The organism is Nonomuraea sp. NPDC023979, assembly GCF_040639085.1.
Classification (GTDB): Bacteria; Actinomycetota; Actinomycetes; order Streptosporangiales; family Streptosporangiaceae; genus Nonomuraea; species Nonomuraea ceibae.
In genome coordinates this window covers 52,882-108,565 of sequence record NZ_JBEZZG010000001.1, presented here as the reverse complement: position 1 = coordinate 108,565, position 55,684 = coordinate 52,882, and the positions used below count along the sequence as shown (strand labels likewise).

The 55,684-nt window shown below is 73.7% G+C and carries 51 protein-coding genes and 1 CRISPR repeat array (1 of these 52 cut by a window edge); of the genes, 25 read left to right on the top strand and 26 right to left on the bottom strand.

Features of this window, described 5'->3' with window-relative positions; genetic code table 11:
- Positions 1-174 precede the first annotated feature (174 nt).
- Positions 175-377: a CRISPR direct-repeat array (repeat unit 21 nt; unit sequence GTCGGCCCCGCGCATGCGGGG).
- Between the two features lie 290 nt (positions 378-667).
- Complete coding sequence (locus AB0G11_RS00590) at positions 668-3,406, bottom strand: AAA family ATPase (protein WP_357583028.1); 2,739 nt, start codon at positions 3,404-3,406, stop codon at positions 668-670.
- Between the two features lie 66 nt (positions 3,407-3,472).
- Here AB0G11_RS00590 and AB0G11_RS00585 point away from each other — a divergent pair, with 66 nt between their 5' ends.
- Positions 3,473-4,696 (top strand): GNAT family N-acetyltransferase, encoded by a 1,224-nt coding sequence (locus tag AB0G11_RS00585; protein ID WP_357583026.1) that lies wholly within the window; start codon positions 3,473-3,475, stop codon positions 4,694-4,696.
- Positions 4,697-4,766: 70 nt separating this feature from the next.
- Positions 4,767-5,756, top strand: coding sequence for an aldo/keto reductase (locus AB0G11_RS00580; RefSeq protein ID WP_219519939.1), 990 nt, complete (start codon positions 4,767-4,769; stop codon positions 5,754-5,756).
- Here the strand turns inward: AB0G11_RS00580 and AB0G11_RS00575 are convergent.
- Together AB0G11_RS00575 and AB0G11_RS00570 are read right to left on the bottom strand one after the other, a co-directional pair.
- On the bottom strand, positions 5,691-6,503 hold the full coding sequence (locus tag AB0G11_RS00575; RefSeq protein ID WP_357583024.1) for a DUF2637 domain-containing protein: 813 nt from the start codon (positions 6,501-6,503) through the stop codon (positions 5,691-5,693). The genes AB0G11_RS00580 and AB0G11_RS00575 overlap by 66 nt on opposite strands.
- Positions 6,504-6,658: 155 nt before the next feature.
- The gene (locus tag AB0G11_RS00570) at positions 6,659-7,141 is read right to left on the bottom strand and encodes a VOC family protein (RefSeq protein WP_357583022.1); all 483 of its coding nucleotides are present in this window, start codon (positions 7,139-7,141) and stop codon (positions 6,659-6,661) included.
- Positions 7,142-7,369: 228 nt separating this feature from the next.
- Between AB0G11_RS00570 and AB0G11_RS00565 the strand changes: the two genes are divergently transcribed.
- Both AB0G11_RS00565 and AB0G11_RS00560 read left to right on the top strand, forming a co-directional pair.
- Complete coding sequence (locus AB0G11_RS00565) at positions 7,370-7,939, top strand: RNA polymerase sigma factor (RefSeq protein WP_219504127.1); 570 nt, start codon at positions 7,370-7,372, stop codon at positions 7,937-7,939.
- Positions 7,926-8,795 (top strand): CU044_5270 family protein, encoded by an 870-nt coding sequence (locus AB0G11_RS00560; RefSeq protein ID WP_219504130.1) that lies wholly within the window; start codon positions 7,926-7,928, stop codon positions 8,793-8,795. Before AB0G11_RS00565 ends, AB0G11_RS00560 begins: the two co-directional genes overlap by 14 nt.
- 19 nt (positions 8,796-8,814) lie before the next feature.
- Here the strand turns inward: AB0G11_RS00560 and AB0G11_RS00555 are convergent, their stop codons facing one another.
- From AB0G11_RS00555 to AB0G11_RS00545, 3 genes are all read right to left on the bottom strand, one after another.
- Positions 8,815-11,982 (bottom strand): S8 family serine peptidase, encoded by a 3,168-nt coding sequence (locus tag AB0G11_RS00555; RefSeq protein ID WP_357583020.1) that lies wholly within the window; start codon positions 11,980-11,982, stop codon positions 8,815-8,817.
- A gap of 72 nt (positions 11,983-12,054) precedes the next feature.
- Positions 12,055-13,707: an ABC transporter ATP-binding protein gene (locus AB0G11_RS00550; RefSeq protein ID WP_357583018.1), complete on the bottom strand. Its 1,653-nt coding sequence runs from the start codon at positions 13,705-13,707 to the stop codon at positions 12,055-12,057.
- Positions 13,704-15,332 carry an ABC transporter ATP-binding protein gene (locus tag AB0G11_RS00545; RefSeq protein WP_357583017.1) on the bottom strand — a complete coding sequence of 543 codons (1,629 nt, stop codon included), beginning with the start codon at positions 15,330-15,332 and terminating at the stop codon, positions 13,704-13,706. Before AB0G11_RS00545 ends, AB0G11_RS00550 begins: the two co-directional genes overlap by 4 nt.
- Before the next feature lie 115 nt (positions 15,333-15,447).
- On the opposite strand from AB0G11_RS00545, the gene AB0G11_RS00540 reads away from it, so the two are divergent.
- The 4 genes from AB0G11_RS00540 to AB0G11_RS00525 are packed head-to-tail and all read left to right on the top strand — an operon-like array spanning position 15,448 to position 19,170.
- Positions 15,448-16,458: an ABC transporter substrate-binding protein gene (locus tag AB0G11_RS00540; RefSeq protein WP_357583015.1), complete on the top strand. Its 1,011-nt coding sequence runs from the start codon at positions 15,448-15,450 to the stop codon at positions 16,456-16,458.
- Positions 16,455-17,435 carry an iron ABC transporter permease gene (locus AB0G11_RS00535; protein WP_219504144.1) on the top strand — a complete coding sequence of 327 codons (981 nt, stop codon included), beginning with the start codon at positions 16,455-16,457 and terminating at the stop codon, positions 17,433-17,435. Before AB0G11_RS00540 ends, AB0G11_RS00535 begins: the two co-directional genes overlap by 4 nt.
- A complete protein-coding gene (locus AB0G11_RS00530) occupies positions 17,432-18,400 on the top strand; it encodes an iron chelate uptake ABC transporter family permease subunit (protein ID WP_357583013.1) in 969 nt (322 codons plus the stop codon). Before AB0G11_RS00535 ends, AB0G11_RS00530 begins: the two co-directional genes overlap by 4 nt.
- Positions 18,397-19,170 carry an ABC transporter ATP-binding protein gene (locus AB0G11_RS00525; RefSeq protein WP_219504149.1) on the top strand — a complete coding sequence of 258 codons (774 nt, stop codon included), beginning with the start codon at positions 18,397-18,399 and terminating at the stop codon, positions 19,168-19,170. Before AB0G11_RS00530 ends, AB0G11_RS00525 begins: the two co-directional genes overlap by 4 nt.
- A gap of 22 nt (positions 19,171-19,192) precedes the next feature.
- Here the strand turns inward: AB0G11_RS00525 and AB0G11_RS00520 are convergent, their stop codons facing one another.
- Positions 19,193-19,543 (bottom strand): metalloregulator ArsR/SmtB family transcription factor, encoded by a 351-nt coding sequence (locus AB0G11_RS00520; RefSeq protein WP_219504152.1) that lies wholly within the window; start codon positions 19,541-19,543, stop codon positions 19,193-19,195.
- A 144-nt stretch (positions 19,544-19,687) separates the two neighbouring features.
- On the opposite strand from AB0G11_RS00520, the gene AB0G11_RS00515 reads away from it, so the two are divergent.
- Entirely contained in the window at positions 19,688-21,568 is a 1,881-nt protein-coding gene (locus AB0G11_RS00515; RefSeq protein WP_357583689.1) for a heavy metal translocating P-type ATPase, read from the top strand.
- Here the strand turns inward: AB0G11_RS00515 and AB0G11_RS00510 are convergent.
- Together AB0G11_RS00510 and AB0G11_RS00505 are read right to left on the bottom strand one after the other, a co-directional pair.
- A complete protein-coding gene (locus tag AB0G11_RS00510) occupies positions 21,565-23,619 on the bottom strand; it encodes a M48 family metalloprotease (protein ID WP_357583011.1) in 2,055 nt (684 codons plus the stop codon). The genes AB0G11_RS00515 and AB0G11_RS00510 overlap by 4 nt on opposite strands.
- Positions 23,616-24,047, bottom strand: a complete 432-nt coding sequence (locus AB0G11_RS00505) for a hypothetical protein (protein WP_357583009.1) — start codon at positions 24,045-24,047, stop codon at positions 23,616-23,618. Before AB0G11_RS00505 ends, AB0G11_RS00510 begins: the two co-directional genes overlap by 4 nt.
- A 207-nt stretch (positions 24,048-24,254) precedes the next feature.
- On the opposite strand from AB0G11_RS00505, the gene AB0G11_RS00500 reads away from it, so the two are divergent.
- Positions 24,255-24,962, top strand: coding sequence for a sulfotransferase family protein (locus AB0G11_RS00500; protein ID WP_357583007.1), 708 nt, complete (start codon positions 24,255-24,257; stop codon positions 24,960-24,962).
- 1 nt (position 24,963) lies between these two features.
- Here AB0G11_RS00500 and AB0G11_RS00495 read toward each other — a convergent pair whose 3' ends face one another.
- Genes AB0G11_RS00495 through AB0G11_RS00485 form a run of 3 tightly spaced genes read right to left on the bottom strand, consistent with a single transcriptional unit; the run spans position 24,964 to position 26,819 of the window.
- Positions 24,964-25,578 (bottom strand): NAD(P)H-dependent oxidoreductase, encoded by a 615-nt coding sequence (locus AB0G11_RS00495; protein WP_357583005.1) that lies wholly within the window; start codon positions 25,576-25,578, stop codon positions 24,964-24,966.
- A 36-nt stretch (positions 25,579-25,614) separates the two neighbouring features.
- A complete protein-coding gene (locus tag AB0G11_RS00490; protein WP_357583003.1) occupies positions 25,615-26,046 on the bottom strand; it encodes a nucleoside deaminase in 432 nt (143 codons plus the stop codon).
- Positions 26,043-26,819 (bottom strand): LLM class flavin-dependent oxidoreductase, encoded by a 777-nt coding sequence (locus AB0G11_RS00485; protein ID WP_357583001.1) that lies wholly within the window; start codon positions 26,817-26,819, stop codon positions 26,043-26,045. Before AB0G11_RS00485 ends, AB0G11_RS00490 begins: the two co-directional genes overlap by 4 nt.
- A gap of 106 nt (positions 26,820-26,925) precedes the next feature.
- Here AB0G11_RS00485 and AB0G11_RS00480 point away from each other — a divergent pair, with 106 nt between their 5' ends.
- The gene (locus AB0G11_RS00480; protein ID WP_219504158.1) at positions 26,926-27,372 is read left to right on the top strand and encodes an Lrp/AsnC family transcriptional regulator; all 447 of its coding nucleotides are present in this window, start codon (positions 26,926-26,928) and stop codon (positions 27,370-27,372) included.
- Here AB0G11_RS00480 and AB0G11_RS00475 read toward each other — a convergent pair.
- Together AB0G11_RS00475 and AB0G11_RS00470 are read right to left on the bottom strand one after the other, a co-directional pair.
- The gene (locus AB0G11_RS00475; RefSeq protein ID WP_219504160.1) at positions 27,348-27,833 is read right to left on the bottom strand and encodes a MarR family transcriptional regulator; all 486 of its coding nucleotides are present in this window, start codon (positions 27,831-27,833) and stop codon (positions 27,348-27,350) included. The genes AB0G11_RS00480 and AB0G11_RS00475 overlap by 25 nt on opposite strands.
- A 76-nt stretch (positions 27,834-27,909) precedes the next feature.
- Positions 27,910-28,938, bottom strand: coding sequence for a histidine kinase (locus tag AB0G11_RS00470; protein ID WP_357582999.1), 1,029 nt, complete (start codon positions 28,936-28,938; stop codon positions 27,910-27,912).
- A gap of 121 nt (positions 28,939-29,059) precedes the next feature.
- Between AB0G11_RS00470 and AB0G11_RS00465 the strand changes: the two genes are divergently transcribed.
- Complete coding sequence (locus AB0G11_RS00465) at positions 29,060-30,055, top strand: hypothetical protein (RefSeq protein WP_219504164.1); 996 nt, start codon at positions 29,060-29,062, stop codon at positions 30,053-30,055.
- Here AB0G11_RS00465 and AB0G11_RS00460 read toward each other — a convergent pair.
- From AB0G11_RS00460 to AB0G11_RS00450, 3 genes are read right to left on the bottom strand one after another with little or no spacing between them, the layout of a single operon-like run.
- A complete protein-coding gene (locus AB0G11_RS00460; protein ID WP_357582997.1) occupies positions 30,030-30,824 on the bottom strand; it encodes an SGNH/GDSL hydrolase family protein in 795 nt (264 codons plus the stop codon). The genes AB0G11_RS00465 and AB0G11_RS00460 overlap by 26 nt on opposite strands.
- The gene (locus AB0G11_RS00455) at positions 30,821-31,381 is read right to left on the bottom strand and encodes a PadR family transcriptional regulator (protein WP_357582995.1); all 561 of its coding nucleotides are present in this window, start codon (positions 31,379-31,381) and stop codon (positions 30,821-30,823) included. The genes AB0G11_RS00460 and AB0G11_RS00455 overlap by 4 nt, the downstream gene beginning before the upstream one ends.
- Before the next feature lie 41 nt (positions 31,382-31,422).
- A complete protein-coding gene (locus tag AB0G11_RS00450; protein WP_357582993.1) occupies positions 31,423-34,317 on the bottom strand; it encodes a BTAD domain-containing putative transcriptional regulator in 2,895 nt (964 codons plus the stop codon).
- Positions 34,318-34,583: 266 nt separating this feature from the next.
- Between AB0G11_RS00450 and AB0G11_RS00445 the strand changes: the two genes are divergently transcribed.
- Together AB0G11_RS00445 and AB0G11_RS00440 are read left to right on the top strand one after the other, a co-directional pair.
- Positions 34,584-35,672, top strand: coding sequence for a ThiF family adenylyltransferase (locus tag AB0G11_RS00445; RefSeq protein ID WP_357582991.1), 1,089 nt, complete (start codon positions 34,584-34,586; stop codon positions 35,670-35,672).
- 3 nt (positions 35,673-35,675) lie between these two features.
- Positions 35,676-36,881, top strand: coding sequence for a hypothetical protein (locus tag AB0G11_RS00440; RefSeq protein WP_357582989.1), 1,206 nt, complete (start codon positions 35,676-35,678; stop codon positions 36,879-36,881).
- Here the strand turns inward: AB0G11_RS00440 and AB0G11_RS00435 are convergent.
- The gene (locus tag AB0G11_RS00435; protein WP_357582987.1) at positions 36,859-39,171 is read right to left on the bottom strand and encodes a M20/M25/M40 family metallo-hydrolase; all 2,313 of its coding nucleotides are present in this window, start codon (positions 39,169-39,171) and stop codon (positions 36,859-36,861) included. The two genes, AB0G11_RS00440 and AB0G11_RS00435, sit on opposite strands and share 23 nt — an antisense overlap.
- A gap of 109 nt (positions 39,172-39,280) precedes the next feature.
- On the opposite strand from AB0G11_RS00435, the gene AB0G11_RS00430 reads away from it, so the two are divergent.
- Positions 39,281-40,027 carry a PIG-L family deacetylase gene (locus AB0G11_RS00430; RefSeq protein ID WP_357582985.1) on the top strand — a complete coding sequence of 249 codons (747 nt, stop codon included), beginning with the start codon at positions 39,281-39,283 and terminating at the stop codon, positions 40,025-40,027.
- On the opposite strand, the gene AB0G11_RS00425 is transcribed toward AB0G11_RS00430, so the two are convergent.
- On the bottom strand, positions 39,942-42,116 hold the full coding sequence (locus AB0G11_RS00425; protein ID WP_357582983.1) for a polysaccharide lyase 8 family protein: 2,175 nt from the start codon (positions 42,114-42,116) through the stop codon (positions 39,942-39,944). The genes AB0G11_RS00430 and AB0G11_RS00425 overlap by 86 nt on opposite strands.
- Positions 42,117-42,163: 47 nt before the next feature.
- Between AB0G11_RS00425 and AB0G11_RS00420 the strand changes: the two genes are divergently transcribed.
- Complete coding sequence (locus AB0G11_RS00420) at positions 42,164-42,862, top strand: phosphatase PAP2 family protein (RefSeq protein WP_357582981.1); 699 nt, start codon at positions 42,164-42,166, stop codon at positions 42,860-42,862.
- Here AB0G11_RS00420 and AB0G11_RS00415 read toward each other — a convergent pair.
- A complete protein-coding gene (locus AB0G11_RS00415; protein ID WP_357582979.1) occupies positions 42,838-43,299 on the bottom strand; it encodes a DUF6194 family protein in 462 nt (153 codons plus the stop codon). The two genes, AB0G11_RS00420 and AB0G11_RS00415, sit on opposite strands and share 25 nt — an antisense overlap.
- 63 nt (positions 43,300-43,362) lie before the next feature.
- On the opposite strand from AB0G11_RS00415, the gene AB0G11_RS00410 reads away from it, so the two are divergent.
- Positions 43,363-44,079 carry a MerR family transcriptional regulator gene (locus tag AB0G11_RS00410; protein WP_357582977.1) on the top strand — a complete coding sequence of 239 codons (717 nt, stop codon included), beginning with the start codon at positions 43,363-43,365 and terminating at the stop codon, positions 44,077-44,079.
- A gap of 19 nt (positions 44,080-44,098) precedes the next feature.
- Entirely contained in the window at positions 44,099-44,575 is a 477-nt protein-coding gene (locus AB0G11_RS00405) for an MSMEG_6728 family protein (protein ID WP_219504193.1), read from the top strand.
- A 1-nt stretch (position 44,576) separates the two neighbouring features.
- On the opposite strand, the gene AB0G11_RS00400 is transcribed toward AB0G11_RS00405, so the two are convergent.
- Complete coding sequence (locus tag AB0G11_RS00400; RefSeq protein ID WP_357582975.1) at positions 44,577-46,034, bottom strand: multicopper oxidase family protein; 1,458 nt, start codon at positions 46,032-46,034, stop codon at positions 44,577-44,579.
- Positions 46,031-46,399: a hypothetical protein gene (locus AB0G11_RS00395; protein ID WP_357582973.1), complete on the bottom strand. Its 369-nt coding sequence runs from the start codon at positions 46,397-46,399 to the stop codon at positions 46,031-46,033. Before AB0G11_RS00395 ends, AB0G11_RS00400 begins: the two co-directional genes overlap by 4 nt.
- Positions 46,400-46,587: 188 nt before the next feature.
- Here AB0G11_RS00395 and AB0G11_RS00390 point away from each other — a divergent pair, with 188 nt between their 5' ends.
- The 3 genes from AB0G11_RS00390 (at position 46,588) to AB0G11_RS00380 (ending at position 49,943) form a co-directional block, all read left to right on the top strand.
- Positions 46,588-47,739, top strand: coding sequence for a sensor histidine kinase (locus AB0G11_RS00390; RefSeq protein ID WP_219504202.1), 1,152 nt, complete (start codon positions 46,588-46,590; stop codon positions 47,737-47,739).
- Positions 47,736-48,401 carry a response regulator transcription factor gene (locus tag AB0G11_RS00385; protein WP_219504206.1) on the top strand — a complete coding sequence of 222 codons (666 nt, stop codon included), beginning with the start codon at positions 47,736-47,738 and terminating at the stop codon, positions 48,399-48,401. The genes AB0G11_RS00390 and AB0G11_RS00385 overlap by 4 nt, the downstream gene beginning before the upstream one ends.
- 144 nt (positions 48,402-48,545) lie before the next feature.
- The gene (locus AB0G11_RS00380) at positions 48,546-49,943 is read left to right on the top strand and encodes an LCP family protein (protein WP_357582971.1); all 1,398 of its coding nucleotides are present in this window, start codon (positions 48,546-48,548) and stop codon (positions 49,941-49,943) included.
- Positions 49,944-49,946: 3 nt separating this feature from the next.
- Here AB0G11_RS00380 and AB0G11_RS00375 read toward each other — a convergent pair whose 3' ends face one another.
- On the bottom strand, positions 49,947-50,309 hold the full coding sequence (locus AB0G11_RS00375; protein ID WP_219504213.1) for a hypothetical protein: 363 nt from the start codon (positions 50,307-50,309) through the stop codon (positions 49,947-49,949).
- A 125-nt stretch (positions 50,310-50,434) separates the two neighbouring features.
- Here AB0G11_RS00375 and AB0G11_RS00370 point away from each other — a divergent pair, with 125 nt between their 5' ends.
- Positions 50,435-51,106 (top strand): response regulator transcription factor, encoded by a 672-nt coding sequence (locus tag AB0G11_RS00370; RefSeq protein ID WP_357582969.1) that lies wholly within the window; start codon positions 50,435-50,437, stop codon positions 51,104-51,106.
- Entirely contained in the window at positions 51,103-52,332 is a 1,230-nt protein-coding gene (locus tag AB0G11_RS00365) for a HAMP domain-containing sensor histidine kinase (RefSeq protein ID WP_357582967.1), read from the top strand. Before AB0G11_RS00370 ends, AB0G11_RS00365 begins: the two co-directional genes overlap by 4 nt.
- Here AB0G11_RS00365 and AB0G11_RS00360 read toward each other — a convergent pair.
- Positions 52,327-53,136 carry an MBL fold metallo-hydrolase gene (locus tag AB0G11_RS00360; RefSeq protein WP_357582965.1) on the bottom strand — a complete coding sequence of 270 codons (810 nt, stop codon included), beginning with the start codon at positions 53,134-53,136 and terminating at the stop codon, positions 52,327-52,329. The genes AB0G11_RS00365 and AB0G11_RS00360 overlap by 6 nt on opposite strands.
- 28 nt (positions 53,137-53,164) lie before the next feature.
- Between AB0G11_RS00360 and AB0G11_RS00355 the strand changes: the two genes are divergently transcribed.
- Positions 53,165-53,596 carry a VOC family protein gene (locus AB0G11_RS00355; RefSeq protein WP_219504222.1) on the top strand — a complete coding sequence of 144 codons (432 nt, stop codon included), beginning with the start codon at positions 53,165-53,167 and terminating at the stop codon, positions 53,594-53,596.
- On the opposite strand, the gene AB0G11_RS00350 is transcribed toward AB0G11_RS00355, so the two are convergent.
- Together AB0G11_RS00350 and AB0G11_RS00345 are read right to left on the bottom strand one after the other, a co-directional pair.
- Entirely contained in the window at positions 53,597-54,238 is a 642-nt protein-coding gene (locus AB0G11_RS00350) for a response regulator transcription factor (protein WP_219504224.1), read from the bottom strand. It lies immediately after the preceding gene.
- Positions 54,226-55,380: a histidine kinase gene (locus tag AB0G11_RS00345; protein ID WP_219504226.1), complete on the bottom strand. Its 1,155-nt coding sequence runs from the start codon at positions 55,378-55,380 to the stop codon at positions 54,226-54,228. The genes AB0G11_RS00350 and AB0G11_RS00345 overlap by 13 nt, the downstream gene beginning before the upstream one ends.
- A 120-nt stretch (positions 55,381-55,500) precedes the next feature.
- Here AB0G11_RS00345 and AB0G11_RS00340 point away from each other — a divergent pair, with 120 nt between their 5' ends.
- On the top strand, positions 55,501-55,684 hold the 5' end (the start) of the coding sequence (locus AB0G11_RS00340; protein WP_219504228.1) for a TerC family protein. Its footprint extends 998 nt past the window's final position; only the first 184 of its 1,182 coding nucleotides appear in the window; its start codon is at positions 55,501-55,503; its stop codon lies beyond the right edge, outside the window.

Below are 55,684 nucleotides of genomic sequence, written 5' to 3'. Positions count from 1 at the left end.
CAGCTCCCGTCGCCGGCAAAGCCATGCGGCCAGGTATCTTCGGTATCGTCCTTCTGCTACGGGCGTCAACAGAGATACCTCTCTCCGGAGATCAAGGAACGCAGCAATGCGACATTCAGCTCAGCTACCGAAGGAAACCACCCCCTGAGCTCCTAAAGCCCCAGGTGAGCAAGTGTCGGCCCCGCGCATGCGGGGATGGTCCCGTGGACGAACTCCTCCGTGTCGGCCTGGTCGAGTCGGCCCCGCGCATGCGGGGATGGTCCGTACCTGGAGACCACCCTGTACGAGGAGGCGGCGTCGGCCCCGCGCATGCGGGGGTGGTCCCGCTTCCACCGTCCAGCCGGCGGCCGGCCCGGGTCGGCCCCGCGCCTGCGGGGGTGGTCCATGTTGGGGGGCAGCCGGAATACGGCAGAAACGGGCCGCCTACTTGGCAACAACTACCTTCCGCTGCTGGATCAGCACTACGGCTCGCACCGCTCGGCCTTGTTCACCCTGGTGGCCTCGATCGAGCTGGAGTCGACCGCCGTAGTGGCTTGTGCCCTCGTCGCTGCTTGTTCTTGTTGCATCGAACGCTTCTTGTCGTCGCCTGGCGTACCCGAAGTGGATGCCTCATCCTGTCGCTTGGGCCACCGCGAACGGGCGTTGGCGATGTGTAGGAGACGTCACTCTAAGAAGAGAAAGGCCCTGTCAACCCTTCGCGGAAGGCGATGGCCGCCGCCTCGGTGCGGGTTGCCGCGCCCAGTTTCGTCAGGATGTGAGAGACGTGCACGCCTGCCGTGCTCGGCGAGATGTGCAGCTGAGAGGCGATCTGCCGGTTGCTCAAGCCCTCGGTGATCAACCTGAGCACCTGGTGCTCGCGTTCGGTGAGCCCGTCCTGAGCCGGTCGGGGTCGTCCAAGCAGGGCGATCTCCCGGGAGAGCGGCGCGGCGCCCAGGTCCTCGGCCAGCCGGGCGGCTTGCCTTCCTCGGGTGGTCGCGCCGGGCTTGTCGCCCGCGGCCAGCGCCGCCCGCGCGCCGTGGTACAGGCTCAGCGCCAGTTCGTACGGCTGCCTCAGCTCCCGCCAGGCCGCGGCCGCCTCGTCCCAGCCGGTGTCCTCGATCAGGGCGTGCAGCATGATCTGCCAGGCGCGGTCGAATGGCCCGTCGACCCCGAGCGTCGCGTCGGCCGTGGTGAGTTCGGCATGACGTTCGGCGACCTGCCCCCGCACGTCATCGCCGGTGTCGTGGTCGAGTCGGGCCCGTTGTGCCAGCGCGCCGGCGACCAGGACCGGACGAGCGTCGCTGCTGTAGACGCGGGTGAACTCCGGGTCGGCCAGTGCCCGCTCCAGGAGCCGATCGGCTTGTTCCGGGTTGCCCTGGGCGACGGCGAGCAGGCAGAACAGCTGATGGCGGGGGAACAGGCTTCCGCTGTCGGCGTGCTCCACGGCCGCCGCGGCGTCGGCTGCCGCGGCCACATCCCCGCGCAGCAGGGACAGGTAGCCGTCGAGGACGAGCAGGATCTGCCGCGACAGCGGTGGCGGATTCTCCGTGATGCTCTCACGCAGGATGGCGGCCGCTTCGTCCCACCGCCCGGCCAGGATCAGCGCGTGCCCGGCGTAGCGCGCGAGCTCGGCGCCCCGGCTGCGGCCCAGCCCGTACCTGCGGGCGTGGCGCATGCCGTCGCGGGCCGCTTCGATGGCGCGCTCCTGGTCGCCGGTCCTGGTGTACATCGTGGCCTCGTACATCGGGATGGTCATGAGCAGGTCGTGGCTGTCGAGCCGTTCGGCGAGCGTGCGGGCCTGCGCCAGCAGGCCGAGGTCGCCTGTCATGGATCCGACCCCTAGCAGTCCGCGGATGGTGACCGTGGGGTCGCCGGTGCGCAGGCCGACGGCGAGCGCCTCCTCGAACGCCTCGCGTGCCTTGCCCACCTCGGGCAGCAGGCCCATGGCCAGCACCCCGAGCAGCCGCCCCCGCTGGATGCTGCCGGGGTCGGCGGGCAGGAGTTCGAGGGCTCGTTCCCAGTCGGCGACGCCGTTCGCGTTCAACCGGTGCCGCAGTCTGCCCCGCAGCTCCAGCAACTGGGCGGCGCGTTCGGGCTCGCGCCGTTCGTCGATCGCGCTCAGCCCCGTGGTGGCGTAGTCGATGCCGCGTGCGTAGTCGCCGCTGAGCATGCATGCCTCAGCAGCCCTTGTCAGGATGTCGATCCTGTCGACGTCCAGCCCCGCGTGGGGGTCCCAGAGTTCGAGGACTTGGTCGAGCAGGCGCACCTGCTCTTCGTAGGCGTAGAACCCGTGTGCCTGGTCTGCGGCCAGGTAGGCGGCGGACAGGGCCTGCCTGCGGTTCCCTGCGGCGTAGGCGTGCGCGGCCAGTTCGGCGTGGGCCCCGACATCGCGCAGGGCGTCGGCGTAGCGGGTGTGCAGGCGGGCCCGCTCGCCGGGCAGCAGATCCTCGTACACGGCCTGCCGGATCAAGGCGTGGCGGAAGTCGTAGCCGTCGCCCGTGGTGACGAGCAGGCCGCGGTCGACGAGCTCGCGCAGCAGGGTGTCCAGTTCGGGCCCGTCCTGCCCGGCCACCTGCGCCAGCAGCCGGTGGCTGACCCGCCCGCCCGCCGCCGAGGCCAGGCGGGTCAGCTCGCGAGCGGGGCCCGGCAGCGAGCGCGGTCCGTGCAGCAGCAGGTCACGCAGGCTGTCCGGGGTTCGCTCACCGGCGCGGGCGAGCGCCTCAACAAATAGCGGGTTGCCCTCACTGCGTTCGTGGACGCGGCGTGCCACGGCCGCGTCCGGCTCGTCGCCGAGGATCGCGGCCAGCTGGCGCCCTACGTCCTCCCGGTCCAGGCGTTCCAGGCGCAGCGTGGTCACGCGCGGGTGGCGGGACAGCTCGGACAGCGGCGTTTCCACGGGACGGTGGGTGATCACCAGGAGCACGCCTGCCTGGGTCACGTTCCTGGCCAGGAAACTCAGCAACTCGCGAGTGGCGGCGTCGGCCCAGTGCAGGTCCTCGATCAAGACAACCAGCGGCTGGTCCGCGGCCACCCGCTCGATCAGGGACAGGACCTCCTCGAACAGCCGGTGCTTGCCGCCTTCCCCGCCGCCCGCCTCGCCGAGCTCCGGGAACCAGCGTGCCAGTTGGCGGTAGGGGCCCGGCAGTATCCCTTCGACCCGGATCAGCCTGCGCAGCACCGTCACGAACGGCGCGTACGGCAGGCCGTCGCTGCCCAGTTCCGCGCAGGCACCCGCGACCACCCGCACCTCCGGCCCCAGCGTGCGCGCGAACTCGGCCAGCAGTCGCGACTTGCCGATCCCCGCTTCCCCGGCCACCAGCGCCACCGCAGGCCCCTGCTCGACCGCCGTGTCCAGGGCCGCTGCCAGGGCCGCGAGCTCCTCTGCCCGGCCGACGAACCTGGGACTGACCACGCGCTCCGCCACCACGGCACCAGCATAAATACCCAGATCGCCAGATGTGTCGGGCCTGTTTACCCGGCCAGGCTCGAACCCATGACAGCCACCTACCCGCTGCGTACCATCGGTGCCGACGAGCTCGACGCGTGGGCGCGCATGATCACCACGACCTACGGCCAGGACTGGGTCGATGGCGGCCTACGGAACGCCGCCGTCTCCATCGAGCCCGGTCGCACCCTCGCCGCCTACGACGGTACGGAGATCGTCGGAGGCGCGTCGATCTACGGCCGGGTCATGACCGTCCCCGGCGGGACGACACCCGTCGCCGGCATCACGCTCGTCGCGGTCCTGCCCACGCACCGGCGCCGCGGCATCCTCACCGCGATGATGCGCAGACAACTCACCGACCTGCACGAATCGGGCGGCGAGCCGATCGCCGCGCTCAACGCCGCCGAGGCCACGATCTACGGACGCTTCGGGTACGGCATCGCCAGCCACGTGGCCGAGGTCCGCGGCGAGAAGCGGCTCATGGCCCTGCGCCCCGGCACCGAACTCGGCGACGGCACGATCAGGCTGCTCTCCCGCGAGAGGGCGCAGCCGCTGCTGGAGAAGGTCTACGACACCGCCCGCCGTACCTCCGTGGGCTGGGTGGACCGTACGGGGAAGTTCTGGGAGGCCCGGCTGGCCGACGGCGAGGGCGCCCGCGACGGCGGGACGGCCCTGCGCTTCGCGGTCCATCTGGAGGCGGGCGGCGAGGTCACCGGCTACGCTCTCTATCGCTCCAAGCAGGACCTCGTGCACGTCGTCGAGCTCGCGGCCACCACCAGGCAGTCGTACGCCGCCATGTGGCGCTTCCTCATCGACCTCGACGCGCACACCGGGCTGGTCTACGACGGCGCCCTCGACGAACCCCTCAAGCACCTGCTCACCGACCCACGCGCGGCTCGCACCACGCTGATCGACAATTTGTGGGTCCGCCTCGTGGACATCGGCCGCGCGCTCACCGCTCGCCGCTACGCGACGCCCCTGGATCTGGTGCTGGAGGTCCAGGATCCGTTCTGTCCATGGAACGCCGGTCGCCACCGGCTGCTGGCCGATGGCGACACCGTCACCTGCGAACGCACCCGGGCACGGCCGGACCTGCGCCTGACGGCAGGCGAGCTGGGCGCGGCCTACCTGGGCGGCACGTCCCTGACCTCCCTGGCGGCGGCGGGGCGCGTCGAGGAATTCTGCCCAGGTGCGATCGCCGCCGCCTCGCTCGCCTTCCGCTGGGAACGCGAGCCCTTCCACCCCTCAGGCTGGGATTTCCCCGCCTTCTGACCTGGCGCGGAGTCTTGCACAACACGCCTCCGGCCGGATGCCGGAACCGCTGACAAAGGAGACACACCACATGCGTACGCATCGGCTCGGACGCAGCACCACGACGGTCACCGAACTGGGCTTCGGCGGCGGGCCTCTGGGCGGCCTGTTCGATCCCCTGGACGACGACACCGCGGCGCAGACGCTGGAGGCCGCCTGGGACTCGGGAATCCGCTACTTCGACACCTCGCCGCACTACGGCATCGGGCACTCCGAGCGCCGCATCGGCGAGCTGCTGCGCGGCCGGCCGCGGGCGGATTTCACGCTGTCGACGAAGGTCGGCCGGCTGCTGATCCCGCAGGACCCGCGAGGGCGGATGGACGAGAGCTTCGCCGTCCCGGCCACCCATCGCCGGGTCTGGGACTTCTCCCGCGATGGCGTCCTGCGCAGTGTCGAGGACTCGCTGACCCGCATGGGCCTCGACCGGATCGACGTGCTGTATCTGCACGACGCCGAACAGCACTTCGAGGCTGCCCTGCGCGAGGGCTATCCGGCGCTGGCCGAGCTGCGCGCCCAGGGTGTGGTCACCGCCGTGGGCGCGGGCATGTACCACCCTGGCAAGCTGGCCCGTCTGGTGCGGGAGACCGACGCGGACGTCGTCATGCTGTCGGGTCGCTACACCCTGCTGGACCACACCGCCTTGGACGAGCTGCTGCCCGCATGCGCCGCACACGGCGTCTCCGTCGTTGCCGCCTCCGTCTTCAACTCCGGTCTGCTGGCCACCGACAGGCCCGCCGAGGGAGCGCGGTACGACTACGGACCCGCCACCCCTGAGCTGCTGGAACGGGTCAACAGAATCGCGGACGTCTGCGCGGAGCACGGTGTGAGCGTCCCGCAGGCCGCGATGGCCTTCCCCCTGCTGCACCCGGTGGTGGCGGGCGTCGTCGTGGGCATGCGCTCGCAGGAGGAGGTACTGCGCAACAGGGAGGCGTTCTCGGCGCCGATCCCCGCGGGACTATGGTCCGATCTGTGCGAGGCGGGCCTGCTGGACGAACGCGCCGTGGTGCACGCCGGACCGTGAGTCGATCGAGTCACAGTGCGGGCGTGCCGGGCTGACCACTGGGGATTGGCGTCGGCGGCCCGTTTCTGCCGTATTCCGGTGGCACCCGATGTTCTGCCTCCTGTCCGGGACAGCTGGGACGGTCGGCCCCGCGCCTGCGGGGGTGGTCCGTCGCATGCTGGGGTGGTCCCCCACTCCGGCGGCAGTGTGCCCGGCCTCACCTCGTTGGCCCGCCCTACATGAGGGTGGTCCCGCTGCGTATTTCCTCGGCTCATAGATTTGAAGTCCGCCCCGCACCCTGCAGGGGCTCGGCATCCGCGCCGTCTGGAGCACTGTGGCGGAAGCGAGTGCCTCTTGGGCGTGCACCAGCTCGCCGGCTGCCCAGCGGATCTGGGACATCAGCAACTCGTAGCTACCGATAAGGGCGGCGCTCGGCCAGGCTGCCATGATTCTGCCGATCACACTCGGCTCCGCGACGGGGACGTTGGCGCCGAGGCTGGCCAGGCTGCCGACCACGAGCAGGGTCCAGGCCAGGGCACCACCGCGGGAACCACATCGGTTGGCCAGCAGTATGGACATCGAAGCGACGACGATCAGCCTGTCGACCGCTAGCGGAATGAGTACCGCCGCGAAACGGTCCTCACCGTGGCGCAGGCAGAGCTCATGCATATGCCTGAAGGAAACAACCGCCGCGACCAGCGCGAGGAAGGCAACGCCGGCGATGGTCGTCCGCTGAATGCGACGAACCGCGAGAGTGCTTGCCGCCATCGCTGTTCACCCCGTCCGATCAGGGAGAACGAGAGTGGTGGAGGCACTGAAGGGCATGTACGTATCGGCGGTGTCCCCCCTCGGACACACGCCTTCGTACATGATCGCCCGAGCTCAGCTTGGGCGATCGCTGCGTTTACGGGCCGGTTCACGGCTCAGGGCGCAGGCCGGTCTCGGTCTCGTTCCTCCGGGCTCGGGCGAGCGGCGCGGGGTGAGACGAAGACGCAGAACGGGTGGCCGGCCGGGTCGGCGTACACGTGGAGCGGCTCCTCGGGGTCGTCGGCGCGGTCCAGCAGCAGCCGGCCGCCGAGGCGCAGGACGCGTTCGTGCTGGGCCAGCAGGTCCTCCACCGAGGTCACGGTCAGGTCCAGGTGCAGCTGCTGGGGGATCCCGTCCTGGGGCCAGGTCGGCTCGGGGAGCCGCTCGACCTGCTGGAAGGCGAGTTGCGGAGCGCCCTCGGGGGTTCGCAGCACCAGCCAGTCGCGGCCCCGCTCGTCGTCGCCGCCCGCCTCGGGCGGCTCGTCGCCCGGCCGGTAGACCAGGCCGAGCAGGTGGCGGTAGAACTCGGCCAGGGCTCTGGCGTCGGTGCAGTCGAGCACCACCTGGCACAGCGTGGGCCTGACGTCCTGTCCGGTCAATCGAACGCGCCTCCTCGTGATGTGACGTGTCTTCTGCACCTGCCGCCCCGGTTCAAACGAGCGGCCCACCGCCGGCCGCCCGCGGCGCGGCCGCGGGAGGAAAGCGGTCGCGGGAAGAAGCGGTCGCGGGAAGAAGCGGTCGCGGGAAGAAAAGGCGCGGGTGCCGTGAAGGGTGGATGAAAGTAGCGTTCTCCATCCGGAAGGCACACTCATGACAGAGACGGCCACATGACCGCCGATGTGGGCGAGCAGGTGACCGATGCCGATCTCGTCGCAGGCTACCGGCGGAACCCTGAGCTGTTCACCGCCGTATATGACCGGTATTTCCACGACATCTACCGCTACGTAACGGGCCGCCTGGGCAGCCAGGCGGCCGAGGACATCACGGCGGAGACGTTTCTGCTGGCGTTCGACCGGCGTGACCGGTTCAACCTGGAGCGAGGCGGCCTGCGGCCCTGGCTGTTCGGCTTCGCCACGAACCTGGTGGCCCGGCATCGCCACAAGGAGGCCCGGCGCTACAAGGCGCTGGCCCGGCTGGATCCCGCGCCGGTCGTGGAGGGGCACGAGAACCGGGTCGTCGCCGCCGTGACCGCGCAGCCGTACCTGGCCGTGGCGCTCGCCTCGCTGAACGGCGGCGAGCGTGACGTGCTGCTGCTTCTCGCCCTCGGCCAGCTCAGCTACACCGAGATCGCCCAGGCGCTCGGCATTTCCCTCGGCACGGTGGGCTCACGGCTCAGCCGGGCCCGCGCCAAGATCCAGGCCCTCACTGACAAGGAGACCACCCATGAACGACCTTGACGAGATCGCCGCCCTGCTGAGCGGGCCGGAGCCGTCCGCGGCGGCGGTCGCGCGCGGGCGGGAGCGCCTGAGGCGCAGGGCGCGGACGAGCCGGATGCGCCGGCGGGCCGGGTGGTTCGTCCCGGGGATCGCGCTGGTCGCCGCCGGCGCCACGGCGGCGGTGGTGTTCGCGGCGGGAGCGCCCGCGAACGACGGCGCGCCGGTCACGGGCAGGGAGGTGCTGCTCATGGCCGCCGCCACGGCGGAACGCACGCCCCAGGGTTCGGGGACGTACTGGCACGTCAGGCATCAGCGGCTCCAGTCGGACATCCCGCCGATGGAGACCTGGACCAGGCGTGACGGCAAGCGCTGGACCAGGGGGGTGCCGGGGGATCCGCCCGACGCCGTCGTCCCGGCACCGGCCTGGAAGACGCTCCGGCTCAAGGGCGCCGAGATCGGCTTCGAGGAGCTCGAAAGGCTGCCGACGGACCCGGAGCCGCTGAAGGCGTGGATCGCCGCCCGCACGGGCGACGAGAAGGACATGTTCGGCTCCGAGGTCCGGGGCGATCCCACCTTCACCCTGCTCGCGCTGATCACGGGCCTCCCGGCGCCGGCGGAGGTGCGCTCGGCGGCGTTCCGCGCGCTCGCCGCGACGCCGGGGGTGGAGAACGCGGGCCCGGCCGAGGACGGGCAGCGGGTGCGTTTCCCCAGCCCCGACGGCGGCATGGACATCGAGCTGGTCATCGATCCCGGGAAGGCCCGGGTGGTCCGTGCCAACCTGGTCATCGTCGACGACGGCGACCTGTCGTTCAGCTCCGGGTTCATCTCGGTGTCCACCGGGTGGACGGACGAGCTGCCTCCGGTGCGGAAGGGCTGACAGGGCTGAAAGGGGATCGTCAGCCGACGGCGTAGGCGCGGATCACGGTCTGGGTGACGGCGTTGCCCGCCCGATCCTTGACCGTCGCGCGCAGTGAGACGTGCCCGGGGGTCGCGGGGTTGGACAGCCGGGCCGTCCAGCCCGACCGGGTCACCCGGACGGGCGCCGGTCGCCACGTCTTCCCGTCGTCGGCGGACGCCTCCAGCCTGACGGACGAGACGGCCGCCCCTCGGGCGCCGGGGGCCCGCTCGACCCGGATCGGCAGGGTGGTCCGTGACCCCGGCTCGGCGCGGTTGGCGTCGTCGAGGCCCTGCGGCGCGTAGCGCACCGCCATCAGCGGCAGAGCCTCGGGCTCGGCCGTCCGGGCGGAGCGGAAGGTCCAGACGGCCTCGACGCCCGTGGACAGCGCCGCTTCCGGCCGCCGGGAGGAGGCGGTCAGCGTGTAGGCGGTGTCCGTCTCAGGCACCGTGGCCGTGAGCGTGCATTCCTCGCTCCGGTAGGGGAGGCAGCCGGTGATGCCGGTCGTGGCGATCCGCTTCCCGTTCGCGGTCAGGGTGAGGGCGCCGGTCGCGGCCTCGTCCATGCCGGTACGGCCGGCGGCTCCGCTGCTGTACAGGCCGACGGCGGGGAAGTCCAGCGTGTCGCCGGTACGGCTGCCGCCCGGCGAGGCGAACGACGGGCCGGTCACCGCGGCGTTCCAGACCTGGGTGAAGTCCTTGTCACGCACCGGGCCGGTGCCGACCTCCGTCAGAGTGCCCGTGCTGAACTCCTCGTTCCACGCGAACCCCGGGGTGAGGTACCGCGTCCGGCTGCCCGGTTGCGGGATGTCCCACGTGCTCGCCCCTCCCCCGACGTCGCTGCCGGGCAGCACCGGCCCCGAGTGCAGCGCGCCCGTGGCGCCCGGCGCGGCCGAGCGGAACGTCTCGGTCGCCTTGACCATGTCCCGGGTCCGCGCGGCGTACCCGGGGTCGTCAGGGAAGCCGTCCGTACGGTGGTCCACGAGGTCATAGCGGTACGGGCTGAACGCCGTGTCCTTCTTGACCCAGGCGACATGGGCCAGGTAGGCGAGGCCCGGCTGCCGCACCGGGACGACGTAGTAGCCGCCGGCGTAGTTGTAGGCGAACATCGCGGCCTTCCAGGGGCCGTTGACCAGGGAGAGGCCGAACGTGGGGTCGGGGACGGCGGTGGGGTCGTCGACCGTGAACGCGAACCGCTTCGCCTGGCGGCCGTCGATCGTCAGCGACACGTCGGCGTCGTCGATCTCGAACGGCTGGTGCGCGAACGTCAGGCTGTGTTCCGCCCTGCCGAAGACGGTGGTGGAGACGTTCCAGCGTCCCTTCGGCAGCCTGATCCTGGCCACGTTCCCGTGGAAGACGAGGCTGCGCTGCGCGCCGGTCTCCTGGTCGTAGACGACTCCCCGGATCCCGTCGGCGGCGGCCCCGTCCCTGCCCAGGACGGTCACCGTGGCGTCGTAGGACTCCGGCTCCACGTAGGCGCCGGCCGGGGTGCGGATCACCGTGTCACCGGCCGTGGCGGTGACGATGCCCGGATGGTCGCCGGGGCTCCTGCCCCCGGCGTCGATCGTCACCGTGACCGACGCCTCCCCGCCCGCGGGCACCTCCAGGCGCTGCGGCGACAGCGTGAGCACGTCCGAGTCGGCCGCGAGGTCCAGGATGACGGGCGTGCTCCCGGTGTTGGCGTACGTGATCGTCCCGGTGGCCTGCCGCTCGCCCGGGTGCTGCCAGGGGAACACGGCCCACACGCCGGTGGGCGTGGCGAGCACCTCCTGGGCCAGCGAGCGGGGCACGTCCACCCGCCCGGTGCCCTGCTGGTACGGCGTGGCGCCACCGGTCGGCCTGGCGCTGCCGACGAGCGCCGCCTTGAGCTGCTGCCCGCTCCAGCCGGGGTGGCGCTGGGCGAGGACGGCCGCCGCGCCCACCACGTGCGGGGTGGCCATCGACGTGCCGCTCTTGGCCACATGGGTCCCGTCGGCGGTGCCCGTCGCGGCGGCGGCCACGATGTCCACGCCGGGGGCGGTGACGTCCGGCTTGACCGCGTGGTCGCCGACGCGCGGGCCCGTGCTGGAGAAGTCGGCCACCTGGTCGGCGTGGTCGACCGCGCCGACGGTCAGCGCGGCGTCCGCGCTGCCGGGGGAGTACAGGGTGCCGACGCCCTGGTCACCCTCGTTGCCCGAGGCCACCACGAACAGGGTGCCCGTGTCGCGCGACAGCGTGTTCACCGCCTCCTCGACCGGGTCGAGGCCGGGTTCGTCGGGGCTGCCGAAGCTCATGTTGACGACCTTGGCCTTGACCTCCGTGGCGGCCCACTCCATCCCGGCCAGGATCGCGGAGTCGGTGATCCCGGCGGCTCCGCCCACCTTGCCGAGGGCGATGCGGGCTCCCGGCGCCACGCCTCGGTACTTCTCCCCTGCTCCGGCGATGATCGAGGCGACGTGGGTGCCGTGTCCGAGACGGTCCTCGATGCCGGGCTCGTCGGAGAAGTTCCGTGACTGGGTGACCACGTCCTTCAGGTCCGGATGCGTGGGGTCGTACCCGCTGTCGAGCACGGCGACCGTGACGCCCTGCCCGGTCAGGCCCTGCCGCCACGCCTCGGTCGCGCCGATCTGCTCGGTGCTGCGGTCCAGGGTGTACGAGCGCCGGCCGTCGACCCAGATCCTGCTCTTGCCCTCGGCCAGGGTGGACGCCCCGGCGAGCAGGCCCCGCCACGCCTCGGCGGCGCTCTTCTTGGCCACCCGCTGCGCCGTCATGCCCAGGCTGTTCAGCCGCCGGGTCGCCGCGGCGCCCTTCAGCGCGGGCGCCGTTCCCTCGGGCGACCGGGTGATCAGCGGGATGTCGGCCGTGTCCGCGTCGCCGTAGCGCCAGGCGAGCAGCTGGGTGACGTCGAACAGCCGCTCGTCCAGCACCCCCTGGTCGATCAGGGGCGCGGCGTCGGACGGGATCACGTACAGGTGCCCGTCGCGGTACCCGGACGTGAAGTGCACCTCCCGCTCCGCGCCCGGCTCCACCCGGAACCTCTTGCCCGTGACCACGACCCGGTCGCCGGTCAGCAGCGTCACGCTGCCCGCCGCGTCCAAGCTCGCATGCCCGGCCGCGGCGGCCGCCGGTGTCGCGCCCGCGCTCAGCGTGCCTGCCAGGACCGCTGCCACGAGTTTCTTGCCTGATGTCATTGACCCTCGCAAGATGAGAAATCGATTCGCTTTCCTCCCCTGTTCCTTCGAAGGTCGTTTTTTCTTCCACGGCTATCGGGCGAACAGCTGGGACAGCCTCTCGCTGAGCTGGTCGTAGGGGCCTTCGGCGGCGACGCGTCCCTCCTCCAGCAGCACGATGTGGTCGGCTTCCCGGATGGTGGAGAGCCGGTGGGCGATGACGAGCGTGGCCCGGCCCGCGGCGGCTCGCCGGAGCGCCTCGGTGAGGCGGGCCTCGTTCTCGGGGTCGAGGTTGGCCACCGCCTCGTCCAGGACGAGCACCGGGGCCCGCGTGGCCAGCGCCCGGGCGACCGCCACCCGGGCACGCTGGCCGCCGGAGAGCGTGACGCCCCGTTCCCCGACGGGCAGCTCCGGGTCGATGGCGAGCTGCGCGGTGCGCAGCGCCCCGGCCACGTCGGCGTCGGGCGCGCCGAGTCGCACGTTCTGCCCGACCGTGCCGGCGAACAGGTGCACGTCCTGGGGCACCACCGTGACGTGCCGGTGCGGCTCGGCGATGTTCGGCAGGGGCACGCCGCCGACCAGGATGCGCCCGTCGTCCGGGTCCCAGTGGCGCAGCAGCAGTGACACGCAGGTGGACTTGCCCGCCCCCGACGCGCCGACCAGGGCGACGGTCGTGCCGTACGGGATGCGGAACGACACGCCGCGCAGCACGTCGGGCCCCTCGGGCGTGTAGCGGAACCGTACGTTCTCGAAGACCACGTCCGGGCGGGCGGCGACCTCGCGCGGCTCCTGCGGCGGGGGCACGTTGGCGGGTGCGGTGACCAGCGTGTGCACCCGGTCGGCGGCCGCGCGCAGCGTGCCGTACTCCTTGAGCAGCAGCGCCACCTGGGCGGCCGGGCCCAGCGAGCTGGCGGCGAGGATCATGGCGAGCGGGGCGTCGGCGGGGGTCCGGATGACGGTGACGACCAGGAGCAGCGTCCCCGCCGCCGCGACGGCGAGGAGCAGGTCGGTGAGCGCCGCCTCCAGCCCGCCGCGGGCCGCGTTCGCCGCCTGGGCGCGGGCCAGCCGGCGGGTCTTGCGGGCCAGCAGGTCCCTGCGGCGGTCGAGCGCGCGGAAGGCGGTGAGCTCGCGCATGCCCTGGACGGTGTCGACCACGTCGGACGTCAGCTCGGCGGTGGCGGCCCGCAGTTCGTCGCCGTGCCGGCGGGAGGTCTTGCGCAGCCACAGCGGCACGGCGAGCACGCACGCGGCCAGCGGGAGCGAGACGGCCAGGAGCATGGGGTCGATCATCGCCGCGGCCACGGTCCCGGCTGTCAGCACCGTGCCCGCCGTGATGAGCTGCGCCAGGGTGTGCGCGAACAGCCATTCCAGGGTCTCGATATCGGACAGCGCGGCGGCGGACAGGTCGCCGCTGCGGCGGCCCAGCAGGCGGGCGGGGGTGATCCTGGCGACCGCGTCGTACACCTGACTCCGGAGCCTGGCCAGCACCAGGTACGCCAGGTCGTGCGCGACGTAGGTCTCCCACCAGGCGGCCAGCGTGGCGACCACGACGAGCCCGCCGAGCACGGCGCCGGCCAGGCCGAGGGGCGCGCTCTGGCCGGCGATCGCCCGGCCGGCCAGCCAGGCGCCGGTCACGGCCGCGCCGAGCACGGCGAGCTGCCCGATCAGGTTCGCGGCCAGGGTGGAGAGGAAGGCCCGGCGGTGCGCGCCGACGGCGCCCGCGAGCCAGCGGATGGACGGGGTCATGCCACGCTCTCCAGGATGGTGCCGTTCTCCAGGGTGACCACGTGGTCGGCCTGCCGGATGGTGTCGGGACGGTGGGCGATCATCAGGCAGGTGCGGCCCTCGCGCACCTGCGCCAGGGCCTGCTCGGTACGCGCGTCCACGTGTGAGGTGGCCTCGTCGAGCACCAGGACCGGGGCGTCGGCCAGCAGGGCCCGCGCGATGGACAGGCGCTGCCGCTGCCCGCCCGACAGCGTCGCCCCGCGCTCCCCCAGCGGCGTGTCGTAGCCGGCGGGCAGTTCGGTGATGAAGTCGTGGGCGGCGGCCGTCCTGGCGGCGGCGACCAGTTCCTCGTCGGTGGCGTCGGGCCTGGCCAGGCGCAGGTTCTCGGCCACGGTGCCGTGGAAGAGGTACGTGTCCTGCGCCACGACGGCGACGCCGCCGCGCAGCGCGTCGAGGGTGAGGTCGCGTACGTCGACCCCGCCGATGCTGATCCGCCCCTGGTCGGGGTCGTGGTGCCGCTGGAGCAGGGTGGCCAGCGTGCTCTTGCCCGCGCCGGAAGGGCCGACCAGGGCGACGGTCCGACCCGGCTCGACGGTGAGGCCGACGCCGTGGACGGCGGGGCGCCCGGCGCCCGGATAGGTGAACGTGACGTCCTCGAACGTGACGGCGGGCGGCGCGGGGAAGTCCCGCCGCGTCCCCCGGTCCTCGACGGCCGGGGAGGCGGCCAGCAGCGCCTCGATGCCGTCAACCGCCGTTATCCCGAGATATCCGGCGTGCCAGGCGTCGGAGAGGTTCCTCACCGGCCGGAAGCACTCGACGGCGATCACCAGCACCGCGAACACCTCCCACGCGCTGCCCGAGGCCGTCGCGGCGAGGACGGCCGCAGCCGTGCCCGCCTGCACGAAGAACGCGCTGATCCCGGTCTCCACGAGGGAGATCCTGAGCTGGCGCATGGTGGTCAGGTAGAGGTCGTGGGCCCGCCCGGCCAGCCGTGCCCCCAGGGCGGCGACCGCCCCGAACGCCCGCAGCGTCGCCATGCCCTGCATCGCCTCCAGGTAGTCCGAGGCCAGCGCGGCGAACGCGGCCCACCGGCCACGCCCCCGGCGCAGCAGGGTCGCGTCCCAGAACCTGGGCACGACCAGGACCCCGGCCACGGCGACGGCCAGGACCGCGGCGGCCGCCGCGTCGACCGTGAACAGCCAGCCAACCAGCGCCACCGGCACGCAGAAGGTGACCACGACCTGCGGAAGGTAGCGGCTGAAGTAGGGGTCGAGCCCTTCCACGCCGTCGACCAGCGTGGTCTGCACGTTCCCGGTGCGGGCGCCGGACAGGTGCGCGGGACCCAGCCTGCCCAGGTGGACGATGAGCCGGTCGCGCAGCCTGGCCTTGATCAGCCCGCCCGCCCACACGGTCACCGCCTCCCTGGCCCACAGGAGTGCCGCCCGCGCCGCGATCACCGCGAAGGTCCAGGCCAGCAGGCCCACCGCGGCCGGAACGTCCCCGCGTACGAGGGCTGCCAGGGCGGCGGCGAGCAGGACCGCCTGGGTCACGTACGCGGCGCTGACCGCCAGGCCGAGGGCCACGCAGGCCGCGATCGGCCCTCTCACGCTGCCGGCCAGCTGCAGCAGCCGGCGATGAACGATCACGCGCTGTCCTTCCGGGTCCTTGAGGCACGTTGTGCCGACTTGATGGGAAGCGAGCGTAAATGATAACTATTTTCATCGTCTAGAGACGACAATGATTTTCACTCCTGGAGGTTCCATGCGCCGCGGCGCTTTCTCCCTCGGCCGGCATCGCGCCCGGCCCGCGCTGAGGCGCTCACTCCTCGCCCTGATCCCGCTCGTCCTGGTGGCGTCCTGCGGTCAGAGCGACCCCCGTCCAGGCGCCACGGCGTCCCCCAAGGCCACCGCCACCACCGCCCCGGTCGCCCCCGTCAGCGCCGCGCTGACCGTCGCCGACCCGCACGGCGGGACGTTCACGCTGAAGAAGAAGCCCGAGCGCGTCGTGTGCCTGACCGGGCTGTGCGACGACGCCCTGGTCGAGCTGGGCCTGACCCCCGTGGCCACGACCACGCCCGCCCTGCTCTCCCGCTCTGACTACCTGGGCGCGAAGGGCGCCGGCGTCCCCGTCATCCCCGGCAGCTTCGGCGGCGAGGACGTCGCGAAGATCGCCGAGGCGAAGCCGGACCTGGTGATCGGCCTGGCCGGGGTGCACGACCAGCTCAGGACCGCCGTGGAGAAGTTCGCGCCGCTGTGGGTGGTCCAGGTGAAGTCGTACGACGACTCCATCGGCTACCTGCGCGCGCTCGCCCAGCTCACCGGCCGCGGGCGGCAGCAGGCCGAGGCCGAGAGCCGCTTCCGCGCCAAGCTCACCGAGGGAGCCGCCCGGGCCAAGGCGGCGGGGCTGGACCGGACGCCGGTCCTGGCGATGTACGGGGGCACCTCGGTAGGCGTCAACACCACCGAGGACGTACTGGGGCATTTCCTGTCGCAGTTCTTCGCCTACCCCTGGCCCAGCAAGGGCGGCGGCTTCGAGACCGCGCAGGCCTACAGCATCGAGGAGATCCTGGCCAAGGCCCCTCAGGTCATCTTCATCCAGTCGTTCGGCACCAAGGTCAGCGACCACTACAAGGACAACCCGGTGTGGAAGCGCGTTCCCGCCGTGTCGGCAGGCAGGGTGTTCGAGGTGCCGACCGAGCTGTGGGCGTCCGGCCGGGGCACCAGGGCGTTCGGCATCATCCTCGACGAGGCGCTCGCCAAGGCCGCCGGGTGAGCGCTGCGCTCGGCGGACGCCCGGCGATCGTCACCGGGCTCGGCCTCGCCGTCGCGGCGCTGGCCGGCCTCTGCCTGGGCACGCCGTTCGTGGCCCCGCAGGACCTGCTCACGACGTCCCCGGAGTCGATCGCGCACCTCGTGGTCTGGGAGCTGCGCGTGCCCCGCGTGCTGATCGGCCTGGTGGGCGGCGCGGCGATCGGCGCCGCCGGGCTCCTGCTCCAGGAGTCGCTGCGGAACCCGCTCGCCGTGCCCGAGATGCTCGGCGTCTCGACCGGGGCCGCGCTGGCGGTCAGCGTGTGCGTGATCTGGGCGCTGCCCGTGCCGCCGTCGCTGTACCCGCTGGCGGGCCTGCTCGGCGCCGCGCTCGGCGGGCTCGTCACGCTGGCCGCGGCCAGGTCGGGCCGCAGCGCGGGCGGCGTCCTGCTGATCGGCGCGGCGGTGTCGACCGGCATCCAGGCGCTGCTGCTGGCCGTGATGGCCACCGCCGACCGGCTCCAGTACGACATGCTCTTCCGCTATCTCGTCGGCAGCCTGTCCGGCCTGATGTGGGAGCAGACCTCGGAGACGCTGCCGTGGTTCGCCGTCGCGCTTCCCCTCGTCGTGCTGTGCGTGCCCGCGCTAGGCCTGCTGCGCCTCGGTGACGACGCGGCCGCCTCGCTCGGCAGCCGGGTCGGCCTCGCCCGGCTCGGGGTGCTCGCGGTGTCGACCCTGCTGATCGGGGCGGTGACGGGGCCGTGCGGCCCGATCGCCTGGGTCGGGTTCCTGGCACCGGTGCTGGCCAGGCGGTTGCGCCCGCACGCGGGAGCCCGGGGCTGGCTCCCGTGGTCGGCCGCGCTCGGGGCGCTGATCACCTTGACGGCCGACCTGGCCGCGCGGCTGGCGTTCGACCCGGTGGAGACTCCGCTCGGGGCGTGGACGGCGCTGGCCGGCGTGCTGGCCGGAGCCGCCCTGCTGCGCAGGCGGGCGGCCTCATGACGACGAGGCCCGCGCGGGTCGTCGTGGCGGCGGCCCTGCTGCTGCTGGTCGCGGCCACGCACCTGCTCGTCTCCGGCCAGCCGCCCGGCGCGATCTCCGGCCTGCTCGACGGGGCCGCCGACAGCCAGGCCGAGAAGATCGTGTGGGAGCTCGGCGTGCCGAGGCTGCTCACCGCCCTGCTCACCGGCGCCGCCCTGGGCGTCGCCGGGTACGTGCTCCAGGCGACGCTGCGCAACGCGCTGGCCGCGCCCGAGTTCTCCGGCGTGAACCCCGGCGCGGTGCTCGGCATCCTTGGCGGGCTCACGCTCGGCCTGTTCCCCGCCGACTCCGCCGCGGGGGCGCTGCTCGCCGCCCTGGCCGGAGGCGCGCTGGGCGGCGGGCTCACCTGGCTGCTGTCGGCGGGCCGCGACCCGGCCAACCTGGTGGTGCACGGCCTGCTCGGCAGTGCGCTGCTGGCCGGGCTGACCACGATGCTGCTGGCCTACCAGCCGAGCAGGTTCGGCAACGCGCTGCGCTGGCTGATCGGCTCGGTCGAGGGACGGGTGTGGGAGCACCTGGCCTTCGCCTCCTGGTGGATCGCCGGGGGCGTCGCCGTGGCGTGGGCCTGCTCGGGCATGCTGGCCGTCCTGTCACCCGGTGACGACCACGCTGCCTCGCTCGGCCTGCGTCCCGGCCTCGGCCGGGCGGTCGCGCTCACTGTGGCCATCGCCCTGACCGCCGGCGCGGCCGCCCTGTCGGGGGCGATCGCGTTCGTCGGCCTGGCCGCCCCGCACGTCGCGCGCAGGCTGGGCGGGCGCGTCCCCACCGTCGCCGTCGTCGGCGCCGTCGCCCTCGCGGGCGCCGACAGCCTCGCCCAGCTCGCCGGGCACCTCCTCGACGGCACGCACCGGCTCGGCGTCCCGACCGGCGTGATCACCGCCCTGGCCGGCGCCGCCGTCCTGATCAGACTGGGAAGATCGCAATGAGCATCAAGGTCGAGGACCTGCACTTCTCGTACGCCACCCGCCCCGTCCTGACCGGCGTCGACCTCACCGTCGAGCCCGGCGAGTTCGTGGCCCTGGTCGGCGTCAACGGCTGCGGCAAGAGCACGCTGCTGCGCCTGATCGCGGGCCTGGTCAAACCGTCGTCCGGCCGCATCCTGCTCGGCGGCGCGGAGCTGACGTCGCTGTCGCGCCGGCAGGTGGCCCAGCGGCTCGCGGTGCTGCACCAGAGCCTGCCGCCCGTGCCCGCGCTGACCGTCCGCCAACTCGTCCGCCAGGGCCGCTACCCCCACCAGGGGCCGCTCGGCCTGCTGCGGGAGTCGGACTCCATGGACGAGGCGCTGGAGCTGGCCGGGGTCGCCCACCTCGCCGACCGCGTCCTCGACACGCTGTCCGGCGGCGAACGCCAGCGCGTCCGGCTGGCGCTCGCCGTGGCCCAGGACACCGGCATCCTGCTCCTGGACGAGCCGACCGCCCATCTGGACATCCGCCATCAGCTGGAGGTCCTCGAACTCGTCCGCACCCTGCGCGAGATCCGCGGGCTCACCGTCGTGACCGTCCTGCACGAGCTGGACCATGCGGCCCGCTTCGCCGAACGCGTCGTCGCGCTCCACGAGGGCCGGGTCCACGCCGACGGCGAGCCGGCACACGTGATCACGCCGGAGCTCCTGGCCGACGTGTTCGGCGTGGCCGGGCGGGTGGTCACGGACGAGCTGCACGGCTCGCCCCGCTGCCTGCTCGACGCCGCCCTCTGACCGCCGCCCTGGCCGGGGTCCGCTACTCCTCGCGTACCAGCTCGTGGTCCTCGCCGCGGTCGATGCGGTCGGCGTGGTAGAGGCCCTGGGCGAGCAGGCGGCGTACGTGCTCGTCGGCGGCGGTGTAGTAGACGAACGTGCCTTCCCTGCGTCCCTTGACCAGGCCGGCCAGGCGGAGCTTGGCCAGGTGCTGGCTGACGGCGGTGGGGGCGGCGTCGGCGAGCTCGGCCAGGCAGGCGACCGACGACTCGCCCTGGAGGAGCGCCCACAGGATCTTGATGCGGGTGGGGTCCGACAGCAGCCGGAACGACTCGGCCGCCAGGTGCACCTGCTCTTCGGACGGCATGTCGAAGCCGGACAGCGACGTGTGCATGGTCTCAGCCTAGCCACAGCCCGCCCTGCTTGCCTGTCTGCGTATATACGCATATACGATGGCGCGGTGATTACCGATCTGAGCGCCGCCCAGGCCGCCGCCCCCGCCCCCGGGCATCGGCGCGCCACGCCGTGGAGCGCCGGCATGTGGACGCTGCCGGAAGTGCGCTGGGCCGCCGTCGCCGTCGCGCTGTTCGCCGCCGGCGGCCTCTGCCAGCTGGCCGGGGCGCCCCCGTGGCTGTGGTGGACCCTGTACCTGACCTGCTACGCCGCCGGCGGCTGGGAGCCCGGGCTGGCGGGGCTGCGGGCGTTGCGCGAGCCCCGGCTGGACGTGGACCTGCTCATGGTCGCCGCGGCGATCGGCGCCGCCGCGATCGGGCAGGTCTTCGACGGCGCGCTCCTCATCGTCATCTTCGCCACCTCCGGCGCGCTGGAGGCGGTCGCCACCAAGCGCACCGAGGACTCCGTACGCAGCCTGCTCGACCTGGCCCCCACCACGGCCAGCCGCCTCACCGAGGAAGGCGGCGAGGAGACCGTCCCCACCGAGCGGCTCGCGATCGGCGACGTGATCCTGGTCCGGCCCGGCGAGCGCGTCGGCGCCGACGGGCGCGTGCTCGACGGGACCGGCGAGGTCGACCAGGCCACCATCACCGGGGAACCGCTGCCCGTGACCAAGCAGGCGGGGGACGAGGTGTTCGCCGGCACCCTCAACGGCAGCGGCGCCCTGCGCGTACGGGTCGAACGGGACCCGGCGGACTCGGTGATCGCCCGCATCGTGGCCCTGGTGGAAGAGGCGTCGAGGACCAAGGCGCCGACCCAGCTGTTCATCGAGAAGGTCGAACAGCGCTACTCCATCGGCATGGTCATCGCCACGGTGGCGCTGTTCGCGCTGCCGCTCATGTTCGGCGCCGACCTGGAGCCGACCCTGCTGCGCGCGATGACGTTCATGATCGTCGCGTCGCCGTGCGCGGTCGTGCTGGCGACCATGCCGCCGCTGCTGTCGGCGATCGCCAACGCCGGGCGGCACGGCGTACTGATCAAGTCCGCTGTCGTCATGGAACGCCTGGGCCAGGTCGACGCCGTCGCGCTGGACAAGACCGGCACCCTCACCGAAGGCGCCCCGCAGGTCGCCGACATCCGCCCGGCCGCCGGCCTGTCCGCCGACGAGGTGCTCGCCCTGGCCGCCGCGGCCGAACACCCCAGCGAACACCCCCTCGGCCGCGCCGTCACCGACGCCGCCCGCGAACGCGGCCTCGACGTGGCGAGAGCCGAGAACTTCGCCTCCACCCCCGGCCTCGGCGTGACCGCCACGGTGGGCGGCGCCGAGATCACGGTCGGCAGCCCCGACCGCCTGCCGCACGGGCCGGGCGTGCCGGACACCGCCGACCTGAGAGCCCAGGGCCGCACCACCGTCCTGGTCACCCGCGACGGCGAGCCGATCGGGGTGCTCGGCATCACTGACCGTCTCCGGCCCGACGCCGCCGCCACCGTCGCCTCACTCACCGCGCTCACCGGCAGCGCCCCCGTCCTGGTCACCGGCGACAACGCCCGCGCGGCCGCCCACGTGGCCGGCCAGGTCGGCATCACCGACGTACGCGCCGGACTGCTCCCCCAGGACAAGGTCGGCCTCGTACGTCAGTTGCAGGACACCGGCCGCAAGGTGCTCGTCGTCGGCGACGGCGTCAACGACGCTCCCGCGCTGGCCGCCGCCCACAGCGGCATCGCCATGGGCCGCGCCGGATCGGACCTCGCCCTGGAGACCGCCGACGCCGTGGTGGTACGGGACGAGCTCGCCGCCATCCCCGCCGCGGTGGCCCTCTCCCGCCAGGCCAGGCGCCTCATCGTCCAGAACCTGGTCATCGCCGGAGCCTTCATCACCGGCCTGGTCATCTGGGACCTCACGGGCGACCTGCCGCTGCCGCTCGGGGTGGCCGGACACGAGGGCTCGACCGTCATCGTCGGCCTGAACGGCCTGCGCCTGCTGCGCGAACAGGCCTGGCTCCAGGCACGGGCCGGTCGGGGCTAGCCAGGCGTTTTCGCCACGGGCACGGCTGCGGCCGCGGCCGGTTCGCCGCGGACGGGCAGGAGGCGGGTCAGCAGGGCCGTGGCCAGGCCGGCGATCAGGGCGGCCTCCAGCATGCGCTCCAGGATGAGCATGTGGATCGTCCACGGGAGCGCCGTCCGCAAGGGGAGCACCACCAGCTCCAGCACGAGGGCGTGGACCACCGCGCCGGCCAGCCCGGCCAGCATGCCCTTCGCGACCGGGGACGTCCGGGACAGCCCGGCCGCGACGGCGGCGAGAGCGGCGGCGAACGCGGCTCCGACGGCGAGGTGGTCCGACAGGGTGGTGCCGGCCCGCTGGAAGACATAGGCGTTGACCGTGCCCGACACCAGCACCGTGATCAGGGCCGCGGCGGCTGCGGAGCCCACGGCCAGGGCGACGCGGCCGGTGCGGCGGGGCGCCGGCGGCCGGGGCTCGCCGAGTGTGGTGAAGCGCACCGCCATCGGGACCAGCATGAGCAGGACGACGGCGACCAGGAGCAGGGCGCCCGTGGACAGCCGGCTGTCCAGCGTGATCTGCGCGCTGATCAGCACATGGGCCAGCGGGTCGGAGACGGCCGGATAGTCCTGGACGTGCGCGATGATGATGTCGCTCTGGACGCGGTAGAACGTGCGCGCGGTCAGCGTCACCACGGCCGCGATGAGCAGCAGCGGAGCCAGCGCCGACCGCAGGTCGCGCACCCTCGGCGCCCACACCCGCGCCACCCACCGCACCCAGACCCCCAGCAGCAGGCCCGCCACCGCCAGCAGCACCAGCCCGGCGAGCTGCACCGACACGGGGAACGGGGCCAGTGCGTGGTCCGTCATCCTGCTGGGGGCGAGAAGCCAGCCACCGGCCAGCCCCACGGCCAGGCCGAGCGGCACGTGCACGGCATCGCTCGGCGCCTCCACGGCCCGTAACGCCCGCAACCCCAGCACGACGGCCAGCAGCAGGGCGAACACCTCCGCAGGCCACGGCAGCGTGTTGGTGCGTCCCAGCGCGGTGAACGACGCGGCGGGGTCCATGGTGAGGGAGAAGCAGCCGCCCAGGGCCACCGGGAAGACGAAGCCCTGGCGTACCAGCGGTCCCGGCTCGTCCAGGGCGGCGCGGCGTACGGCGAGATGGGGGTGGGTGCGCACCCGCAGCGACACCGGCCACCGGCGCGGGGCCGGCGCGTCCTCGAACAGGCGGCGCAGCGGCGTCGCGTCCTCCTGCCACGACAGCACGCGGGCGTCGGCCATCAGCTCACGCGACTGCAGCACCGCCGAGCGGGTCAGCCACGACAGCACCGCCAGCCCGATGATCTGGGCGGCGAACAGCCACGACAGCACCACGCTCGAGCCGAACGGCATCTCCAGAGGCCGCAGGAACGGCGCGTGCCCCGACAGCACCCCGATCACGGCGGCGAGCAGGCCCGGTACGAGGATCACCGCGGCATACGACCGCCACATCGCCAGCGTCACGGCCGTGATGCCCAGGTCCCTGTTGCGCACGTGCGCCAGCTCGTGCAGCACCACCGCGCGGAACAGCGGCCGGTCGCGCTCGTACAGCATCCAGGTGCCCCGGCTGATCACGACGTAACTGCGCCCGGCCCGGCCGAACGCCAGCCCGGCCACCGCGGGGTTGAGCACGTCGAGCAGGAAGACGACCCGCCGTCCGCCGAGCACCTCCTGCGCCATCCGCGCCAGCTCGTCGTGGACCTCGCCGGCGACCGGGCGCAGCCGACGGCGGCGGATCCGCCAGGCCGGGCCGAACCAGTACTGCAGCCCGGTGAGCAGGACGAGCGTCGCGAAACAGAGCAACGTGCCCAGCCGGAGATCCTGGTCGGCGGCCCGGCCCAGCACCTCGCACGCAGGGTCGTCCCGGCCCTTCAGCGCCGCCAGCAGGCACGCCTCCCTGACCTTCGGCGGGACCGGCGAGCCGTGCGTCGACAGCCGGTCGAACACCCCCGGCCGGTAGATCGCGGTCGTCGCGAACGCCAGGCTGATCAGCAGGACGAACGCGGACGCGGTGGCCGACGGGACGCGGCCGGTCATGAGGGCTTGCGAGCGAGCTCACTCACCACCGCATCGGCCAGGGCGTCGGCCTGGGCCTCCGACATGCCCATCCGGCGCGCCTTCCGGTAGGCGACCTTCCGGATCTCGGTCAGCCGGGCCGGCGGCAGCGGCGGCGGGCCCTCGGTCAGCTCCTTCGGGCGGCGGCGCAACCGGCCGATCAGCCGGCCGGTCCACGAGCCGACGTCCTTGCCCACGTCCATGAGCACCGTGGTCACGACGCCGGAGACGATCGCCGTCACCAGCATCTCGTCCACCCCCGGCAGCCCGAACCCGAGTGGCTCCCGGTGGGATCTCGCCCTGTTGCCGCCGCCGAGCGCGTCCCAGGTCTGATCGAACAGCGGCAATTCGGCAGGCGCGATTCTCGTCACGACTCGGCGGCTGAGATCCTTGGCGAACACATCGGACACCTGGGCCTCCAACGCGGGATTCTGTTTTCAGAAATATAGGCAGCGCCGAGGCCGGCTGTCTGTAATTCATCATGCATCGGAACAGCGACACCATAGACATTTCGCTCGCGAAATCGCCGGGCCGCAGGTATTGGTTTTGGGGGATTGCCAGGTTCGGGATTGCACCACCATGATCGGGACCAGCCGACACCTCATGGAGGAAGCAGCATGCTGACCGTGATCGGCGCGGGGTTCCCGCGCACCGGTACGAGTTCGATGAAGGCGGCACTGGAGCGGCTCGGGTTCGGGCCGTGCCATCACATGTTCGACGTGGGGTCGAACTCCGACCGGGCCAAGCGGTGGGCGCCTCTGGCCAGCCACGACACGGTCCCGGACTGGGAGTACGTGCTGGAGGGGTTCCGGTCGTCGGTGGACTGGCCGGCCTCGTTCTTCTGGCGGGAGCTGGCGGAGGCGTACCCGGAGGCCAAGGTGGTTCTCACGGTCCGCGACCCGCAGTCCTGGTTCGCGAGCATGCGGACGCTCATCGACAACGGGCCGGCGCGTTTACAGAGCGAGAAGCTGGCGCCCGAGATGGCCGGTCTCGTGGAGAACATGATGACCACGCGCCCGCTGCTCGAGCGGATGATCCGGGAGGGGCTGGGCAGTGACAGCCCCTTCGGCGTGGTCCCGGACGAGAAGGAGACCATCGCGGCGTTCGAGCGGCACATCGTCACGGTGCGGGAGAGCCTGCCGGCGGAGCGGCTGCTGGTGTTCGACGTGCGGGAGGGGTGGGAGCCGCTCTGCCGGTTCCTGGGCGTGGACGTCCCTGAGGAGGAGCCGTTCCCGCACCTGAACGACAGCAAGATGATGGAGGAGTCCATCGAGCGGCTGATGAAGGGCGAGAAGGTCGGGCTGCCGTTCCACCCTGTGGAGTGAGCTAGGCGGGGGCGTCGAGCAGGGCGGCCGCGAGCTCGCGGGCTTCGCGCAGCCAGGCGTCCCGCTGCGGTCCGTCGGAGCCGGTCACCGTGCGGAAGACCTTGCGGCGTACGTCCACGACGCCGACGTAGGGCAGCACGCAGGCTGCCCAGATGCGCTCCAGCGGGTCGCCGAACTCGTCGCGTTCGCGGTCGGCCGGGGTGTCGGAGGTGTTGAGCACCAGTGCCCGCCCGGCCTTGAGCAGCCCGGCGGGTTCGCCGTCGGCGGTGCCGAGCTTGTAGGCGACGCCGGGGACGAGGACGCGCTGCACCCATCCGGCCAGTATCGCGGGCGGCATGCCCCACCAGTTGGGGTGCACGAACACCACGGCGTCCAGTTCGGCGACCTCGGCCCGGTGGGCCTGGACGAGGTCGTCGGCGGACGGGGCGCCGTCGGCCACGGTCTCGGTCTCGGCGGCGGCCAGCGCCGGGGCGAAGCCCTCCGCGTAGAGGTCGTGCGCGCGGACGTCGGCGCCCCGTCCGCGCAGTTCGTCCACGACGGCGTCGAAGAGGGCTCCGTTGAAGCTGTCGGGCCTCGGGTGGGCGAGGTAGACGCCGATGCGCATGCGCGAACCCATTCATATGTGGCTATTGGAGGGAAAAGTCTCCCACAGCTAGGGCCGGTAGTAGCTCTCGATGGGGACGCGGGCCGCCTCGAACAGCGCCGGGCCGTCCTGCTGGACCTCCGGCCAGCCCGAGCCGGGATTGAGCTCGGCGAGCTGTTCGGTGGACAGCGCGTAGACGACGCGGCCCAGCCCGGAGCGGACGATGCCGCCGGTGCACATGCCGCAGGGCTGGCAGCTCGTGTACATGGTGGTGCGGGCTGCGGTGTCGGCGTCGAGCTCGCGGGCCGTCCAGCGGGCGAGCTTGAGCTCCGGGTGGGCGCTGATGTCGTTGTCGCGCCGCACGGTGTTGTGGGCCTCGACCAGGATCTCGCCGCCGGGCCCCGCGAGCAGGGAGCCGTAGGGGGCGTCGCCCAGGGTGACGGCGTGGGCCGCGAGGTCGATGGCGCGGCGCAGCAGCTTCTCGTCGGCGGCGGTGATCATGTGCGGTTCCTCCAGTGGGTGGCGACGGCGGCGAGCGCCCGCCACGCCGGCTGCGGGCTGCGGGTCTCCTCGGGGTCGCCGTGGTACGGGTCGAGCACGACGCTGGTGGCGCCGAGCTGCCGGAGCCGGTCGAGGTCGTCGAGAATCTGTTCCAGCGTGCCGACGCCGGCGAGGCGTTCCGGGTCGTCGACGGGCGTGGTCGTCAGCCGCAGGGCGATGCGGGGGACGAAGCCCGGCAGGGTGTGCCCGGCCACGACCGAGGCCATCCAGGGCATGGTGCCGCGCAGCGGGTGCCAGGGGTGGCCGTTCTTGACGGCCCGCCGGATGCCCACCTCGCTGTTGCCGCCGACCCAGATGGTGTGCCCGGCGTCGCGCAGCGTGGCCAGGTAGTCGTCGGTCAGCCTGCCGCGTTCGGCGAACGGCACGCCGAGCGCCTCGAACTCCTGCCGCGCCCAGCCGACGCCCACGCCGAGCACGAGCCTGCCCCCGCTGAGCTGGTTCAGGTTGGTGGCCATCCGCGACACCAGGAGCGGATGCCGGTAGGGCAGGATGAGCACGGTGGTGCCCAGCTTGACCGTGGTGGTGAGCCCGGCCAGCCAGGACAGCGTGGTGAACGGCTCGTAGAACGGCTCCGGGTAGCGCACGGCGACGTCCGGGGTGATCGTCACGTGGTCGGACATCATGAGGAGGTCGAAGCCGAGCCCTTCCACGATGCGCGCCCATTCGCGCAGCACGCCCGGATCGGTGCCGGGCCCGAAGTTCGGTACGTTCACCCCAAGTTCCATAAAAACGAGGCTATAGCGGTCACCAGCGCCATTGGAACCGATTTCTCCCGGCTATTCACCCCTAAGCCCGGGAATTTACCGATAGATTCTCCATATGGCCGCGAAGCTTGACGAGGTCGACTGGGCGATCATCACCCAGCTCCAGCAGGAAGCCCGCATCTCACTGAGCGAGCTGGGCCGGCGCGTCAACCTCAGCCCGTCGGCCACCACCGAACGGGTGCGCCAGCTTGAGGCGCAGGGCGTCATCACCGGCTATCACGCCGCGGTCGACCTGGACAAGGTCGGCTACCCGGTGCTCGCCCTGGTCCGGCTGAAGTATCCGGGCAACCGCCACCAGCCCCTGCGCCAGTTGCTCGCCGACCGGCGCGAGATCCTGGAGTGCCTGCGCACGACCGGCGACGACTGCTACACGCTCAAGGTGGCCGCGACCTCCATGAGCCACCTGGAGGCGCTCATGGACGAGCTGGCCGGCCTCGGCAGCACGACCACGAGCATCGTCTACAGCCGGCCCCTGCCCTACCGCGGCCCCGACCGCCCCTGACCGAGCAGGTCGCCCAGGGACGCGAGAGCGGAGGCCAGGCCGGGGTCGGCCCCGCCGGCCTCCGCCAGCGCGGCGCTCAGCGTCTCCTCGTAGGTGCGGCTCGCCTCGGCGTGACGCACCCGGCCGCTCTCGGTGATGACCGTGTAGACGCCGCGCTTGTCGTCGGGGCACAGGTCCCGGTACGTGAACTCCGCCGCGTTCAGCCGGGCGACCAGCCGCGTCACGGAGCTCTGGTTGAGCCCGAGCTTGTCGGCGAGCTCCTGCATGCGCAGTTCGCTGTCGGGCGCGGCGGCCAGGTGGCCGAGCGCGCGATACTCCGACAGGCCGATGCCGTGCCGCCGCTGCAACGCGGTGCCGAGCCTGGCCTCCACCCGGGCGTGCAGCAGCAGCAGATGGTTCCAGGTCGCGGCGAGCTCCGCCACCGACGGGTCCGCTGGGGCGTTGGGGGCTGCGGGTGTCATCGACCCCTCCTTGTGCTGGTTTCTCGGCCGCTGGACAGAAATATACATGCACATACATAATTCTGGCCAGCCCGGGCTACAGCGGCAGCCACGCGGTCAGTGACCACCCGTCCGGCACGGCCCGCGAGACCAGCTCGCCGCCCTGCGCCTCGACCAGCGCGGCCAGCCCCGGCAGGCCCGCCCCGCCGGTCCGCCCGCTCCGCGACGGCGTCACGCCGTCGTTGGTCATCGTGATCTCCAACCGCCCGTCCGCCACGCTCACGTCCAGGTCGACGCGCCCCGCCCGCGCGGCGTGCCGCCGCACGTTGGTGAGGCCCTCGACCACGATCCGGTACGCCAGCGCCGCGCTGCCGGCCGGGACCTGGAGCGCCGGGTCCATGCGCAGGCGGACCCGGGCGGGACCGGCGGCCGAGAAGCGCTCGGCCGCATCCCGGATGTCCTCCAGGCCGCCGGCGGAGGTCGCGGGCCGGTCGTGGTGCAGCATGTCGAGCGTGCGATCCAGCATCGACAGGGCGCGCTGCCCCGCAGCCTCGACGCGTTCGAGCGCCCGTGCCGGGTCGCCCGTCACCCTGCCCGCCTGGGCGTGGGCCACCATCTCGCTGATGTCGTGGGCGAGGAAGTCGTGCAGGTCCCCGGCCAGCCGCAGCCGGAGCGCGGTGCGGGTGTCGTCGAGGGCGCGGCGCTGCCGTACGCCGAGAAGGCGCAGGTAGCCGCCCAGACCGGCGGCGAGGAGCGCGCCCAGCCCCCAGAACGCGCACGCGCCCACCGCCTCCAGCGGCGAGGCCGGCTGGAGGAAGCGCAGCAGCCAGGTGGCCGCGGCCAGGCCCGCCGCGGGGGCCGCCACCGCGGCGCGGCGGGCGGGCGCGTCCCGGACGATCAGCCCGGCCAGCACCATGAACGCCAGGCTCTCGGCCATCCCAAGGGCGGCGGCGGGCTGCTCGGACGGCACGACGCCGTACAGCTGGGCCAGCGTGACGGCCAGCGAGACCACCGCCGCCACGCACGTCAGCTCCGGCAGCCGCGCGGCGAGCGGCGTCCGCGACAGCGCCACCAGCGCCACGGGGAGCAGCAGCGACGCCGACACGGCGATCCACAGGAGAGTCACCGCACCGACGATACGGCCGCCGGGAGACCCGGCCGCAGGTGCCGTTCGGCACGGGCGCGGGTGGCCGAGGGTGCCGAACGGCATCTGGTCCGCGCCGTCGCCGCGCCGCGACGCTGAACACATGAAATCCTTCACTCCTGCCTCGCGCGCCCATGCGACGGCGCTGTGGGCGCTCGGCTATGGCGGGCTCGGCGCGGCGTGGGCGCTCGGGCTGCCCGGCTACCCGTGGGGCGCCTCCGATCCCGACCCCGACGGGGCGCTGTCCCTCCTGGCCGGGACGACACCCCGGTTCGGGTGGTGGATCGCCGCGTTCGCCCTGCTCACCGCGGTGACGGCGGTGGCTCTCACTCGCCGGGGCGATCGGCGGGCGCCGCTGCTCCTGGCCTGGCCGATCGCCGCGATCCTGGTCCTGGTGATCCCCGACTCGCGCCTGATGATGGGCGTCGCGTACACGCCGCTGCTGCTGGTCGCCCCCGTCTTCGGCTGGAGCCTGGGCGGCGCCACCTTCGCCGACGCCTGGCCGTGGCCGGTGCTCAACCAGCTCGTCTGCGTGCTCGGCGGGCTGCTGCTGGCCGCCGCGGCGCTCGCGTACGGCCGTGACCGAGGGCGGGCGCGCTGGTTCACGCCCGAGCGGGGGCGCACGGCGGTGTACGTGGCCGTGGCCGTGCCTCTCGTGTACTGCGCCACCCGGTGGGCGTGGGCGCTGGGCATCCCGCTCGGCGTGAGCCCGGAGTTCCTGGCCGAGGGCGAGGACGGGCTGTGGCTGGCGGGAGCCTACCTGGCGACGTTCGGCGCGCTCGGCGGCGTGCTCACACTCGGGCTGACCCAGCGCTGGGGGGAGATCTTCCCCAGATGGATCCCCGGGCTGCGCGGCAGGCGGGTGCCGCCCCTGCTGGCGGTCATCCCCGCCGGATTCGTCTCGATCATCGTGACCGTGGCGGGGCTGTCCTACGTCCGGTGGACGGTCGCGGGCCGGTTCGCGCTGGAGGAGTGGGGCGCCTGGCTGCCGGAGTGCTTCTGGCCGGTCTGGGGCGCCGCCCTGGCCACCGCCACCGTCTCCTACCACCTGCGGCGGCGCGACGGCACGCGGCTCAGGACGGGCGAGCCGGCGGCGTAGGCGTCGCCCAGGGCAGGAGTTCGGGGCGTTTGGCGGTGCGGCCGTCGCCGGAGGACCTGCCGCGCAGGCGGCGGCCGATCCACGGGCCCGCGAACGTGGCCAGCCAGCGCGCCTCCGCCGCCGCGACCCGCAACGGGCCCGGCGCGGGCAGGGCGGGCAGGGGCTGCATCCAGGCGTCGTCGCTGCCGGGCAGCCCCAGCGTGTGGGCCATGGCTGCGGCGATGCGGGCGTGGCCGGCCGGGCTGGCGTGCAGGCGGTCGACGCACCACATGCGGGCGTCCGTGACGAACTCCAGCGGGAACGTGTCGACCACCGCGACCCCGTGCCGGGCGGCGGCCTCGCGGATGCGGGCGTTGAGGTCGAGCACGCGGGGCCGGAACCGCCTGGCCATCGGCGCGATCTTGCCGATGTCGGGGAAGGTCACGGTGACCACGTGCGCGCCCGCCCCGGTGAGCGCGGCGAACATCGCCTCCAGGTCGGCCACCACCCGGCCGGCCTCGAAGCCGGGCCGGATGAGGTCGTTCATGCCCGCCATGACCGTGGCCAGGTCGGGGCGGAGCGCCAGCGCGACGGGTAGCTGCTCGGCGCGGATCTGCCCGGCCAGCCGGCCCCGGACGGCGAGGTTGGCGTAGTGGAGCCCGGGTTCGGCGGCGGCCAGGTGCTCGGCGAGGCGGTCGGCCCAGCCCCGGTGACCGTTGACGTCGTCGCCGTCGCCGAGGCCCTCGGTCTGGCTGTCGCCGAGCGCGACGTAGCGCGTGTAGGTGGTCATGGCGTCTCCACTCGTGCGGCCAGGGTCAGCGCGGTGTCGCGGCACCAGTCGCGCATCTCGCGTTCGAAACGGCAGCCAGCCAGGCCGGACAGGTAGGGGCCGATGTGCTCGCCCTCGCGCAGGAACGTCTCCTCGTCCAGGTCGCCGCGCAGGCCGGCCAGGAGCTGCTCGAAGATCTCCAGCTTGGCCACGGCCTCCCGCTCCCGCTCGCGGAGCTGCTCGATCAGCGGGGCCGGGTCGAGCAGGTCGGCGGCGTGCACCTTGACGACCAGCTCGTCGCGGAGCAGCAGGGGCTTGGCCGGCCGGGCGGCGAAGGCGGCCAGCTCGGCGAGCCCGGCCTCGGTGACCTTGAAGACGCGCTTGTTGGGGCGGCCGGTCTGGACGACCTCGCGGCCGGTGACCAGGCCGTCGGCCTCCAGCTTGGCCAGCTCGGCGTAGAGCTGCTGCGGGGCGGCGTACCAGAAGTTGGAGACGCCGATGTCGAAGATCTTGGTGAGCTGGTAGCCGCTGTATTCGCCGTCGAGCAGCGCCGCCAGCACCGCGTGTCGGAGCGCCACGGCTCAGCCGTACTCATGAAGGCGACTAGTCATGGATATGACTATAGCCCGAGCGCGGCCCGGGAGCGGGCGATCTGCTCGCGGGCGCGGGCCGACCAGATCAGCTCGCGGTGCGCGCTCAGCACGGTGTGGCAGGTGGTGAAGTGGGCCAGCGCGGCCCGCTCGTCCCCCTGACGGCGGCGCACGTCGCCCAGCGTGTAGGCGGTCAGCGCCTCCCCCAGCTCGTCACCGGCGCGGGCGCACATCTCGGCGCACTCGGCGAGCATGCGCTCGGCGGAACCGAAGTGCCCCAGCGCGCCCTCGGCCTCGGCCAGCCGGCGCAGCGCGATCCGCTCGCCGTTGTTCCAGCGCAGCTCACGGCTGAGGTCGAGGCTCGCCCGGTAGTGGCCGACGGCCTCCTCGGTCCGGCCCGTCTCGTGGCAGGCGACGCCCAGCGAGCGCAGGAACCTGGCGCGGTGGACGGCGCTCTCCCCGGCGGCCAGGCCCAGCGCCCGGCGGGAGGTGGCGGCGGCCTCGTCGTAGCGGCCCAGGTAGAGCTGCACCACGGCGACCTCGGTCCACGCGGTCAGCAGCCCGTTCGCGTCGCCGAGCGCGCGGAACCGGCCCGCCGCCCGGACGGCGGTGTCCAGCGCGGCCTCCAGGTCGTCGACCAGCGAGGCGGCGACGCCCAGCAGCGCGTAGGCGGCCGAGTGCTGGTCCCCCGCCCGCTCGCTGCGCGCCAGCAGCCCGCGGAACTCCGCGCCCACGGCATGGGCGCGGCCCCGGTCCATCTCGGCGTCGGCGCGCACCAGCCGCAGGCGCGTCTCGGCCGCGTCGTCGCCCGCCGCCCCGGCCGCCTCGACGGCGGCGTCCAGCATCGTCACGGCGTCCTCGTGGAAGCCGCGTACGACGAGGAAGGGCGCCAGGGCATGGGCGAGGCCGGCCGCGGCGGACGCCAGCCCGGCGCGGGCCGCGGCGGCGACCAGCGCGACGAGCATGCCGCGCTCCGCCGCCAGCCAGGCGCCGTCATCGGGCGAGGGCGGCGTGCGCGCCGGGGCGCCGGGCGGCGGCGGGGCGGGGGCGAGCGGCAGCTCACGCGCGGCGGCGGTGACCCGGGCGCACGCCTCGGCGGTGAGCCGGGCCAGCGCCGCCGCCCGGCCGTCCTCGCTCTCCTCGGCCGCGAAGAGCTCGGCGGCGAAGCTCCACAGCAGGTCGTGCATGCGGTAGCGGGTCTGCTTCGCGGCGTCGACGTCGCTCGCGCTGATCAGCCCGGCGGCGGCGAGCTCCTCCAGGGAGTCGTCGACCTCGCGCACGCCGGCCCCGGCCAGCGCGGCGACCGCCCACGCCGCCACGCTGTCGGCCGCGACCGCGCCGAGGAGCCGGAACGCCAGCCTGGCCGGCGGCGACAGCGACGCGTAGCTCGTCGCGAACGTGGCGCGCACGTCGAGCTGCCCCGCGTGCAGCTCGTTCAGCCGCGCCGACGTGTCCGCGAGCCGCCTGGCGAGCTCGGCCGGCGGCCACGCGGGACGGGTGACGAGACGCGCCCCGGCGATGCGCAGCGCGAGCGGCAGCCGCCCGCACGCGCGCAGGATCGCCTCCGCCGACTCCGGGTCGGCGGCGAGCCGGTCGGCGCCCACCACCCGGGCGAGCAGGTCGCGGGCGTCGGAGGGCGGCGGCACGTCCAGGACGAGCGCGACCGTGCCCGGCACCGTCGGCAGCGGCCCGCGCGACGTGACGACGACCCCCGACCCGGGCGTCCCCGGGAGCAGCGGCTCCACCTGCGTCTCGTCGCCCGCGTCGTCGAGCAGCACCAGGACGGCCCGGTCGGCGATCCTGGCCCGGTACATCGCCGCCTGCTCCTCGGTGGCGGCGGGCAGGATGCCGGGGTCCACGCCGAGCGCCCGCAGCAGCTCGGCGAGCAGGTCGGCCGGGTCGCGGGGGTTCGGCGACGCGCCGCCCAGCCGGACGAACAGCTGCCCGTCGGGATAGCGATCGCGCAGCAGGTGGGCGACGTGCACGGCCAGCGTGCTCTTGCCGACGCCCGGCGGGCCGGACACGGTCACGATCGCCGGCGCCGCGCCGCCGGGGTCACTCAGCGCGGTGATCATCTCGCGCGTCTCGGTCTCGCGGCCGACGAACCCGGCGAGGTCGGCCGGCAGCAGGCAGATGCCCGCCCACGCGGGCTCCCGCTCCGGCGCGGCCGGCTCCGCCGGCACCACCGCCGGTCCTGGCGGCTCGACGGGGGCGTCGTTCAGGATGGCCGCGTGCGCGTCGCGTAACTCCTGCCCCGGCTCCACGCCCAGCTCGGCGACCAGCACCGACCTGGCCCTGCGGTACGCCTCCAGCGCCTCGGCGCGCCGGCCCGACCGGTGCAGCGCCAGCATGAGCCGGTGCCACAGCCGCTCGTTGAGCGGGGCGGTCTCCACCAGCGGGGTCAGCTCGCCGACCAGCTCGTCGTGCAGGCCGAGCCGCAGCCGCACGTCGATCCAGCCGAGCCTGGCGCTCTCCCGACGCTCCTCCAGCTCGGCGATGCGGGCGCTCACCTCGCCGCTCAGCGGCACGTCCTCGGCCGGACGGCCGCGCCACAGCGGCAGCGCCCTGGCGAACAGGCGGTGGGCCTCGGCCAGGTCGCCGCGCGCCGACTCCAGCCGGGCCCGCCGTACGTCCTCGTCGAAGGCGAGCAGGTCGAGCCGGTCGGTGCGCAGGCACAGCCGGTAGCCCTGCTCCTGCGTCTCCACGTCGATCGCGGCCTTGCGCAGGACGGAGACGTAGTTCTGCAGGTTGGCCAGGGCGGAGCGGGGCGGCTCTTCCCAGACGGAGGCGATCAGCCGGTCGCTGGAGACGACGGTGTTCGGGTGGAGCAGGAAGACGCTGAGCACCGCGCGGGGCTTGCCCGTGAGTCGCACCGGCCTTCCCGCTTCGGCGACCCGGACGGGACCGAGGATCGCGAAGTCCACTTCCGCCTCCCGAGCACGATCAGCGAAACCCCGACGGGGGGACCTGCTATGGCGACGCTATGGGCATCCTATGGGCCCGAAGAGGAGCTTGATCGAGGACATCCGGAAGGAGGTGCACCCATGAAGATCGAGGTTCGCAAGGTCGAGGCCGTCAAGGCCACGCAGTTCGTGACCTGAGGCACCGCCTCTCAGCGGACCGGGGGGCGGCGCGCCCGTCCCCCGGTCCTCCACAGCCGACGAGATCCCCACGAGCGTCCGGAGCGGCGATGCGAGTGATGTTGAAGGAATGCGCCTGGGAGCGCCTCGGCGACGAGCTCATCGTGGTCCACGACCCGCGCGAGGCGTTCACGCTGGCCGACCCGGAGGGCCGGATCACGGCGCTCCTGGACGAGCTAGGCCGCGGGCCGGCGACCGCGGAGGAGCTGGCCGCCGCGCTGGCGGCGCGGGACGTGGCCGTCACGGCCGAGGAGGTCCGCGACGGGCTGACCGGTCTCGACTCCCTCGGCCTGGTCGAGGACGCCGCCGGGCGCTGGCTGGGCGACCCGGGCGCGGACGAGCGCCACTTCTCCAATCTGACCTTCTTCGGCGCCTTCGCCCGGCTGGGCACGTCGCGGGCGGAGTTCGTCCGGCGGCTGCGCGAGGCGCACGTCCTGGTGCTCGGCGCCGGGGGCGGCGGCTCCTCGCTCGTGCAGTGCCTGGCCGGGCTGGGCGTCGGCGCGCTGACGCTGGTGGACCGCGACGACATCGCGCCGCGCAACTTCGCCCGCCAGTTCCTGTACCGCCACGCCGACATCGGCCGGTCGAAGGTGGAGCGCGCGGCCGAATGGGTGCGCGAGTACGACCCCGGCATCGAGGTGCGGGCGGTGGACCGGTGGATCTCCGGGCCCGAGGACCTGAAGGACCTGACCGAGGGCGTGCACGTGATGGCCGGCGGCCTGGACGGCGCCCCCGACGCCAACCTGTGGGTGAACGAGGCGGCGCTGCGCGCGGGCGTGCCGCTGGTCGCGGGCGGGATGACGCGCACGCAGCTCATCTACTTCTCCGTCGACCCGGGCCGCAGCGCCTGCCTGCGCTGCGACGAGTCGGACCTGCCGGGGCCGGAGGAGCGCACCTCCGCCGGGGTGGCCCACCGGCTCACCCGGGGGCTCCAGCTCGCCAACGGGCTCACCGGGCCGATGGCGATGCAGGTCGGGTCGCTGGTCGCGTACGAGGTGATGCGTTACCTGACGGGGGTCGAGCCGCCACGCGCGGCGGGGGCGCGGGTGGTCCTCGACCTGCGTGACGGGCTCGTCCCGGTCCGGGTGCCGTTCCCGCGCGATCCGGACTGCCCGGCGTGCGCGCTGGCGCGGCGGTGAGGCGTGGACGTCAGGCTGCGCCCGCTGACGCTGGTCGAGGAGGGTGACGAGGTCCTGGTCGGCGACCCCGGAACCGGCACGTTCGTGACGATGCCCGCCGTGGGCGGGGTGGTGATCGCGGCGTTGCAGCGCGGTGCGAGCGCGGAGGAGGCCGGGGCCGAGGCGGAGGCGTTCGCCGGGGAGCCGGTCGACATGCCGGCGTTCGTGGCGACGCTCGCCGAGCTCGGCTTCGTCGACGACCGGCCGGGCGAGGAGCGCGAGGCCGTGCGCACCGCGCCCATCCAGACGCGGCGCTGGCTCGCCGGGGTGAGCAGCCAGGCGGCGCGGCCGTTCTTCGGCCCGGTGGCCTGGACCCTCTACGGCCTGCTGGCGCTGGGCTGCGTGGCCGTTTTCGTGGCCAGGCCGTCGCTGTTGCCGAGCCCGGCACAGGACGCGTTCCTGCTGGACGACGTGGGGCTGAGCGCGCTGCTGCTGATGCCGTTCGTCATGGTCTCGACCGCGCTGCACGAGTGCGGGCACTGGCTGGCCGCGCGGGCGATCGGCGTCCGCTCCCGCTTCGGCGTGGACCGGCGGCTCATGCTGCTGGTCTTCGAGACCGACCTCACCCAGGTGTGGACGGTGCCGCGCCGTCAGCGTTACGGGCCGCTGCTCGGCGGGCTGGCGGTGGACGTCGTCCTGCTCAGCGTGCTGCTGGGCGTCCGCCTGCTGATCCACGAGGGGGTGTGGGCGGCGCCCCCGGCGGTGGACGCGACGCTCGCCGTGTGGGTGTTCCTGAAGCTGGCGGGCATGCTGTGGCAGTGCATGATCTTCCTGCGGACCGATCTGTACGCGGTGCTGGTCAACGCGCTCGGCTGCCGTGACCTGTGGCGGGTCAAGACGCTGCTGCTGCGGCGCGCGTTCGGCCGCCTGACCCCGGCGCAGGCCGCCGAGCTGGTCCGGGCCGCGCCCGCCGACGTGCGGGCGGGGCGCTGGTTCCGGTGGGTGTGGCTGGCCGGGCTCGCCGGGGTGCTGGCCTGGTTCGCCGTGTTCGTGCTGCCGGTCGTGGTGGCCGTGCTGGTGTGGGCGGCCGGCGGGCTGGCCGCCGGGCCGCTCAGCCTCCGGTTCTGGTACGCGCTGCTGTGCGCGGCACTGCTGCTCGGCCCGACGTCGCTCGCCGTCGCCCTGGCCGTCAGGGAACGGCTGACGGTCAGATCCGGTACGTCCGGGTGATCGCGACGATGCCGCCGTCCTCCCTGGTGGCGGGGATCAGCCCCGGCGGCCGGGGCGCGAACCCGGGCACCGACGACAGCCCGTCCGTCTCGGAGATCGCCGTCAGCCGGAACCCGGCCTCCGCGCCCGGCACGCGCAGCGTGATCTCCGCGCCGCTCTCGGGCAGGCCGCGGAAGCGGACCTCGCCGGGCCAGGTCTTCGCCCGCGTCCCGGTCACGGGCACGGTGACCGGCCGCGCCCCGGCGACCCCGGCGCCCGCCTCGGTGATCGGCCGCTCGGTGCGGAGCGTGATCGAGCGCGCCCCCTTCCCGGCGACGACCTTCAGCCGGTACGTGTCGCCGTCACGCGAGAGCACGGTGACCCTCGGCCCCCGGGCGTCGACGGCCGGGGCGCGGCCCGTCCACAGCTCGCCCCTGGCGTAGCCGGGCGGCAGGAAGGCGGTGTCGCGGCTCGACACGTACCGCCTGGTCCAGGCCGGCGGGTCGAGGTCGCCGCTGACCCAGCCGGCGACCCGGGTCTCGGCGTCCATCACGTACGCCAGATGGGTGCGGCGCGGGTTGGCCGCGTCGAAGTCGTCGACGGCGAGCCCGCCCGCGGCCAGCGCCACCGCCAGCCCGGCGGCCGCGGCGGGCACGCCCACCGCCACCGGCCGGCCCAGCCGGGCCCCGGGCTCCGGCAGCCACAGCTCCACCAGCGGCAGCGCCGTCAGGCCGAAGAGCGCCAGCGTCACGGCGCTCACCCCGCCGAGCGCGAGCCCCATGCCGTCGAACGCGGTCAGGGCGAGGGCGGGCAGCAGGGCGGCGGCCACGACCGCGCCCGCCGTGATCGCCGCGACCCGCCAGACGGCGCCGCGCAGCAAAAGCGCGCCCAGCCCGCCCAGCGCGGCGGCGAGCGCGGGCAGCGCGAACATGAACGACGCCCCCGGCGCGATCTGCGCGCACACCGCCCCCACCAGCGCGGGCCAGGCCAGCGCGCCGATCGCCAGCGCGGCGGGCCCGACCCTGCGCCGCAGCGCCAGGTACCAGCCCAGCACGGCGAGCGCGACCAGCACGGCGACGGCCGCGCGGAACGCCTCCGGCCGGTGCAGCAGCCCGCCCATCCCGTAGTAGTCGGACCGCACGGCCACCAGCACCTCCCACAGCCCCTGCGCCAGGACCGCCGACAGCGCGACCGGGACGACCCCCGACAGCGCGCCGACGGCCGTGCGCGGCAGGCTCGCCAGCCCCCTGCGCCGGGCGAGCAGCGCCAGGGCGGCCACCGCCGCGACGGCGAGCCCGGCCAGCGGCCAGACCAGCGCGTTCGGGTAGGTGATCAGGAAGCCGAAGAACCGGAAGTACGTGACGTCGTGCCCGGCCGCGAGCGCGGGCAGGTCGGCGCCGCCGAGCACGCGGGCCAGCGCCAGCATGTTCGTGCCGTGGTGCTGGAGGCTGCCCCGGTTCAGGAAGGCGAGGGAGTCGTCGGCCGTGTGATAGCGCGAGGAGTCCTGGATGTAGGCGAAGTTCATGCCGGAGAACCCGGCCTCGGTCATCGGGGTGAAGTCGGTGTTGTTCGGCAGCAACCGGTACAGCTCCACCATCATCGAGTCGCCGCGCGGGTGCGGCACCGCGTCGGCGAACGTCCCGACCAGCCCGGCGTTGTCCCGCGACGTCTCGAACATCAGCGACGGCCCGCTGACCCCGCGGGCCTCCCAGTTCAGCAGCACGCCTCCGGCGCGGCCGAGCGGGTGCTCCCTGACGAACGCCTCGGCGCCGAGCACGCCGTCCTCCTCGCCGTCGGTCATCAGGAACACCAGGTCGTTGCGGAGCTCGGCGTCGCCCAGCGCGCGCACGGTCTCCAGCATCGCCGCGACGGCCGCCGCGTCGTCGGAGGCGCCCGGCCCCATCGCCGCCGAGTCGTAGTGCGCGGCGATCACCACGGTGCCGGTCGGGTCGCCGCCGGGCCGGGTGGCCACGATGTTGTGGACCTGCCCGAACGACGCCAGCCCCGTCGAGGGGTTGGCGCCCACCGCCCGCTGCACCCGCACGTCGAGCCCGGCGGCGCGCAGCTCCTTCACCAGGTAGTCCCGGGCCCGCGCACCGGCCGGGCTGCCGATCGGGCGCGGCTCGGTGGCGAAGCGCTCCAGGTGCCGCATCGCCCGCCCGGCGCTGAACTCCCCGGCCGGGGCCGAGGCGGGCAGCGGCTGCATCGTGCTGTTGGCCAGCGCGGTCAGCACGACCACGGCGGCCAGCACCAGCAGGGCCGTCACCGCCGCCGGGACGCGGCGCGGGACGTCGAACAACTTCTCGGTCATGGCCGGGAACGCTACGGTCGGCGGCGGGATGTCCGGAATGATGTTTGCGGCCGTTCTCGCCTGTGGTTTTCCACAGGTCGTGGACACGAGACGACAGAAAGGTGCCCAGATGGGGTTCGCGGTGTTGGGCGTGCACGCGCATCCGGACGACGAGGCGATCTGGACCGGCGGGACGCTGGCCAGGTTCTCCGCCGAAGGAGCCCGGACGGCGGTCGTGACGTGCACGGGCGCGCCGGGCACGGTCCGGGCCGGTGAGCTGGAGCGGTCGCTGGAGATCCTCGGCGCGGGCGAGCCCCGGCTGCTCGGCTACGGCGACGCCCGCGACGCCGGCGCCGCGCCCGGCGCGCCGCGCTTCGTGGACGTGCCGCTCGACGAGGCCGTGGGGCGGCTGGTCGCCCACATCAGGGAGTTCCGGCCCGACGTGGTGCTCACCTACGACGGGTACGGGTCCTACGGGCATCCGGATCACGTGCACGCGCACCGGGTGACGCTGGCGGCGGTCGAGGCGGCCGGCTACGACCAGCTCTTCCCCGAGGCGGGCGAGCCGTGGCGGCCCCGGGCGCTGTACCTGGCGACGATCCCCAGGTCGGTGGTGGCGGCGCAGTGGGAGGCGGTGTTCGGCGCGCCGCCGGAGCCGGGCCACGTGCTGCCGGGCATCCCGGACGCGGACGTCTCGGTGCGGCTGGACGTGGGCCCGTGGGCCGAGCGCAAGTGGGCGGCCATGCACGCGCACGAGTCGGAGCTCAGGCGGGGCGCGTCGCTGACGATGCTCACCTCGCTCCCCGAGCAGGCTCGCGCCCAGATGCTCCAGAACGAGTGGTATCGCCTGGCGAGCGGTCAGCCCGTCCTGGGGTGAGCCGCAGGGTGACGCTCTCCGACGCGCCGCCCCGGCCCGCCAGCCCGCCGAACGTGAGCACGGCCCGCGCCCCGACGGCGACCCGGGCCGGCGGCCGGTCTGCCCTGATCACCGCGCTGACCGGCCGGTCCCACGTCACGGTCAGCTCGCCGAGGTCGCGGCGCGGGTCCGACACGGTCACCGTGGCCGTGCCGTCGCCCGGCTCCCGGACCAGGACCGCGCAGGGCGCCGAGGCGGTGAGCGGCCCCGCCGTGCCCCCGGTCCAGAAGTTGACCGCGGTCAGCCCCAGCGACGGCACGTGCACGCCCTGCTGCCGGGCGGTGTTGGCGAGCACCCGCGCCCAGCCGGGATCGGCCGCCCGCGCCCGGGTCTCCTCCTCGGAGGCGTTCGGCAGGAGCTGGTAGACGTACCCGGCGCCAACCGGGTTGAGCCCGTGGTCCAGCCAGAGGACCACGTGCCCGCCGGCCCGCCGGGTGCGCGCGCCGGTCACCACGTAGCCGCCGTGCCCGTCGAGGTGCGCCCACCCGTCACCGGTGGCGAGCCGGGCGCCGGTGCGCCGGTTGTCCACGACGGTCTCGACCACCGCCCCGTCGAAGCAGGTGATCCCGGCCCCCAGGCACAGCACGGCGTCGTCCAGGAAGAACCACGACTTGAACGCGTCGAGCGTGCTCTCCAGCCCGAGCAGGTGCTGCCCGACCGTGGCGTGCACGCCGTCGGTGGCTCCGCCGACCCAGCGCGCCTGCGGGCACGGCTCGCCCCACGCCCCGCCCGCGCCGTCGGGCAGCCGCCGGGACGAGACCGTCGTGCCCGGCAGCCGGTAGGGGTCGACGCTCTGCCAGAACGTGCCCGAGTACTGGTCCCGGTGCCCCTCGCCCCACCAGTAGAGCATCCCTGAGCCGGTGTGCCAGCCGCGCCGGTTCTCGCCGTTGCCGTGCTCGTAGTGGGCGATCCGGTCCGAGGCCATGCTGAGGGCAGCGCACCAGCCGGGCCTGCGGTGCACGGCGCGGGCGCTCATCGGCAGCAGCCGGTGCCCGACCGGCTCGGCCGCCGCCGCCACCCCGCCGTCGGCCACGACCCGGCCCACGCGGGCGTCGTTCAGCAGGTAGGGGTTGCGTGCCGCCCAGCCCTTGACCACGGCCCGCCAGCGGGACCGCTCGGCGGGCCGGGCCGACTCGGCCAGCAGCAGGATCGCCGAGGCCAGCCGCAGCCCCCGGGCCTGGTCGCCGTCCGGCCCCCGGGTGATGCCGCGCCCGCTGACCAGCGGCATGCAGACGCCGTCGCGCACGAACGGCGCGAACGAGCGCTCCACGCTGTCGAACACGACCTGCCTGCCCGGGTCGGTGATCTCCCACGGCGAGCCGCGCAGCACCGCGAACAGGGTCGCCAGCCCCTCCAGCAGGACCGCCCCGTAGCCGCCCTGGTAGGGGACGGTCGTGTGCTGGATGAACGAGCCGTCCCGGTAGAACCCGTCGCCTTCGGTCACGTACCGGAAGACGGGTGACAGCGCCCGGGTGGCGAGCCGGGCCCTGGCGGGGTCGGCGGTGAGGATCGCGCGCAGCAGCGTCACCCTGCACAGGTCCACCCGGTTGGCCCCGGTGCTGGTGCCGCTGTAGTCGGCCAGGCGACTGACCGGGACGAAGTGGTCCACGGCGGCGGCGAGCGCGTCGTCCCGCAGGCCGGTGAGGAGCGCGGCGTCGAGGAGCTTGGCCGGGACGCCGATCTGCCAGTCCCACCAGTTGCCGCCGGGGTCGGCGCCCGCCGCGTAGACGTGGCGGCAGTAGTGGGCGATGCCGGTGGCGACGGCGGCGGCCGGTTCCGGGTCGCCGGTCAGGGCGTGCGCGCGGGCCAGGGCCAGCAGGCGGGCGGGCGTGGCCTTGAGCGAGGGGTAGGGCAGGCCGGGCCAGAGGTGGCCGGGGGCGGGGGCCATCGTGCGGGCGTGCGCGGCCGCCGCGCCGGGCGCGCGGCCGGACAGCCCGGCGAGCGTCACCTCGCGCCAGCGGCGGCGCAGCACCTCGAAGGGGTCGCCCGCGGGGATCAGCGGGCTGGCGGCGGCGAGCTGGAGGAACGACCGCCTGGACAGTTCCGGCACGATCGCATTATCGGACTGATCTCCCCGCGATCGGGTAGCCGCGGGGCATGCGGGACGAGATGGGGCTGGGGGTGCGGCTGACGATCGCCTCGGTCACGGTGGCGGTCGTCATGGTCCCGTTCATGCTGCTGCTCGTGGTGGCCAGGATGCCGCTCAACGACCTCGACGAGGGGGTGGCGCGGCAACTGCACGCGTACGCGCTGGCCAACCCGGACGTGACCACCGCGCTCATCGTGTGGACGGACGCGTTCGGGCCGATGTCGTGGCGGGTGGCGGTCGCGGTGCTGGCGATCTGGCTGGTGCGGCGCGGGGCGCGGCTGCTCGCGCTGTGGGCCGTGACCACGATGGCCGTCGGCGGGCTGCTCGGCGCCCTGATCAAGGTCATCGTGGACCGGGCACGGCCCGGCCTGCCCGATCCGGTGGCCCTGGCCGACGGCGACTCGTTCCCGTCGGGGCACGCGCTCAACGCCACGCTCGGCGCCGGGATCATCCTGCTGACCGTGATGCCGCTGCTCCGGCACCGGGCGGCGGCCTGGGCGCTCGCCTGGTTCCTGGTGGTGACGGTGGCGTGCACGCGGGTGGCGCTGGGCGTGCACTACGTCAGCGACGTCGTCGCGGGCGTGATGCTGGGCGTGGCCGTGATCGCCGCCACCGTGGCCGGGTTCGAGCGGTGGCGGCGATCCGGCGCGTCCCCGCCCTCGGCGGGACGCCCGGCCGCCGATCAGTCCTCGGCGCGGCGCTCGTAACGCGCCCTGGCGAGCTCGTACGCCTTCCGCAGCAGGTCGCGCAGCGCCGTCTCGGTGCGCGGGCCCGGGTTGACCACGGCCAGCCAGCCCTGCGTGCCGTAGACGGGGTGCGCGATCACGGTGTCGGCGACGCTCGGATCGGTGGTGGCGGGCTCGCGGGGCGTGTGACCGGTCCACTCGACGAACGCGTCCTTCCCGGCGGCGACGTTCACCCGGTAGGCCCCGGGCCGGTCCAGGCGCGACGCCTCGTCGTCCGGGTAGTTCTTGGTCACGACGGTGGCGAAGGGCTGAATGTTGGTCGGGATGACGCCGTCGGGCGAGTAGTAGAAGAACGCGTCGCCCCAGGCGAGCTCCGGCGTGCCGTCGCCGGGCTTCGGCGTGAGGACCAGGACGCCCTCCAGGTCCGACACGAATGCGATGATCTCGTCTTTCTCCATGTGTTCCAGCGTTACATTGAAGTCCTTGTGGAGGCTTTCGAGCAGACGACAAGGGGATTCAGGGTGCCAGGTCTCCATTTGCGTACGGTGGACGTGGGGCGGCGGGCGGGCTGCTCCGTGCAGCAGGTGCGCAACCTGGAGCGTGACGGCGTGCTGCCCCCGGCGGCGCGCACCGGCACCGGCCACCGCGTCTACGGGGAGGTCCACGTGCGCTCCGCGCTGGCCTACCGGGCGCTCGCGGTGGGCGTGGGACCGGTCGAGGCCAAGAAGATCATGCGCGCCGCCCACCGCCATCCGGAGCCCGGCGTGCTCGCCCTGCTCGACGCGGCGCACGCCCGGCTCGACGCCGAACGCGCGGACCTGCGGCGGGCGCAGGCGGCCGCGCGGGCGATCTCCGGCGAGCCGATCGCGGAGGTGCGGCCGTCCGACGCGATGACCGTCTCCGAGCTGGCCGCCGCGCTCGGCGTGCGCCCGTCGACGCTGCGCCACTGGGACGCCGAGGGCCTGGTCGTCCCCGACCGCGACCAGCCGCGCGGGCCCCGCCGTTACATGCCGGACCAGGTGCGCGACGCCCGGATCGTCCACCAGCTCCGGCTGGCCGGCTACCGCATCGCCCAGCTCAGGGACCTCATGCCCGAGCTGCGGCGGGCCAGGCGCTGGGACGACGTCTCCGCCGCGCTCGCCGCCCGGGAGGCGGCCGTCGAGGCCAGGTCACGGGCGCTGCTCGGCGGCGCGGCCGCGCTCTCCGCCGTCCTCGACGCCCACATGCCCGAGCCGTGATCGGGGAAGCACACACAGTGTGCAGACGTTCCTGCCCTTTCCCGACTTCACCCGCACCGCCCGGGTGCTCGACCCGCTGCGCCTGGGCAAGCAGCGGGTCGAGGCGCTGCAGATCTTGCGCGCGCTCACCGTCCCCGGCTACGGCTGGCGCCACCACCCGGCGGTCAAGATGTGGGCCGGCTACGAGGAGGCCCTGGTCCGCTACGGCTTGGAGGTGTGCGGCCACTGGTGCTCCACCGGCCGCGCCGACACCTGCGCCGCCACGATGACGCGCGAGCTGGCCGACACCTGCGGCGCCCGCGACGTGCGCACCCAGCCGGAGCTGGCGCTGGCCGGCGAGCTGCCGCCGTGGCTGGGCGACCCCGACCTGCACCTCAGCCACCGCTCGGCGCTGCTGCGCAAGGACCCCGGCTTCTACCGGCCGCTCTTCGGCGCCGACCCGGACGACCTCGGCTACGTGTGGCCGCCCTCCGACCGGCCGCCCGCCTGCCTGTGACTCACACGACCTCGAAGTTGGCCATCATCGCCATGTCCTCGTGCTCCAGGTTGTGGCAGTGGAAGACGTAGCGCCCCTTGTAGCCGGTGAACCGGGTGACGATCTCCACCGTCTGGGCGTCGCGCAGCTCCACCGTGTCCTTCCACTCGGGCGGCCCCGCCGGGCGCTCCCCGTTCACCGACAGCACCTGGAAGTGCGACAGGTGCAGGTGCACCGGATGGGCGACGTCGCTGGACAGCCGCCAGATCTCGGTGTCGCCCAGCTTCGGCCTGGCGTCCATCCGCTTCGGGTCGAACGGCTTGCCGTTGATCAGCCAGCCGGTGCCGCCGTGCATGCTGCCGCTGCTGAACTCGAAGTCCCTGGTCACCGTGGCCTTCGCCGGGTCCAGCCGCTCGACCGTGGACAGCTTGGCGGGCACCGCCGAGTCGTCGCGGGCGTCCCGGTCCACCACGAACCTCATCACCCTGGCCTGCGGTCCCTCCCCGGCCAGGTTGCGCAGCTCGACCCGGTCTCCGACCTTGTGGGCGGCGAAGTCGACGACCACGTCCACCCGCTCGGCCGGGGCCAGCCGCACCTGCCGCACGGTGACGGGCCCGGTCAGCAGCCCGCCGTCGCTGCCGATCCGCACGATCGGGCCGCCCGTGGACAGCTCGTACGTGCGCGCGTTGGAGGCGTTGAGCAGCCGGAACCTGTAGCGGGCCCGGGCCACGCGCAGCTCCGGCCAGGGCGCGCCGTTGACCAGGATGACGTCGCCGAGCACGCCGCCCATGTACGGCTCCAGCGCGCCCGGCTTGTCGCCGTAGCCGGGGTAGGGCATCTGGCCGTCCTCGGAGAAGGACCGATCGCAGATCATCAGCGGCAGGTCGCGCTCCCCCGAGGGCAGCGGCAGCGCCTCCTCCTCGGCGTCCCGCACCAGGAAGAACCCGGCGAGGCCGCGCCACACCTGCGGGCCCGTGTAGTCCATGCGGTGGTCGTGATACCAGAGCGTGGCGGCCCGCTGGTCGAGCGGGAAGTCGTAGTCGCGCCGCTGGGCGGGCTGCACCAGGTCCGTCGGGTAGCCGTCGGACTCCGGCGGCGTGTGCCCGCCGTGCAGGTGCATGACGGTCGGCACGTCCAGCTCGTTGGCCAGGCGCACCACGGTCCTGCGGCCGGCCCGCGCCTCGATCGTGGGGCCGGGGAAGCTGCCGCCGTAGCCCCAGATCCGGGTCTTCATGCCCGGCAGGATCTCCACGTCGGCGGCGCGCGGCGTCAGGTCGTAGTAGTCGACGCCGGCGGTCGTGCGGGACGGCTTGGCGATCTCCGGCACCGGCAGCGGCACCGCGTACGGCTTGGGCAGCGGCGCGGTGCTGGTCAGGAGCTGGGGCTGCGGCGTGCCTTCGAGCAGCGAGCAGCCCGGCAGCGCGGCGGCGACGGCGCCCAGCCCGAACAGCTGGAGCGCCCGCCGTCTCGACAGCGTCATGCCGGCACCGGGGAGCGGCTCGGCAGGACCCGGCTGAGCTGCATGACCGTCCCGCCGAACAGGAGCACGCCGAGCGGCAGGTGCAGCACCTTGAGCCCCATGACGCCCAGGGCCGCGGCCACGCCGGTGAACACCAGCAGGCCGACCGCCGGCGCGACGAACATGGCGGGGCCGCCTCCCGGACGCCACACCAGAATTGCCGCCACCAGGTGCGCCAGCCCGAGGACCAGCAGCACGCCACCGGACAGCATGTGCATCTGCCGCCCGTCCGGCGACGACAGCAGCAGCCCGGCGGTCACCGCCTGGGCCAGCATGGCGAGCATGTGCAGGACCACCACGACCCGCAGGACAGGGAGGAATCTCATCGCGTTTCCTTTCGACGGCTGTGCCACATCGTGGCCTCCGCGGCCCGCCCCGGTCGTCCTGCGTGGGATGGCATTGCGCGCTACGGCGGGGGGAGAAGCGCGGCGGGTCCCGCTACCACGCTGGGAGTAGCGGCAGGTCAGACCTGGGTCCGATGACGGCGGCGCGGGGCGGGTTCTACGCTGCTCGAATGAAGTTCGAGCACGGTCGGCGCCCGGGCGCCGCCGACGTGACGCTGGCGGTGGCCGTCGCCGCCGTCCTGCTGGCCGTCGTGCTGCCCGGCAACGACACCGGGCCGCTCGGCCAGGCCGCCGTCGTGGCCGGCTCGCTCGCCCTGGTCGCCTGGCGGTGGGCGCCGCTGCCGGCGCTCCTCGTCTCCGCCTGCGGCATGCTGCTCTACGCGACGCAGGCGCAGCCCACGCCGCCGACCGCGTTCCCGGTGCTGCTGTGCCTGTTCGCCACGATCCGGTCAGGCCGCCGGGTGACGGGAATCGCGGTGAGCGCGGTGTTCCTGGCCGGGGCGCTGGCCGCCGGTCTGGCCGGCGACACCGGGCAGCCCGATCAGGAGATCATGCAGGACACCTCGCTGCTGGTCGGCTGGTTCGTCGCGGCGGGCGTGGCGGCGACCGTGAGCAAGCACCGGCAGGCGTTCCTGGAGCAGGCCGAGCAGCGGGCGGCCGAGGCCGAGCGCACCCGCGAGGAGGTGGCCCGCCGCCGCGCGGGCGAGGAGCGGCTGCGCATCGCCAGGGAGCTGCACGACTCGCTCACCCACAGCATCTCGGTCATCAAGGTCCAGGCCGGGGTGGCCATCCACCTGGCGCGCAAGCGCGGCGACGAGGTGCCCGCCGCGCTGCTGGCCATCCAGGAGGCCAGCGGTGACGCGATCCGCGAGCTGCGGGCGACGCTCGACGTGCTGCGCGAGTCCGGCGTCGAGCCGGCCGGCAGCGGCCTCGACCTGCTCGACGACCTGGTCGAGCGGGCCCGCCGCACCGGCCTGGCCGCCACGGTGACGCTCACCGGCGAGCGGCGCGAGCTGCCGCCCGACGTCGACCGGGCCGCCTACCGGATCGTCCAGGAGGCGCTGACCAACGTGTCCAGGCACGCCGGCCAAGCCGCCGCGCTGGTCCGGGTCGACTACCGGCCGGGCGTGCTGGTCGTCCAGGTCGACGACGACGGCTGCGCCGATCCGGGCCGGGCGCCCGTCCCGGGCAACGGGCTGACCGGCATGCGCGAGCGCGTCACCGCGCTCGGCGGCAGCCTGCACGCCGCCCCCCGCCCCGAGGGCGGGTTCACCGTGCGGGCCGAGCTGCCGCTCGCCCGGGAGCTGGAGCGGGCGTCATGATCCGGGTCCTCATCGTCGACGACCAGGCGCTCATCCGGGGCGGCTTCCGCGCCCTGCTGGAGGCGGAGGACGACATCGAGGTCGTCGCCGAGGCGGTGCACGGCGAGCAGGCCGTCGCCCTCGCCCTGGAGCACCGGCCCGACGTGGCGCTGATCGACGTGCAGATGCCGGTGATGGACGGCATCGAGGCCACCCGCCGCATCGCCGCCGACGAGCGGCTGTCCGGCGTGCACGTGGTGATCCTCACCAACTACGGCGTCGACGAGTACGTCTACGACGCGCTGCGGGCGGGGGCCGCCGGGTTCCTGGTCAAGGACACCGAGCCCGATGACCTGCTCCAGGGCGTCCGGGTGGCGGCCAGGGGCGACGCGCTGCTGTCGCCGTCGATCACCCGCCGCCTGATCGGCGCGTTCATGGCCAACCGGCCCGAGCCGGAGCCCGTCGGCCTCGACACGCTGACCAACCGGGAGCGGGAGGTCACGGCGCTGGTGGCGCGCGGCCTGTCCAACGACGAGATCGCCGCCGAGATGGTGATCAGCCCGATGACCGCCAAGACCCACGTCAGCCGGGCCATGACCAAGCTGGGCGCCAGGGACCGGGCGCAGCTCGTCGTCTTCGCCTACGAGTCGGGGCTGGTGACCCCGCGCTCCACGGTCACCTGACCGCGCCCGCTGCCGGATCGACCCCGGCTGATCTGCGCCGATCCCCCGTGCCCGGCGGGCTCGCTGAACTACACTCGCACCGGCCGGAACCCGTTTACGAGCCTAGGGCGCTCCTGCCCGCGGCCCCGAACGCCTGGGAGTCACGTGAGCAGCGGGCTAGTCGACGCACCGCCGACCCCGTCCACCACCCGGCCACGACGGCGCTGGCTGCGCCGGGTGATCGTGGCCGTGACGGCGCTCGTGCTGCTCGTGACCGGGGCTGCGGTCGCCGTCGCCGTGCGGCTGACCGGCAACGTGGAGCACACCGACGTGGCCGGTGACCTCGGCACCGCCCGCCCGGCCAAGGTCGCCGCGAGCGCGCTCAACGTGCTGATCGTCGGCTCCGACCAGCGTGACGGCCGCAACGCCCGCTACGGCCGCCGCATCACCGGCGAGCGCACCGACACGATCATGCTCGCCCACCTGTCGTCCGACCGCGAGAACGCGATGGTGATCAGCTTCCCGCGCGACTCGATGGTCCAGCTCCCCGCCTGCCGCGCCAAGGGCGGGCTGCCCGGCCAGCAGCCCCACGTCGGCATGATCAACGAGTCGTTCAACTCGGGCGGCATCGGCTGCACCTGGAAGACCATCGAGTCGCTCACCGGCATCCACATCGACCACTTCGTCAAGGTCGACTTCAGCGGGTTCAAGGACATGGTCGACGCCGTCGGCGGCGTCGAGGTGTGCCTGCCGGAGCGGGTCGACGACGACAAGGCCATGCTCCACCTGCCCGCGGGCCGCCAGACGCTCGGCGGCGAGCAGGCGCTCGGCTACGTCCGGGCCCGCTACAGCTTCGGCGACGGCTCCGACATCGGCCGGATCCAGCGGCAGCAGATGTTCATCGCCTCGATGGCGAAGAAGGTGATGAGCGGCGAGACGCTCACCGACCCGGTCCGGCTGTTCGGCTTCCTCGACGCCGGCACCAAGGCCGTCACCACCGACCCCGGCCTGACGCCCGGCGTGATGAAGGACCTGGCGGAGAGCCTGCGCGGGCTCACCGCCGGGAAGATCCGGTTCATCACCACGCCGTGGCACTACTCGGTCAGCCAGCCGGGCCGGGTCGAATGGGTGCAGCCCCAGGCGAACCAGCTCTTCCGCATCGTGGCCAAGGACGCCGAGCTCACCGGCGTCCAGGGTGGCCAAGCCAAGATGCCGAGGTCGAAGGTCGCCGTGGAGCTGCGCAACGGCACCTACCGCACCGGTCTCGGGGCCCAGGTGGCAGCCGTGCTCGAACAGCGCGGCTATCACATCGTCAAGATCGCCGATACCGTCCGGAAGCCGTACCGGAAGTCGATGATCCTTTACGGGCCCAACGGCGAGGCGCGGGTGCCGACACTGGCCAAGGACCTGCCGAGGAGCAGGCCGAGGCTGGTGCCGGCGGCCCGGACGGCGCGGCTGGTGCTGATCCTGGGCGACGACTGGCGCGGGCTCAAGCCGCTCGACCCGGCCGACGGCGAGGCGATCAAGGGGTTCGACGCCACGCACGACACCTGCGCCAGCTGACCCCTACTGCTTGCGCACGCAGGAGATCGTCTCCAGCTGCACGACCTTGGTGGGGCCCGCGCCGGCCTCGGTGCCGGCCTCGGTTGCGGGCCGGGCGGGGGCGAACTCCACCTCGGTCGCCGCCTCCGCGTCAAGCACGTCCGTCGGGATCGCGCCGGGTTCGTCCGCCTTGACCCAGTCCTGCCCGGCGGGCTCGGCGGGGATCGCCGGGACGGCCTTGGCGACCTCCAGCTCGACCGTCTTGCCGTCGGGCGTGGTGCAGGTGACCTGGTGGGGCACATCGTCGGCGGCCAGGGCGGAGCCGCCCAGCCCGGCCAGCGCCAGCACCGCGACCGCGCCGAGCACCGCGAACCGTCGTCTGATCATGTGCTTCTCCTCTGTGGATGGGACGTTGCGGGGTTCAGGCTGGCGGGCCGCACCTGAAGCGACCCTGAACGCGCCCTAAGTGATCTTCAGGTTGGCTTTAGGCGCGATGCGGCACGCTGGCCGGTGTGCGGGTGCTACTGGTGGAGGACGAGCGGCGGCTGGCCGAGCTGGTCAGGAACGGGCTGACCGGCGAGGGGTTCGCGGTCGACGTGGCCCACGACGGGCGCGACGGGCTGTGGATGGCCACGGAGAACGCCTACGACGTGATCGTGCTGGACGTGATGCTGCCCCGGCTCAACGGCTACGCGCTCTGCTCGCGGCTGCGCGAGGCCGGCGACTGGACCCCGATCATGATGCTCACCGCCAAGGACGGCGTCCACGACGAGGCCGAGGCGCTCGACAACGGCGCCGACGACTACCTGTCCAAGCCGTTCTCGTACGTGGTGCTGCTGGCCAGGCTGCGTGCGCTGGTGCGGCGCGGCGGCCGGGAGCGGCCCGTGTCGCTCACCGTGGGCGACCTGGTCATCGACCCCGCCGGGCTGCGCTGCCGCCGGGGCGCGGCGGAGATCGCGCTGACGCCCAAGGAGTTCGCGGTGCTGCACGGGCTGGCCAGGCGGGCCGGTGAGGTGGTGTCCAAGAGCGAGCTGCTCGCCCAGGCGTGGGACTTCTCCTACGACGGCGACCCGAACATCGTCGAGGTGTACATCAGCGCGCTGCGCCGCAAGATCGACCAGCCGTTCGGCCGGTCCACCCTGGTCACGGTGCGCGGCGCCGGCTACCGGCTGGAGGCGGAGTGAACCTGTCGTCCGTGCGGGTGCGCGCCACGGCGGCGGCGACCCTGATCGTCGCGCTGGCGCTGGGCACCGCCGCGATCGCGCTGGTGACGGTGCTGCGCGGCAGCCTGGAGGGCAGCGCCGGCATGGAGGCGGCCAGGAAGGCGGCCGCCGTCGCCCCCGCGCTGACCGTCGAGGCCGTGCCCGCCCTCCCGGCCGAGCCGCTGACGGTGGCCGACCCCGACGTGTGGGTCGGCGGCGAGGACTCCCTCGGCACGTGGGCGCCCGCGGGCGAGTACGCGGTCGCCCGGCTCCAGGTGCCGACCGCCGACGGCGACACCACCGTGTGGGGCAGGGCCTCGCTGGAAGGGGCCGAGCAGGCGCTGGCGACGCTCAACGGCGTGCTGCTGCCCGGCCTGCCCGCGCTGCTGGCCGTGGTCGCCGGGATGACCTGGTTCGCGGTCGGCCGGGTGCTGCGCCCGGTGGCGGCGATCCGCGCCAAGCTCGCCCACATCACCGCCCGCGACCTGTACGAACGGGTGCCGGTCCCGCGCTCGCGCGACGAGGTCGCCGCGCTGGCGGTCACCGTGAACGGGACCCTCGACCGGCTGGAGACGTCCGTCGAGACGCACAAGCGGTTCGTCGCCGACGCTGCGCACGAGCTGCGCAGCCCGATCGCCACCCTGCGCGCCCGGCTGGAGCTCGCCGAGCCCGGCGAGCTGACCGCCGAGGCCCTGGCCGACGTCGACCGCATCCAGACACTGGCCGCCGACCTGCTGCTGCTCGCCCGGCTCGACGCCGGAGAACCGCTGCCCGCCGCCGACGTCGACCTCGGCCAGGTGGCCGTGGAGGAGGCGCTGCGCGCCCGGCGCCGCCCCGGCGTCGAGCTCGACCTGGAGATCGAACCCGACGTGGTGATCAGCGGCTCGCCCGGTCACCTCGCCCGCCTGGTCACCAACCTCGTCGACAACGCCGCCCGGCACGCCGGCTCCCGCGTCCGGGTCAGCGTCCGCGCCGACGGCGGCGGGGCCGTGCTCCAGGTGCGTGACGACGGCCCAGGCATCCCCGCCGAGCATCGGGAGGCGGTGTTCGCCCGGTTCACCCGGCTGGACGAGGCGCGGGCCAGGGACGCGGGCGGCGCCGGGCTGGGCCTGGCCATCGCCCGCGACATCGCCACCCTGCACGGCGGCACCCTCACGGCCGGGGACGACGGGCTCACCGCCCGCTTCCCCCGGCCGCCGCGCTCATAGCGTCTGGTCGAGCTGCAGGAAGGCCCGCTCGATCACCTGCCGGGTCACCTGCTCGTCGTACGGGAACCGGTGGACGAGGTCGCGCAGCCCCTCCACGTGGGCCTGCCTGGCCAGCTCCGCCACCGCCGTCAGCTCGGCGTGCTGCCTCACCACGAAGTCGCGGTCCACGACCGCGCCGTGGCCCGGCACGTACACGAGCTCGCGCGTCTCCTCCAGCATGCGCGCGGTCGTGTCGGGCCAGTCGAGCGGGTACGAGTCGCCGAACGCCGGCGGCGCACCCTCCTCCACCAGGTCACCGGCGAACACCACTCCTGCGTCGGGCACGTGCGCGACGATGTCGTTCGAGCTGTGGCCCAGCCCGAAATGCCGCAGATGGACCATCCGGCCGCCGATGTCGAGCGTCGCCGTCGAGGTGAACGTGTGATCCGGCGGCACGATCTCCACCTCCTTTACCTCGGCACGCCGCTCCTCGGGGACGAACCCGGCGACCTTGGCCCGCTGCTCCCGGCCGTCCCGCTCGATCTCCTCCGCGCACCTGACATGCCCCCAGATCTCCGCGGGCTGGAACAGGGCGTTGCCGAAATAGTGGTCGAAATGCGCGTGGCTGTTCACGACCGTCCACGGGCTGGTGGTGATCCGCCTGATGGCCTCGATCAGATCGGCGGCCTCCCGATGCGACATGCGGGTGTCGAACACCATGCAGTGCCCGTCCCCGACGACCAGCCCCACGTTCAGGTCGTACGACGCGTGCCGCCGGACATAGACCCGGTCGCCGACCTCTGTCCACTGCTCAAGTGCCGTCATGGCCCACGACCCTACTTAGGATCAGGACATGGCATTCGATATCCAGATCGTCATCGACTCCCAGGCCCCGCACCCGCTGGCCGACTGGTGGGCGGAGGCGCTCGGCTGGCAGGTGGAGCGGCAGGACGAGGCGTTCATCCGCAGCCTGATCGAGAAGGGCCACGCGACGGAGGACGACACCATGTTCCACCGCGGCAACCTGGTGTGGAAGGACGGCGCCGCCATCCGCCACCCCGGCGGGCTGGAGCGGGCCCCGCGCGTGCTGTTCCAGCTCGTGCCCGAGGCCAAGACGGTCAAGAACCGGGTGCACCTGGACGTCCGGGTGGGCGCCGACAACATCGACGCCGAGGTCGAGCGGCTGGTCGCCCACGGCGCCACCGTGCTGCACAAGGGCCGCCAGGGCCCCACCTGGTGGGTCACCATCGCCGACCCCGAGGGCAACGAGCTCTGCCTGGCCTGATCACGCCCGGAGGTAGGCCAGCACCGCCAGGACCCGGCGGTGCCCGTCGGCGGCGGGAGGCAGGTCGAGCTTGCTGAAGATGTTGGCGATGTGCTTGGCCACCGCCGCCTCCGTGACGACCAGCTCGCGGGCGATCGAGGCGTTGGCCCGCCCCTCCGCGATCAGCGCCAGCACCTCCAGCTCCCGGGGCGTCAGCCGCTCCAGCGGGTCGCGCCGCCGCCGCAGCAACTGCCGCACCACCTCGGGATCGACGACCGTCGCGCCCCCGGCCACCCTGACCAGCGCGTCGACGAACTCGCGCACCTCCCCAACCCGGTCCTTCAGCAGGTAGCCGATGCCCGCCCCGCCCCCGGAGTCGAGCAGCTCGGCCGCGTAGGTCTGCTCGACGTACTGGCTGAGCACGAGCACCGCCAGGTCGGGCCGCTCCGCCCGCAGCACCAGCGCCGCGCGCAGCCCCTCGTCGGCGAACCCGGGCGGCATCCGCACGTCTGTCACCACCGCGTCGGGCCGCAGCTCGCGCGCGGCCGCCACCAGCGCGTCGGCGTCGCCCACCGACGCGACCACCTCGTGCCCGAAGCGTTGCAGCAGCCCGGCCAAACCCTCACGCAGCAGGACGGCGTCTTCGGCGATCACCACGCGCACGGGATCTCCACTCTGAGCAGGGTCGGCCCACCGGCCGGACTTCGCAAGGACAGTTTCCCGTCGACGACGGCCAGCCGGTCGGCCAGCCCCGTGAGGCCGCTCCCACGGGCCGGATCGGCCCCGCCGCGCCCGTCGTCGTACACCTCGACGACCAGCGTGCCGTCATGGACGTGCCCGGTCACGCGGGCCCGGGACGCGCCGCTGTGCTTGGCGACGTTGGCCAGCGCCTCGCTGATCACGTAGTAGGCCGTCACCTCGACCGCCTCCGCCGGCCTGCGGGGCAGCTCGATCGCCACCTCGACCGGCACCGGCGACCGGCCGGCCACGTCGTGCACCGCGGCAGCCAGCCCGCGCCCGGTCAGCACCTCCGGATGCACGCCCCGGATCAGCTCGCGCAGCTCGGCCAGCGCCCGCTTCGCCTCGTCCTGCGCCAGCCCCACCAGCCTGCCCACCGGAGAGTCGTCCGGCAGGTCGAGCCGGGCCATGCCCAGGCTCATCGACAGCGCCACCAGCCGCTGCTGCGCGCCGTCGTGCAGGTCACGCTCGATCCGCCGCCGCTCCAGCTCGAACGCGTCGACCAGCCGGGCGCGCGAGCGCAGCACCTCGGCGAGCTCGGTGTCGTACGGCGCCAGCATCGCCCGCGCCATCGCGCCCCGCCCGCCGGCCCACGCGGTCACCACGTACGCCGCCACCGGGACCAGCACCACCCCAGCCACGCTCGCGGCCGCCCCCACCCCCGGCGTCACCAGCGGCTGGACCAGCGGCGTCAGGATCAGCAGCACCGGCCCGACCGCCGTCAGCAGGATCATCAGCAGGTCGATCCACCACAGGGCCAGCGCCACGAGCACGGCCAGCCCGAGCTCCCGCCCGCGCGCCACCGGCCCCAGCGCCCTGCCGTCCACCAGCCGCAGCCGCCGCCGCTCCAGCCACCCCACCAGCGGCAGCGTGCCCACCAGGAGCACCACCGCGCCGACCAGCCGCACCTCGACCGGCAGCACGTCACCCGTGATCCCGGCGAACAGCACGATCACGCCGGGCAGCTGCCCGGCCACCAGGTACGCCAGCGACCGCCACGGCCACGCCGACGTCAGGAAAGCCACCGGCCTCCTGCTGAGCGCCTCCAGCGCGGTCCTCGTCAACACATGTGCGACCGTATCGAGGAGCCGCAGGTCACGGCAGTAGTCCTAGGTCTACCGTTCGATCGCTTGAGGTCTGCCCGCCGGGGTACTGCTCACTGATCGGCGACGCGATGGAGGTCACGGGTGGACGTGCCGTCCCTGGTGTGGTGGCTGACGGTCCTCGGGATCGTCGGCCTGCTGCTGTTCGACTTCTTCTTCCACGTACGCAAGGCGCACATCCCGACGTTGCGCGAGGCGGCGGTGTGGTCGGCGGCCTATGTGGGCGTCGCGTTGCTGTTCGGCGTCGGGGTGTGGCTGTTCGGCGGCG

Coding starts and splice junctions, on each gene's coding strand:
- AB0G11_RS00585 (WP_357583026.1), top strand. CDS start 3,473: ATGACAGCCACCTACCCGCTGCGTACCATCGGTGCCGACGAGCTCGAC.
- AB0G11_RS00580 (WP_219519939.1), top strand. CDS start 4,767: ATGCGTACGCATCGGCTCGGACGCAGCACCACGACGGTCACCGAACTG.
- AB0G11_RS00575 (WP_357583024.1), bottom strand. CDS start 6,503: ATGGCGGCAAGCACTCTCGCGGTTCGTCGCATTCAGCGGACGACCATC.
- AB0G11_RS00565 (WP_219504127.1), top strand. CDS start 7,370: ATGACCGCCGATGTGGGCGAGCAGGTGACCGATGCCGATCTCGTCGCA.
- AB0G11_RS00560 (WP_219504130.1), top strand. CDS start 7,926: ATGAACGACCTTGACGAGATCGCCGCCCTGCTGAGCGGGCCGGAGCCG.
- AB0G11_RS00555 (WP_357583020.1), bottom strand. CDS start 11,982: ATGACATCAGGCAAGAAACTCGTGGCAGCGGTCCTGGCAGGCACGCTG.
- AB0G11_RS00550 (WP_357583018.1), bottom strand. CDS start 13,707: ATGACCCCGTCCATCCGCTGGCTCGCGGGCGCCGTCGGCGCGCACCGC.
- AB0G11_RS00540 (WP_357583015.1), top strand. CDS start 15,448: ATGCGCCGCGGCGCTTTCTCCCTCGGCCGGCATCGCGCCCGGCCCGCG.
- AB0G11_RS00530 (WP_357583013.1), top strand. CDS start 17,432: ATGACGACGAGGCCCGCGCGGGTCGTCGTGGCGGCGGCCCTGCTGCTG.
- AB0G11_RS00525 (WP_219504149.1), top strand. CDS start 18,397: ATGAGCATCAAGGTCGAGGACCTGCACTTCTCGTACGCCACCCGCCCC.
- AB0G11_RS00520 (WP_219504152.1), bottom strand. CDS start 19,543: ATGCACACGTCGCTGTCCGGCTTCGACATGCCGTCCGAAGAGCAGGTG.
- AB0G11_RS00515 (WP_357583689.1), top strand. CDS start 19,688: ATGTGGACGCTGCCGGAAGTGCGCTGGGCCGCCGTCGCCGTCGCGCTG.
- AB0G11_RS00510 (WP_357583011.1), bottom strand. CDS start 23,619: ATGACCGGCCGCGTCCCGTCGGCCACCGCGTCCGCGTTCGTCCTGCTG.
- AB0G11_RS00500 (WP_357583007.1), top strand. CDS start 24,255: ATGCTGACCGTGATCGGCGCGGGGTTCCCGCGCACCGGTACGAGTTCG.
- AB0G11_RS00495 (WP_357583005.1), bottom strand. CDS start 25,578: ATGGGTTCGCGCATGCGCATCGGCGTCTACCTCGCCCACCCGAGGCCC.
- AB0G11_RS00490 (WP_357583003.1), bottom strand. CDS start 26,046: ATGATCACCGCCGCCGACGAGAAGCTGCTGCGCCGCGCCATCGACCTC.
- AB0G11_RS00480 (WP_219504158.1), top strand. CDS start 26,926: ATGGCCGCGAAGCTTGACGAGGTCGACTGGGCGATCATCACCCAGCTC.
- AB0G11_RS00475 (WP_219504160.1), bottom strand. CDS start 27,833: ATGACACCCGCAGCCCCCAACGCCCCAGCGGACCCGTCGGTGGCGGAG.
- AB0G11_RS00465 (WP_219504164.1), top strand. CDS start 29,060: ATGAAATCCTTCACTCCTGCCTCGCGCGCCCATGCGACGGCGCTGTGG.
- AB0G11_RS00460 (WP_357582997.1), bottom strand. CDS start 30,824: ATGACCACCTACACGCGCTACGTCGCGCTCGGCGACAGCCAGACCGAG.
- AB0G11_RS00445 (WP_357582991.1), top strand. CDS start 34,584: ATGCGAGTGATGTTGAAGGAATGCGCCTGGGAGCGCCTCGGCGACGAG.
- AB0G11_RS00435 (WP_357582987.1), bottom strand. CDS start 39,171: ATGACCGAGAAGTTGTTCGACGTCCCGCGCCGCGTCCCGGCGGCGGTG.
- AB0G11_RS00430 (WP_357582985.1), top strand. CDS start 39,281: ATGGGGTTCGCGGTGTTGGGCGTGCACGCGCATCCGGACGACGAGGCG.
- AB0G11_RS00420 (WP_357582981.1), top strand. CDS start 42,164: ATGCGGGACGAGATGGGGCTGGGGGTGCGGCTGACGATCGCCTCGGTC.
- AB0G11_RS00415 (WP_357582979.1), bottom strand. CDS start 43,299: ATGGAGAAAGACGAGATCATCGCATTCGTGTCGGACCTGGAGGGCGTC.
- AB0G11_RS00400 (WP_357582975.1), bottom strand. CDS start 46,034: ATGACGCTGTCGAGACGGCGGGCGCTCCAGCTGTTCGGGCTGGGCGCC.
- AB0G11_RS00395 (WP_357582973.1), bottom strand. CDS start 46,399: ATGAGATTCCTCCCTGTCCTGCGGGTCGTGGTGGTCCTGCACATGCTC.
- AB0G11_RS00390 (WP_219504202.1), top strand. CDS start 46,588: ATGAAGTTCGAGCACGGTCGGCGCCCGGGCGCCGCCGACGTGACGCTG.
- AB0G11_RS00385 (WP_219504206.1), top strand. CDS start 47,736: ATGATCCGGGTCCTCATCGTCGACGACCAGGCGCTCATCCGGGGCGGC.
- AB0G11_RS00375 (WP_219504213.1), bottom strand. CDS start 50,309: ATGATCAGACGACGGTTCGCGGTGCTCGGCGCGGTCGCGGTGCTGGCG.
- AB0G11_RS00360 (WP_357582965.1), bottom strand. CDS start 53,136: ATGACGGCACTTGAGCAGTGGACAGAGGTCGGCGACCGGGTCTATGTC.
- AB0G11_RS00355 (WP_219504222.1), top strand. CDS start 53,165: ATGGCATTCGATATCCAGATCGTCATCGACTCCCAGGCCCCGCACCCG.